Genomic DNA, 51,206 nt, shown 5'->3' on the forward strand with positions numbered 1-51,206 from the left:
TTGGAGTTCTCTTTATAAATCGTGATATGAATGATAACTCCTTCATTTTTTGGAATTATCTGCAAGGCCGATTCCAGGGTAGGAAAACCTTCCCGGATGCTGCGGTATTCCCGCCAGAAACGCTCCCCTTTTGGAAGAATATGGTATTCTGCATAATAAACGTCAGGCTCATCTGTTTGATAAAATGCACCGATCAGCTCTTCCTGCTGTACGATATACGCTCGCAGGAAAGTATGTGTGCTGTCTCTGTACTTTTCTTTTAGTCCCATTGTTCGGCTGCCGGTCGGACAGTCGGGAAGAGTTTCTATGATCTCCCGCCATGCAGTACATTTTTCCTCTAAACTGATTGTTTCACACTGCCAGGTAAGCCAGGCGGCTTCCAGAGCGGTTGGCTGATATCGGATTTGTTGTAAATGATTACGGACAGTATCGGAATTGACAAATTTTAAAAAATCTATCATGTATGTTTCCCCTTTCTACTTTAGAATTCCTTTTTACATGGATTACGATACTATCCACAGTGGGTCTTTTTTGGTCCATCATCCTTGCTATACTTGCCTCAACAAGAAAAAGCAAAGGTAAGTTACCGGGAATTAATAAAACATGAGAGAGGTCATTGCTTATGAATATTTATCGTTTTATCCAATCAAAATCCGTTCAGGAACATCTGGAAAAGATCAATTATATATTTTCTTCATTAGAGATGGCATATATCATCTGGCAGTGTCCGGATGCGACTTTGGCTGAAAGATTTGACGCCTGGCAGGAGATCATCGATACCATGCCAGACACTCCACTTCCTGACAGCATGGAACTGAAAGAAATGGAAGGTGTTCATGAATTTTTGAGACAATATGTGAAACTGCAGCAAGAGTTCCTTGATGAATTCAATGGGGAAGAGGACGGGGTATATTTTTATAGATATATCGTCAGAGAACTACCAAATAAGTCGTGGCCTTGGGAGTATATCACAATAGAAAATTTTGATCATGCTTTTCTGATCGATCCATCAAAATATGAAAGCTCTATGGTCTCCTTGATTATGGAGATGGTCAATCAAATTTTAATAGAAGTCTTTTCAGCTGTGGCACAATGGGAAACAGAAAAGCGGGCGAAGAGACAGAGAGAGGGCATCGAAGCCATGAAGAAGCGGGGAGAATGGGAACGGTATGGAAGGCCCCGTAAATTGGAAAAAGAAGCCTTTTTGCAACTCTACGAAAAATATAAGGATACACCCGGCTGGTAAGCATCTGTCTGTGAGGAGGCTCATATATCGCTGGCTACATTAAAAAGATATATGAGGGAATACGTGCCATAATTAATATTGATACTACTGTGTCGTTGGTGTGTAATAATGTAAAAATAAAAATTAGAATTTTATGGATTATATGTAAAATTGTTGAAAAATATAATGGAAAGATATATGATTATAGTAACAATAATCCATGTAAAAGGCGGTGCCGATTATGAGAAAACTGTCTAAAAAAGAAGCAAAAAACGTAACGGGCGGAAAGAAGTATCAGTGTAGATATTGCAGCTTTTCCACAGACAGTCGTGATGTAATGACTATGCATTATAAGGGGCTGCATAACGTTACCTGGCCGTAACTTGAGAACTGAAGAACCATGGCCCTTAGCCATGGTTCTTTTGCGTAGGGGGAAATATGAATATCATTTATAAACTGACATGGCAGTATATGAAAAAAAACCGGAAACGCACAAAGGCGACGATTTTGGGAATTATCTGTACCTTGGCCGTCCTGAGCGCCATCTATCTTTTCTCCCAGACCCTGTTAGATGTGATTAGAAGCAATATTATAGAAGAGCAGGGCGGCTATCATGCTATTTTCCATGAACTGGATCAAGAGCAATATCTAAAGTTAAGCCAGGACAAAAAGATCAAGCATGTTCAATTGGAGAACTGCAGTAGCCATGATGGGAAAAGTGCTTTGTGCGCCAGAGTGGAACTGAAGAAGGTGAACTGGCTTATTTTTTCGACTACACAGAAGATAGCAGAACAGCTTGGAATGCGACAGCTTCCGGAAAATGAAAGGACAGAATTGCCATACCGGGTGTCCGGGAAATACGATGTTACATATCATATGGAGCTTTTGCAATATTATGGCATTAACCAGGTGGGGAAATTTGGCGTGGGGGTATTAATCAATTTAATTCTCTTTCTCGTAATGCTTATGGGAAGCGTTTTAATTTATAATGCCTATGCCATCTCGACATTTGAAAAACTAAAGTATTTGGGAACGCTTGGCAGTATTGGGGCCACCGACTTCCAAAAGGCAAGCGTGGTCTATTGTGAAGGCATCCTGGAGGGGATAGCAGGCATACCTGTAGGGATTAGTGCAGGGGTGCTGCTGGTAAAAGGCATCATCCTTGCTCTTCGGAAGCTTTTCTTTTATGAAGATACGCTCCTAGTGACCGTGACGGTAAAGGAGATACTCCTGCTTGTTCTTCTCGGATTTATCATGATCTTTTTCGCCTGTCTGTTTCCGGCGTGGAAAGCTGTCCAGGCGTCAGGATTAGACCTGGCTGTGCGCCCTTATACCATAGGGATAAAAATCCGCCAGAGGACGAATTTACTCGGAAAACACCGTATATTGGGGACGGTAGGGATGCTGGCGGCAAAAAACATCTGGATACGCCGGAAAAATTATATATCCAATGGAATACTGATTACCCTTAGCTTTTGTGTGATCCTGGATGGGGCGGCTGCCATGCGGGGGATCAACGGGGACTACTACCCAAGGGATGACCGGAGGCGTGAGAAATTACAGCTATGGGCAGAATTATATACAATGGATCAGGATAAGATTGAAAAATTCTATCAGGATGTAAAAGATCTCCCGGAAGTCACTTCCGTTTCACTGGAACGAAATCTGGATTGGGGCGGGATATTATTACAGCCCGGACAGATCCAAAAAGACTTGCAGGAATTTGAGATATCGGGTGTAACTGGCTTTGGTGGGCTTTCACGGGAAGAAGAACTGTCACAGATTAAGGGTGTGAAGGATATGCACTCAGGAAAATGGATAGAGGGATATTATCTGCGTACGGTGATTGTTGGGTTAGATGACAATACGTTCCAGAATTATGTGGAAGCGGCGGGCTGTCAGATCCCGCGTCAGACGGGAGGGGCTTACTCCGTGCTGGTAGAAGATTATGAAGAGGTCCTGACTCCCCAGGGCGTGGATCAGCGGAGCATCCTGGATTTGCGTCCGGGAGATAGCTTATCCTTTTATTACAGCAGATATGGGGATATGGAAGCCTATACGATAGGAAAATGGTATAGCGAACTTGATGAAATAAGACAGGGAAATTTTACGGTAATAGGGACCACGCAGGCCCCCCCGCCGTATCCTTATTTCTCTGGTATGCAAGATAATATAGATGGCTATCAGGAAAGAACGCTGGGTATTTGTCACATTTATATGTCTATGAGTGATTTTAAAAAGCTGCTGAAGGACCCTGCTTATCATGAGACTTATGGAGAACATCCAACGGATACGTATGCTTCTAATTATGAAAGCAAAAGCATTGCAACTTATGTAAAATTCGAAATAAAAGGGTCGAGAAAAAACGATGAGAGCGGCTTATTAAGCCAACTACTGTACGGAGCAGAGTCATCTTCTCAAATGGAAAAGGAGAAGCGGATAGGAGAAAAAATCAAAAAAATTGCCGAGGATGTAGGGCTTACGCAGGGAGAAGCGGCGGATTATAATTACATGCTTGCGGACGGAAGGGTATTGCCGGAAAATGACACCTTTGTTTTTAACAGCCGGCTGCTTTGGCAGAGGAACCAGTACTTCCATTCGGAAAAATTCTTCCAGCTGATCCTGGGATATGGGCTGGTATTGTTGATCACAATACTGTCTTTAACCAATATTTTCCAGAATATTTCTACATCTATGAGGATGCGAAGGAAGGAGTTTTCGGCTTATCAGTCCATAGGAATGTCTCCGGCTTCTTTAAGAAATATGCTGCTTTTCGAGGCCGCCATATATGGGGTGAGCGGTTGCCTAGCAGGCATACCACTAAGCTTTCTTCTCCTGTATCAGGTATACCTTAGTTTTAAAGTAAATTATGCGCTCCGCTGGGAAATGCCGTGGGATATGGTTCCTGTACAGATCGTGTTTGCAATCCTAATCATTGTCGTACCTGTTGTTTGTGCCATGTCCCAGCTGAAAAATTTAAATATTATAGACTCCATCCGGGATGAAAATATGTAAGGGGGCAGATAAGATGGAAGTGTTAAGGACAGAAGAGCTGACAAAAGAATATGGCTTTGGAGAAAATAAAGTCATCGCATTAGACCATGTATCCTTTTCCGTGGAAAAGGGAGAATTTGTTACGATCCTGGGCCCATCCGGATCCGGGAAGTCCACGCTGCTCCATCTGGTCGGCGGCGTGGACAGACCGACACACGGGCAGGTCTTTATAGGCGGGCAATCCATTTACAAAATGAAAAACCGGGATCTGACCGTATTCCGCAGACGGGAGATTGGACAGATTTATCAATTTTATAATCTCATTCCCGTGCTGGATGTAAAAGAAAACATCAGCCTTCCCGTGCTTTTGGATCATAAGAAGGTGGATCAGGAGGAGCTCCAGAAGCTGTTGGAGATACTTGGACTGGAAAAGAGGGCCGACCATCTGCCAAACGAACTGTCGGGAGGCCAGCAGCAGAGGGTGGCGATCGGGCGGGCGCTGATCAGCCAGCCCCAGTTGATTCTGGCTGACGAACCTACTGGAAATCTGGACCAGAAAAACAGTTTGGAAATTATCAATCTTTTTAAAGAATTAAACGAGGTCTACAAACAAACTATTTTGCTGATCACCCATGACGAGAAGATTGCCGGAAACAGCAGCCGGACTATTCGAATTGAAGACGGGAAGATCATAGAAGATATAAGGCGGTGAGAAAATGCGGTTTCGTGGAGTCTATCAACATGATACAAGGGATTGTGGAGTCGCATGCCTAGCGACAATTTGCAATTTTTATGGACTAAACGTTCCATTATCTTATATTCGAGAGTTAGAAAAGGTGAATATGAACGGATCTAGTATCTACGGAATTTGTAAAGCTGCCGAGATACTTGGAATGGCTGCGGACGCTTATCAAGGAGAAATCGAAGAGTTACTTTCTAACGTAAACGAGACAAAGGAAATAGCAGTTCCATTTATAGTGCACACCATAAAAGATGATCTTTATCATTTTATGGTCGTAAAAAAGATAAGCACAAAATCAGTATGGCTTTTTGATCCAGATGAAGGAAACATAAAAATAAAATTAGACACATTTGCAAAAATCTGGACAGGATATTTTATTGCTTTTCAATTGACGCCCCTTTTTAAAAAAGAAAACTTAAAAAAGGGAGCTTATCAAAATTATTTCTTATTTTTTATAAAAATACAGAAAAGAATTTTTTACTATTTTGGGAACTTCTTTGTTAATTGCGGGAATTACAATAGTAAGTACCCTCATTTTCCAACATATTATTGACCATTTTATGATGCACCCGAATTATGAATTCATGAGGGAAGTGAATACTATTTTCGCTATCATAATAGGTCTTTATATCTTAAGGTTCTTCTCTGAGTGTGAACAATTCCGCGATGCAGTGACGGATTTCATCTTCCATAGCCAGCGAACGTTCCCCGCCCGTATTGAAGTACCGTGCGATCTGATTCAGGTTCACGCCGATCTTTCCATATGCCCCCAACAAGCTTCGCAGTTCTTCCATATCGGCAACCACTTCTACCCGATGCACGATCTCCTTGTCCACCAGAAGTTTCCGCAGGCATTCGGATCTGGACACTCCCAGGATCTCTGCTTTCCTGTCCAGAAGTTCCAGTTCAATATCCGACAGCCGGACTCCGACAAAATGCGGATGGTTCAGTTCCCGTTCCATTCTCTTTTTTCTCATGGCTTCTCCTCCTTTCTTTCTGTTACTTCAGCAACACCACAAATAGGAGAACCGGCAGCCCTGCCGGAATCTTCCTTTTGTGCTGCGTCCCACTTTCCAGTGGACGCCAATATCTGCCAGATCGGCAGATCATCGAGGGTATGGGGAGGCGAAATCCCAAGCAAGAGCCCTACACAGGAAAACACAATAGTGTATTACGGGGTGGATCTTGCCCTAGGAAAAAACACTTCCCTCTACTTCTCAAAAAGGCGTAAGGTACTTTTACAAGGGAAAATCAAAAATTAATTTTTCTGAAAAGTTAAAGCACCAACCTTCTGGTGAGCGTGAAAATCTTCTAAAATAAAAACCCTCTCACTTAACCCAACGGACAGAGAGGGAAATACAATGGTCTATTTCTTAAATTATGTTTTTCAGTATAGTTTTTTCAAATAACCCTCTTATAATATAAAAAAAAGGGAAGAATTCAATGTGTGATTGTAATTTTTAAAAGTTCCCATATAAAAAGTTCCTTTATGACTTTTAGCGTCATAAAGGAACTTACTATTTTCATATTCTGTGAAGAGTTTTTCCATAAAGATTGTTTAAGCTTTTGTTCAAAACTCTCTGCTCTGAAACCATAGGTAATAGATTTGTATTATATCGGGAATTATATTCAAAATCACTGCTGTGTCTGTAACCCTTCTGCAAAAGAACTATTGAACCTAAGCATATTTTTTCGGGCCACTTTCATCGCCTTTACCGATTCTTCCGCTTTTTTGATTGTCTCAACAATTTCTTTCTTTTCTTTGCCCTTTGCAACATCCATTTTCAATCGAAGTTCAACAAACCCTTTTTCAATTTCTGTGATATTTTGAAGATACTGCTCGTACACGCTGTTGGAAAATTCAATGTCATGCTCGTCATTAAGAAATATTTCTCTGACTGAAGTAAGCAGCTTAGCAGAATGCATTATTGTGTTTTTCTTGCCTACAAGTCCTGCGGAACCAACGGCACCGCCAACTCCAGCACCAACACCTATTCCAAATGCAGCTCCACCACCTACGATAGCAATCGTTCCCCCAAGCATTCCGGCTCCACCTGCCGCAATTGCACCGCCGCCAAGATATGCAAGACAGGCACTCGTCAAAGCCGCTCCGCTCAGTCCTGCAAAATTGGAGCCCACCAATGCCACCGCTATTGGCCCGGCAAATGCGCCTGCTGACGCAACAGTAATAATAGCAATAACCGCTGTAATAGTCAGAGATGTAAGCACCGTTTTGAGGACTTCACTGAGTTCTCTCATACGTTTATCATAGGATCTGCGTAACCTCTTCACATACCCCTGCTTACAATACTTACCTGTGAATTGTTCGTCTAAGAAATGATCTCCTTCCCCTTTCCTAAAACTACATAATGGATTGTTCAGATGCTTATATTTCTTACTCGGTATGTCATTGCCTTTCTTATCCTTCTCCGTACCAAGAGGATAATACGGTTCAAACAGCATGGCTTCAAGAAGTATCAGCCTATACCACGGTTTCTGGGGATCATTAGCTGCAATACGTTCCTGCAGTTCATCCATGCTATACCAGTGCATTTCTGCACCTGAGATTTGTGTGAAACTTTCAAAGCCGTTCGAAATAAACTTTGACCATTCTTTTAACCATTCACTTTTAAGTTCCTTAATAACTTCTCCAGTTACAGGAACTTTTGTCATTTCTATATCATTAAACGTCTTATAGTATTCGAGATTATAAAGTATTTCTGTCTGCTCCAATGAGAGTCCCAGTTTATCCATCTGTAAATCCATATCGTCACCTATTCTCTTGTAAATATTTGCATCTGTTTTTCCGAAGTGTTTAAGATGGCAGGAGATTTTGAACGGGATTAGCGGGGCAGTTAAAGTAGTCCAGATGAATTGTTCCAAAATGATACCGAAATACGACCAAACAGCGTTTTCTGCCGTTAGATAGGATAAACCCCAGGCAAATATATTTGAGGCCAAAAAAGCCTGTCGTAAAGGGCAAAAAATGCAAAAAATGATACTGAAACGTGACTATATTTCGCTGTCCTGTGCCGGACACTAGCAGGATGGCAGAGAGGAGGAATGTCTGTGCCGAGAATGAGCAAGAAAAGGAAACAGGAACTTGCCTTTTTTCTCAACGAAAGAGGGCGGAGCGCTCATAACGACACCTGTCGGAAATGTGTCGGAGACTGCAAGCAGAGTTTTCGGACTGTTGTTGTCTGTTGCCCCTGTTATGAATCCAAGCGAAGCCGCCGGCGGAAGATCAGACAGAAACAAAAGGATGGATGTGAAGAATAGAGACCAGATGGAATATTTGACAGAGCGGACCCTGATCAGAGATTTCATTCCTTACCCACGGTTTCTGTTGAATATGAACCTGACTCAGACAGCCAGGATTCTGTATGCCCTGTTGCTGGATCGATCCAAGATTTCAAGGAATAACGGATGGAAGAATGAAAAAGGGTATATTTACGTGATTTACCCAATCATGGATTTGGCACAAGTGTTGGAAAAGAGTCATATGACCATTAAGAAAGCTTTGAATGAACTGGAAAATGCCGGACTTTTAGAAAGACAAAAGCAGGGTTTTTCAAAGCCGAATCTGCTGTATGTCAGAATTCCGGCAGAGGGAAAGAAAAGTGTCCCTGTGAAGGAAAGAAAAGTATCCTCCATAGGGAAAGAAAAAGATACTTATGAGGGAAAGAAACCTGTCCCTGCGAGGGATAGAAAAGTATCCCCTAATAAAATGAGTAATAGTCAAATGATATATAGTCAAATGAATAAAGAGAGAGGAGCGCGCTCTGCCTATGGAAAATATCACAATGTGCTTCTCTCTGAAACAGAATATGGAGAATTGAAACAGGAGATCCGGGAATTAGACAGGCTGATTGAGGAACTGTCCAGTTATATGCGTTCCAGTGGAAAGCAATATGCTGATCATGCTGTTACCTTGAGAAGATGGGCAGAACGGTCAGCCCCGGTAAAAAACATTCTGGATTATACCTGCAGTGAGGAGGATAGCTTATAAAAAGGGGATGAAATTAATTCTAATTGGAGGTTGTTAATCATAGCCTGTAAAAAACGGACAAGGAGGTGGGACCGCCGTGAAGAAACAAAAACTGAATTATCGCTTTCATGACCCAAATGATCCGGCGGTTGCTGCTGAATACATATTGAAAGTGTTTGTTGAGGCAAATCAGAAGAAGGTAGAGAAGGTAATCAGAGAGGCCAGTGCACAAGGGCGAGAGAAGGCTGAGAAGATGAAGGATGATAAGGAAGAGGACGATAAAAATAAGATGGAATTATTTGAAGGGAATGTTATACTGAGAAAAGAGGGGACGTGATAACGATGCCAAATGATATACAGGAAATCATCCAACATTTTGCAGAAGATGTAAGAAAAATTCTGGGAGGATTACTTGATGATGTTATCCTCTACGGTTCCTATGCAAGAGGCGATTATTTGGAACTGTCAGATATAGATATTATAATCCTGACGTCTCTGACGGTAGAACAGATAAAAGAGGAAGAAGACAAAATAAGTGATCTGGCATTTGACTATATGGTGCAGTACACAGTTGATATTTCTCCAGTGGTAGTTAACACAGGGCATTTTAATGAGTGGATGGAGAATTTGCCTTATTATAGAAACATAAAAGAGGAGGGAATACGGATCCCGGTTTGAAGAAACTCTAGGATGGAGAAAAGATCATCTGATGCAAAATGGCGTCAGATGATTTTTTAATACAATACGAAAACGAAATTACAAGAATGAATATGAGATATTATCTCAAATATTGTTTACAAAAATGATAAAATGAATATAATAGAAGATAAGATAGTAAAAATTTGTGGTGTTGAAACAAAATGGAGGTAGAGACAAATGTTATGCCAGTTTACAGTAAAGAATTTTAAGAGCATCCGTGACGAGATGACATTTGACATGCAGGCAGCCGCCATTTCTGAGCATGAGGACAGGATAATCAAAGATAGAGATGGAGAAGTATTTCTTCCGGTATCAGCTGTGTACGGACCGAACGGTGGTGGAAAATCCAATGTGCTGGAGGCGCTGCACAGTCTGGTGTTCAAGGTGCTGAGACCATTATATGCGACCAGCGATAATGAAAATGCGACAATAAGGATAAAGAGAATACTGATCGAGCCCTTTGCTTTTTCTACTGAAACCGCAAATGCTCCGACCGAGTTTGAATTATTTTTCAGGACTGCACTGGCAGAATACCGCTATGAACTCACTGTCAGAAAAGACGTGATCAAGTATGAAAGACTGGACCGGATAAAGCTGGAAACGGGGCGCAGATCGGCGCTATTTGAGCGAGATGAAAATGAAATCATACTGAAAGGTGTTTTTTCTAAATTAAAAACCAGTGAAGATTTATCCGAAACTCTGCCATTGCTTTCTTATCTAGGTATTACCTATGCCAAGAATGAAGTGGTGCAGGATGTATTGGGATGGTTTGATGACGGGATTGATTTCCTTAATTACGGAAATCCACGTCAGGAACTGCGTATGGCAGTTTCAAATTCGGATGATGTAAAGAAACTGATGCTGGATATGATACAGGAAATGGATCTAGATATTGTGGACTTCCGAGTGGAAGAGAGAGAACATGATCGAATTGAAGTGTTTACAAAACATATTGTTGATGATTACGAGGTAGAGTTGAATCTGTTTGATGAGTCCAGCGGAACAAAGAAACTGTTCGGCCTGCTTCCCTTTATTGCGAAGAGCCTTTCCGTGGGAACAACGCTGGTTATCGATGAATTAGATGCCAAGATTCATCCTGTACTGCTCAGATACATTATTATGATGTTTAATGATATGAAGATCAATAAGCATGGCGCACAGCTGATCTTTACATCTCACGATTTGTCAACAATGAACAGCGAGGTGTTCAGGAGAGATGAAATCTGGTTTGTGGCAAAAGGAAACAAAGAGAATTCGAAATTGTATTCTTTGGTGGAATTTAAAAATGATAAGGGCGAGTCAGTGCGTAAAGATGCAAAATTTGACAAGCAGTATCTGGAAGGGAAGTATGGGGCAGATCCATATCTCAGGAAGATTATAGATTGGGGGCGGGTCAATGCCTAAAAAAGCCGGGATGGAGGCGTGGAAGAAAAAGCGCCGTAAGGAATATCTGGAAAAGAAAGAATTCCGTTACTATATTTTCTGCGAGGGCCAGCAGACAGAACCGTCATACTTTGAAGGATTTAAAAGATACATCGAAGAAAATCCGATTTACCGTGATATGGTACTGATCGAAATAGAACCATGTCAGGCGGAAACCATGCGGGTGATCGGTATGGCGGAACGGTATGTAAAGAAGAACAAAATCCAGAAAGGGCAGATCTGGTGTGTATATGACAAAGATAGTTTCCCAGCGAAAGATTTTAATGGAGTCGAACACCGGGCAAGACAGTTGAGTCAGGAAAATCCAGATTTGCAGTATCACGCAGCGTGGAGCAATGAGTGCATCGAATTCTGGTTTCTGCTACATTTTGCATACTATACATCTAATAATCATCGGACAGAATATATTTCATTTCTGAACGATAAGTTCCGGGAACTGGGGATCGGGAAGTATCAGAAGAACATGAAAAATATATTTGAGATATTGATGGAAAAGGGAAATCCAAAGCTGGCGATTCGGTATGCAAAAAGGATTATAAAAGATGGACAAGGGAAAACACCGGCAGAGATAGCACCGGGAACGAAGGTGTATGAGCTGGTCGAAGAACTGGTGAAATATTTGCCGGAGGATATACGAAGGGACTTTATATTGTAGTGGAAAGGAGAATAGAATATGTCAAAAGAAAAATTTAAATCTGTTGCGGCAACATCTAAAAATGTTAAATGGGAACAATTAATATCACGCCAAACAGAGTTATATTCACGAAAAGATGAAGTTCGAAGTCCATTTGCAAGAGATTATACTCGAATATTACATTCATTAGCATATAGGAGATTAAAACATAAAACACAGGTTTTTTTTAATATTGATAATGATCATATATGTACACGTATGGAGCATGTTGCTCATGTTGAATCGGTAAGCCAGACAATAGCAAAAAATCTAGGACTTAATGATGAATTAACAAAGGCTATTGCTATAGGGCATGATTTAGGGCATGCACCATTTGGGCATCAAGGAGAGACAGTAATAAGTGAATTGAGCATGAAATATTTTGATGAAAAATTTTGGCATGAAAAGAACGGACTTAGATTTGTTGATGACTTAGAACTTTTGGAAGATAACTATAAAAAGAGTAGAAATTTGGATTTAACATATGCAGTTCGTGATGGAATTATTGCGCATTGTGGAGAAGTAGATGAGAATGGATTAATGGCGAGGGATGAATTGATAGATTTGTCTGAATTTAAAAAACCTGGTCAATATCAGCCAGTAACATGGGAAGGATGTGTAGTAAAAATTTCCGATAAAATTGCATATATCGGAAGAGATATAGAAGATGCTATTAACCTGGGTTTCTTAGATGAAAGAACAAAAAATGATTTGTTGAGGATGGCTCGTACACATGATGAGGATGTTTTAAATACAACAGTCATAATGCATAATCTTATTATCGATATATGTGAAAATAGTACACCTGAAAAAGGAATTTGTTTAAGTCCCCGTTTTCTAGAGCAAATTAATAGTCTTAAAGATTTTAATTATAAACATATATATGGCCATGAAAGATTAAAACCTTTTAAAGAGTATTCAAAATTAGTGATTAATCAAATATTTGATGTCTTAATGAAAACGTTTGATGATAAACATTCGTGGATTCAAATTGAGGAAAAAAAGAGATATTACCCAGTATTGATGAATTCATTTGATAAATGGTTAGCGAGATATTGCAGTCCGGAAATTGTTCCGGAAGGAAAATTATTAACTATTTCTTTGAATTGTGAGAATAAAAAGGTTTATGGAAACCTTGATACTGAGAAAATTTATGCACGGGCAATATTGGATTTTATTTCTGGTATGACAGATAGGTTTGCAGTAAAAGTATTTAACGAATTACTAACATATTAAATTATATCAAAGTATTTAACAGTTAAAGGATAGCAATTTTTATTCCTTAAAATTGCTATCCTTTTGTGTACAAATAATGTATTCATGGTATAATAAAATGAAATAGTAACAGGAATAAATAGAAGTAACAGAAAGGTAAACGTTTATGAACATTGCAGCATACTGCCGTGTTTCCACGGATAAATCCGACCAGCTGAACAGCCTGGAAACCCAGAAACAGTTTTTTACTGAATACGTTCAGCGCACCGGAGATCACCTTGTTAAAGTATATGCTGATGAGGGGATTTCCGGAACAAAAATTAAAAACAGAAAAGAATTTTTACAGATGATGGCCGATGCAGAGCACGGCCTTTTTGATATGGTTGTCGTAAAAGATATTTCCCGTTTTGCAAGGAATACCGTGGATCTTCTTCAGAACATCCGCCGTCTGAAAGCGCTTGGAATCGAGACACAGTTTCTCACGGCCAACATGACCAGCATGGGGAACAGCGAATTTGTCCTCACCATCTTTGGTGCTCTGGCGCAGGAAGAGAGTGCCAATACATCCAAGCGTATCAAGTTCGGGAAAAAGGTGAATGCGGAGAAGGGCCGGGTTCCCAATATTGTTTTCGGATATGACAAGACGATCGGTGATTATTTCAATCTCACGATCAACGAGAAAGAAGCAAAGGTGATACGTCAGATTTATCAGTTGTATACAGAAGAGGGCTACGGATGCGCCGCTATTTCCAATAAACTGAATGAGCAGGGAAGCCGGACAAAGCGGAACTGTAAGTGGAGCCAGAATGCTGTCAGCCGGATTCTCACAAATGAACTTTATACTGGAAAGATTATTAATGGGAAACAGGAAGTAGCAGATTTTCTTACCGGACAGCGGAAGGAAAAGGATGAGACGGAATGGTTGGTGACAGAGCGGCCGGAACTGCGAATCATTGATAATGAAGTGTTTGAACAGGCGCAGAAGATTCTTCATTCCCGGAATCAGGCGTTTAACCTGAATCACGAACGGCAGAGTAACAAATACCTGTTTTCTACGTTGATCAAATGTAAGGAGTGCGGATGGTCTTTCCGCCGGACAGTGCGAAAGTATAAGAATACTTACGTACGCTGGGTATGTTCGGGACATAACGGGAAAGGTGCTGATTCCTGTCCCAATGCAGTGACCCTGGATGAGGAAGAACTGATCGAAGTGCTGCAGGAATACTTTTCGAATGTGCTGAAGAATAAGAAGAAAGTCATTCAGTATGTGGTGAAGGAATTTCAGCGTGTCTACAAGGCGAAAGATGAAAATGTGGAGTATGAAAAGGAGCTGAAGGATAAGCTGACAAAGCTGAAAGCCATGCGGGAGAAATACATGGACATGTATACCGATGATCTGATCACAAGGCAGGAGCTGAATGACCGGATCGGCGGGGCAAGGCAGGAAATCGAGCGGCTGGAAAATGAATTAAAAATGGTGACCTATCAAATCACAAAGGGAGATCAGCTGGAAGAATTGCTGAATACAACGTTTCAGTCGATCGAGGACATTACAGATGTGCACCAGATGACCAATACCCAGCTGAAAAAAATCATTGAGAAGATTGAAGTGGACAAAGATGGAAATGTGGACATTTACCTGAAACTGCTAGGAGATCTGGGACTGGACGAAGCCATACTGGTTGAAGACCGGACAGAAATACCGGACGCAGAAAACGCTCAAAATAATCACGACCGCACATAAAGATGTGACCGACCGCCTTCTCCAGATCAATCCGTCCCTGGCGGCGGAGGCCAGGAAGATCCTGGATGTAAACAAGTCTGAGCGGCACATACGGGGAGGACTTGCTACCCGGGAAAAGTACAAAGGCACGCACCACATGGCTTTGTAGATTTGGCTGAAAATAAAAGAAAATTTCGAAAAAATTCTTTAATTTTCAACAAAATTGCTATTTTTGAAACGATTTTTCTTGATTTCAGACCCTTCATCTGCTAGACTTAGCCACAAGACAAAGACGCCTGACGGTGAGACGGAAAAACGCCTCCACCGGTCAGGCGTTTTTTCGTTTTAATCTAAAGGAAACACGGGAGGTATTTTTATGGACACAGGAAACACGGGATTTATGATGATCTGTGCGGCGCTTGTATTTATCATGACGCCGGGGCTGGCTTTTTTCTACGGAGGTCTGGTCAGGAGGAAAAATGTGGTAAACACCATGATGGCCTGCGTGGCGATCATGGGACTGTCCGTATTTATGTGGGTGCTCTTTGGCTATTCCCTTGCATTCGGCAGTGACCATGGCGGGGTGATCGGGGATTTCGGCTGGCTGGCGTTTAGCGGCGTGGGATGGGACGCAGGACCTTATTCGGACACCATTCCCCATCTTGTGTATGCGGGATTCCAGATGATGTTTGCCATGATCACGCCGGCTCTCATTACCGGGGCTGTGGTGGGCAGGATGAAATTCAAGGCGCTGTTTGCCTTTATCGCTCTCTGGTCTGTCATCGTCTACTATCCCATGGCTCATATGGTATGGGGGCAGGGGGGATTTCTCGCAGCCCTCGGCTCTGTGGATTTTGCGGGAGGAAATGTAGTCCACATCAGCTCAGGAGTGAGCGCGCTGGTGCTCGCTATTTACCTTGGGAGGCGCAAAGGTTATGAGAAGACATCCTACCGCATCCACAATATTCCTTTTGTTGTTCTGGGAGCATCCCTTCTGTGGTTTGGGTGGTATGGCTTTAATGCGGGGAGTGCCCTGGCAGCCGACGGCCTTGCGGCCCACGCTTTTATGACTACATCCGTGTCCGCGGCGACAGCTCTTCTTTCCTGGATGCTCATTGACACGGCAAAAGAGGGAAAGCCCACACTGGTGGGCGCCTGCACCGGTCTTGTGGTGGGCCTTGTGGCGATCACGCCGGGAGCCGGATTTGTACCTGTCTGGTCTGCGTTTATCATCGGTGCCCTCGTGAGCCCCATCTGCTACTGTATGATCAATCTGATCAAACACAGACTGAAGATAGACGACTCCCTGGACGCTTTCGGATGCCATGGGATCGGCGGTATCTGGGGCGGCATAGCCACCGGGCTTTTCGGACAGAGCTCCATCAACTCTGTGGCACAGTGGGACGGACTGGTGTTCGGAGAGACAGGGCTGTTTGTCGCTCAGGTCATCAGTATTCTTGTTACCATAGCGGTCGCAGTGGTCGGCTCGCTGATCTGCATAGGCGTGATCCGCATCTTTACCAGACTCCGGGTAGATGAGAAGGACGTGATGATCGGACTTGATGTGACCCAGCACGGGGAGAACGCTTACCCGTCCTTCAATGGTTTTGACTAAACGGAAATATTTTGATAAGAGCATGAGGAGGAAGAAATATATGCTGATCAAGGTGGAAGCAATCGTCAGAGAAGAAAAGTTTGAGGAAGTGAAAGACGCCCTCAATCAGATAGAAGTCAACGGCATTACCGTGTCCCAGGTCATGGGATGCGGCGCTCAGAGAGGATACAAGGAAGTGGTCCGTGGATCGGAGATCGATATTTTCCTTCAGCCCAAGATTAAATTTGAAATCGTGGTATCCTCGGAGGAGTGGGAGAAAAAGGTCATCGACACTATCCAGAAAGCGGCCTTTACCGGGGATGTGGGAGATGGGAAGATCTTCAGCTATGAAATCAGGAGTGTCATGAAGATCCGGACAAAAGAGACCGGATATGATGCGGTCCAGTCGGAGTTTGAGTAGACGGATCAGGTGTTGCATGAACAGATGACAGGATATATAATAGGAAAGCGGCCCGCCGGGGAGACGGCGGGCTTTTGTGTGCCCTGTGAAATTCTTCAGGGCAGGGAGAAAGAAAAATGGCGAAAAAGATCTTAAAAAATATCCTGAAAAATGAAACGGTATTCTGTGTGTCCCTCCTTCTGGCGGTTCTGTCCGCCTTTTTTGTGAGACCGGACGAGACCTATCTGAGTTATCCGGACTGGCGGACCATTGCTCTGCTTTTCTGTCTCATGATCCTTGTGGCGGGGCTCAGGTCCAAAGGTGTGTTCACCCTGTTGGGGCATGTGCTCCTAAGGAAGGCGGGGAGCCTGCGGGCACTGTCTGCTGTCATGGTGCTGCTCTGCTTCTTCTCCAGCATGATCATTACCAATGATGTGACGCTGCTCACCTTTGTCCCTTTTACGATGCTGGTATTCCGCATGACCGGTAATGAGGAGCGGATCGTGAAGCTGGTGGTGCTGGAGACGATAGGGGCCAACCTGGGGAGCATGGCGACCCCTATCGGAAACCCTCAAAATCTGTATCTGTATTCGGTCTCAAAGCTTACGGCAGGCCAGTTTGCGGGAGCTGTCCTTCCCTATGCGGGACTTTCACTCCTGCTTCTTCTGGCGGCAGCGTTTGCAGGCCGGGATGAGCCGCTGATGGAAGTAGAGTTGGGAAAGAGGACAGAGAAGGAGGCGGAGAAGGAGAGCGGGAGGGCCGGAAAAAGACTGGCCGGGGATATCCTTCCCTTTCTGCTCCTCCTTGTACTCTGCCTGCTGGTGGTGTTTCGGATGCTGCCCTATCTTCCAGTGCTCTTCTGCGTGGCAGTGGCCGTGATGCTTCTGGACCTGAGGCTGTACCTGGAGGTAGACTATTTCCTCCTCTTCACTTTTCTCTTTTTCTTTATTTTTGTGGGAAATATGAAGAGGATTCCGCTGGTCAGTGAGGCGCTTGTCTCCGCGGTGGAAGGGCGGGAGCTGCTGACAGGCGTCCTGGCCAGCCAGGTCATGAGCAACGTGCCGGCAGCAATCCTTCTGTCCGGATTTACTGACCGGATACAGCCTCTTCTGACAGGAGTGAATCTGGGGGGCCTGGGGACGCTGATCGCTTCCCTGGCCAGCCTCATCTCTTACAAGATTGTGACAAGAGAGTATCCCCAGAGCAGGGGGAGCTTTATGAAGGTGTTTACATTCTGGAATGTGCTGTTTCTTGCACTGCTGCTTTTAGAGGCGCTGCTTCTGGGCGGGGTGTAGGGAACACTTAGCCGGGTTCCCGCTTGTAATATACTCCTCCCTGCGCTATCATATTCTACAGAGAAATCGAAAGGCAGACTTACAAAGGAGGGACAACATGCGCTATCAGATCAATCACAACTGGTACTTTACACAGCACTACACCGGAAGCCTGAACAGCATGCCGTCTGAGAAGCTGGAGGAGCTGGAGCGGGTCCAGCTTCCCCACACAGTGAAAATGCTTCCTCTGCACTACTGCAGTGAGAAGGATTATCAGATGGTGAGCGCTTACATAAAAGAACTGGATATACCCAGAGAATGGGAGAGAAAATATGTCACGCTGACGCTGGAGGGGGCGGCCCACCAGGCGGAGGTGTACTGTAACGGGAAATCTGCCGGCATCCACGGGTGCGGCTACACAGCCTTTGCGGCGGACCTGTCGCAGCTTCTGCGGTACGGCCAGACAAACCGGATCGTGGTCAAGGTGGACAGCCGGGAAACTCTGGATATCCCGCCCTTTGGCTATGTGGTGGACTATCTGACCTACGGCGGCATTTACCGCCCGGTCTACCTGGATGTGCAGGAGAAGACCCGGTTCAGGGATGTCTTCGTCATGCCTGATGACAGGAAGCACCTGGAGGTGAAGATAGAGGCAGAGAGGACCGAGGGCTGTCAGATGCGGGCCTGGGTGCTGGGGGAGGACGGCGAAGTCTTCGCCCGGCTGGAGGAGCAGGATTTTCAGGACCATTTCCATATGCTCGTACCCCGTGCCGGACTTTGGGACACGGAGCATCCCCGGCTTTATACACTGCACCTGGAGCTTGTAAAATTTGGAAACGTCATGGATGCGGAGGATGTCCGCTTCGGCTTCCGGACGGTCGAGATGAAGCCGGACGGATGCTGGCTGAACGGGAAAAAGGTGAAAATACGCGGGCTGAACCGGCACCAGAGCTGGCCCTACATGGGCTATGCGGCTCCGGCCAGAGCCCAGAGGCTGGACGCGGAAATCCTGAAGCATGAGCTGGGCTGCAATGCAGTGCGGACCAGCCACTATCCCCAGAGTCATGCTTTCCTGGACCGCTGTGATGAGCTGGGGCTTCTGGTCTTCACGGAAATCCCCGGATGGCAGCACATCGGCGGGGAAGCGTGGAAGGACCAGGCGGTGAAAAATACAGAGGATATGGTGCGGCAGTACCGCAACCACCCCAGCATCTTTATGTGGGGCGTCCGGATCAATGAGAGCCAGGATGATGATGAGCTTTACAGCAGGACTGTGGAGACAGCTCACAGACTGGACCCGGCCCGGCCGACGGGTGGCGTGCGCTATCTGAAAAAGAGCCATTTGCTGGAGGACGTGTACACCTACAATGATTTCAGCCACACGGGGGACAATCCGGGCTGTGACGCCAAGGAAGCTGTGACGCCGGACATGGAGAAGGCCTACTTTATCACAGAGTACAACGGGCACATGTTCCCCACAAAGGCCTGCGACGACGAGGAGCATCGGAAGGAGCACGCCATGCGCCACGTCCGGGTGCTGGACAGTGCGGCCGGACACGAGGATATCGGCGGAACCTTCGGGTGGTGCATGTTCGACTACAACACCCACAAGGATTTTGGAAGCGGGGACAGGATCTGCTACCACGGTGTCCTGGACATGTTCCGCAACCCCAAGCTGGCGGCCAGTGTCTACGCCTCCTGTCAGGACGACTGGCCGGTGCTGGCGGTCAGCAGCACCATGAGCATCGGAGACCACCCGGCCGGACAGATCGGGGAGGTGGCCGTCTTTACCAACGGGGAGAAGGTGCGCCTTTACAAAGATGGCGCCCTGGCAGGGGAGTATTTCCCGACAGGGAAATATCCCCATCTCGCCCATCCGCCGGTGCTGATCGGGAACGGCCCGGCCGGGACGGACGGCGGGCAGTCGGATGGGGGACTGGCAGGGGAAGAGAAGAGGAGCGGCCTGACAGGCTGGCTTTGCCGGTTATATGAGGCTGTGTTCGGGAAGAAAGGGAGGCCTGATATGGCTGCGAGCGGAGAGGCTGTGTCCCAGGGAGCGACAGACGAAGGTATGGGCGGCTGGGGCGTGGAGACCGCTGTGTGGAGGTTTGAGGCCCTGCGGGGCGAGCAGGTCATCCGCACGGTCACCGTCTCGCCGGTGGAGGAGATACACCTGGAGGGAGCCTGCGACACAGCTGTGCTTGTGGACGGAGATACATGGGACATGGCAACCATCCGGCTGCGGGCTGTGGATCAGAACGGGAACCTGGCCCCCTATGCCCACGATGTGCTGCGGTTTGAGGCGGAAGGCTGTGTGGAGCTGGAGGGCCCTGCCCTGGTGGCTCTCGAGGGCGGCATGTCCGGCTGCTATGTCCGCACCACGGGGGAGGAAGGAACCGGAAGACTGACGGTGTACCGGGGCGGAGAAAAAGAGCTGACCTTTACCTTTGACGTAAAGGCCCACGGAGATATGCTTTAGAAAGCTGGGGAAATCTTGAAGATCAGAACAGAACAAACAGAGAAGAAACCGTATCTATTTGACAATCGGGCGCTGATGGCCCTCATCATCCCGCTTATCATCGAACAGATGCTGGCTGTCCTTGTGGGAATGGCGGACAGCATCATGGTGGCCAGCGTGGGGGAGGCGGCCGTGTCCGGGGTGTCCCTGGTGGACAATATCATGGTGCTGCTCATCAATGTGTTTGCCGCATTGGGGACCGGCGGCGCCGTGGTGGCGGGCCAGTATCTGGGACAGCAGAGGAAGGAGAAGGCCTGCCAGGCGGCAGAGCAGCTTGTGTGGTTTATCACCATCTGTGCGGTGGTGATCACCCTCGTCATCTACGCCTGCAAATACTGGATCCTCCACGGCGTTTTCGGCCAGATCGAGGCGGACGTCATGGGGCATGCGGACACCTACCTGATGATCGTGACCGCCTCCATCCCCTTTATCGCTCTCTACAACGGAGGAGCCGCCATTTTCCGGACTATGGGAAACTCGGAGATCTCCATGCGGGTATCTATTGTCATGAATATCATCAATGTGGCGGGAAATGCCATCTTGATCTACGGATTTCACAGAGGGACAGAGGGTGTGGCCATCCCCACACTGGTGTCCAGGATGACGGCGGCCATCCTCATCATGGTCCTGCTGGCGGACCGCCGGCGCGCTATCTATGTGAGGCCCTCCCGCAGATACCGGCCCGATTGGGCTATGATACGCAAGATACTGGGCATCGGAGTGCCAAATGGCCTGGAGAACAGCATGTTCCAGCTTGGGAAGATCATCGTGCTGAGCCTCGTCTCCACCTTCGGCACCTACGCCATCGCAGCCAACGCGGTGTCCAATGTCATCGCCTCCTTCCAGGTATTGCCCGGCATGGCCATCGCCCTGGCGGTGACCACGGTGATCGCAAGGTGTGTGGGAGCCGGCGACTACGGACAGGTGAAATATTACACAAAAAAGCTTTTGTGCATCACCTACGCCTGCATGGTGGTCACCAACGTGATCATCGTGCTGGTGCTGCCCCTGATCCTGAAGGCCTATGATCTGTCCAGCCGTACGGCGGAGGTGACAACGGACATTGTCATTTTCTACGCCGTGTGCTGCGTGCTGATCTGGCCGCTGGCATTTACCATACCGGCCACCTTCCGGGCCTCCGGGGATGCTAAGATGTGCATGGTCATCTCCGTTGTGTCCATGTGGATCTTCCGCATTATTTTCAGTTACATACTGGGAAAATATATGGGTATGGGCGTGTTCGGCGTGTGGGTGGCCATGATCATCGACTGGGTGGTGCGGAGCATCTGCTTTATCGCCCGGTATTTCAGCGGGAAATGGAAGCACCAGGCGCTGACCTAGACCGATGGCGGCCCGATCAGGGGCGGCCTGACAAAATGTCGGTTTTTGTTGCCAACCGGGCCCTGCTACTTTATAATAGAACTATTCCATTGAGGAAAAAAATACGAGGAGGAACAAGCGGTGAAAAGAGAATTAGTCATTGTACTGGATTTCGGCGGTCAGTACAACCAGCTCGTGGCGCGCCGCGTCCGCGAGAGCAACGTGTACTGCGAAATCTATTCTTACAGGACCGATATCGAGACCATCAAAAGTAAAAATCCCAAAGGGATCATTTTGACCGGCGGTCCCAACAGCTGCTATCTGGAGGACTCACCTACCTATTCCAGAGAGCTTTTTGAGCTGGGCATCCCGGTGCTCGGACTTTGCTACGGCGCACAGCTTATGATGCATGTGCTGGGCGGAAAGGTAGAGCGCGCTGCTGTGCGTGAATATGGAAAGACGGAAGTGATGGTGGACCGCAGCTCCAAGTTGTTTGAAAATGTATCCGAGAAAACTGTGTGCTGGATGAGCCATTTTGATTACATTTCCCAGGTGGCTCCGGGCTTCCGCATCACAGCTCACACAGCTGACTGCCCCGTGGCGGCAGCGGAAAATGAAGAGCAGAAGCTGTATGCCATCCAGTTCCACCCGGAGGTGCTCCACACCCAGGAGGGAACAAAGATGCTCTACAATTTCGTTCGCGGCGTCTGTGGGTGCTGCGGCGATTGGAGGATGGACTCCTTTGTGGAGAGCTCCATCGAGGCGATCCGCGAAAAAGTCGGGGACGGCAAGGTGCTCCTGGCTCTGTCAGGCGGCGTTGACTCCTCCGTGGCAGCAGGCCTTCTGTCAAGAGCCATCGGAAAACAGCTCACCTGCGTATTTGTAGACCACGGCCTTCTCCGCAAGAACGAGGGAGACGAGGTGGAGGCTGTCTTCGGACCGGAAGGCGACTTTGACCTGAACTTTATCCGGGTCAATGCCCAGGAGCGCTACTACAACAAGCTGGCAGGCGTGACCGAGCCGGAGCAGAAGCGCAAGATCATCGGCGAGGAGTTTATCCGCGTATTCGAGGAGGAAGCGAAGAAGATCGGAGCAGTGGATTTCCTGGCCCAGGGAACCATCTACCCGGACGTGGTGGAGAGCGGCCTTGGCGGCGAGTCCGCCGTGATCAAATCACACCACAACGTGGGCGGACTCCCGGACTATGTGGATTTCAAGGAGATCATCGAGCCGCTCCGCGACCTGTTCAAGGACGAGGTCCGCAAAGCCGGACTGGAACTTGGCATCCCGGAGGAGCTGGTGTTCCGTCAGCCATTCCCGGGCCCGGGCCTTGGCATCCGCATCATCGGCGAGGTGACAGCTGAGAAGGTGCGCATCGTCCAGGATGCAGACGCCATCTACCGCGAGGAGATCGCAAAGGCTGGATTGGCCGGGGAGATCAACCAGTATTTCGCGGCCCTGACCAATATGCGCTCTGTCGGTGTCATGGGAGATGAGAGGACCTATGATTACGCCGTGGCCCTGAGAGCGGTGAAGACCATCGACTTCATGACAGCCGAGGCGGCGGAGATCCCCTTTGAGGTGCTGCAGAAGGTGATGAGCAGGATCATCAATGAGGTCAAGGGGGTCAACAGAGTATTCTACGATCTGACGAGCAAGCCGCCGGGGACGATAGAGTTCGAATAGACACCATATCTCTGGGAAGCCTTATTTTACAGGCTTTCCAGAGATTTTTCTCTTTTGTTGGCTACAAATTGGCTACACCTGCCATTTGGCTACCATTCGGAACTGTTGTTCCGTTTATCACATTTTCAAGCTGGGCAGCTACTTCTGCCTGCTTATTCGGATACAGATGACTGTAAGTATTTAAGGTCGTCTGTATTTTTTCATGTCCGAGCCGGTCTGCAATCAGAAGAGGCTGGCATCCCATTTCGATCAGAAGACTTGCATGGGAGTGGCGGAGATCGTGTACCCGGATCTTTTTAACTCCTGACTTCTTACATCCACGGAGCATTTCATGGTTCAGAAAACTTTTGGTGTAAGGAAACAGTCTGTCATCCGGCTGGATCTCATAGCACTTATCCATATACTCTTTCAGACAGTTGGCAAGAGTTTGTGGAATGGTAACAACCCGATTGCTTTTTGGCGTCTTTGGCGGCCAGATCACATCCCTGCCGTTGATACGCTGAAAGGTCTTATTAATCGTGATTGTATGGCCTTCCAGATCCACATCTGCAGGCGTCAATGCACATAACTCTCCTACACGCATTCCGGTATAATACAGAGTCATAAATGCGGTATAGGAGGCGGGTTTGTCCTGTACTGCCACTATAAACTGCTCAAACTCTGCTTTTGTCCAGAAGTTCATTTCTTGCGCATGACTTTTTCCCATACTTCCGGCTTTGGTGCATGGATTCTCATGCAGGTCATAATATTTTACTGCATAATTGAACATAGCCGTCAGCTGGTTGTTGATCGCTTTTAAATAAGTCTGGGAATAAGGTTTTCCATTTTCATCCCGATAGGCAGTTAAGCTGTTCTGCCATTTGCGGATATCTTTCGGCGTAATCTCATTGATAGGGATTTTTCCGAATACCGGAAGAATCTTTTTGTCCACCATATAATGTTTACTGATGATGGTAGACTCTTTCAGCCGGTGGCTCATATCTTCAAAATATAGCTCTACGAAATCCTGAAACAGCATTCCCATATCGGCTGTTGCTTTGTTCAGAAAATCCCGTTCCCATTCTAAAGCTTCTTTTTTGGTTGCAAATCCACGTTTCTTTTTATGGATGACTTTTCCGGTGTAATCCTTGACACGGATCTGGGACATCCATTTTCCTGAAGTATCCTTTGTTACTGACAAATCTGATCATTCCTTTCTTAGAGTTATAAAAACCCTATGTTGGGAGATTATTCGCCAGAAAGCAGAGCAGCTCTTCTTTTTATACGCTCGTCCTCATCAAGATCTTCTAATTCAGACATTTCTACACCCTGTGAAGCATAATAAGCCAGTGTCTTATCTTTCCACGCCTCATAGGCAGATTTTGACATGCCGTATTCTTTGAAAGATTCTCGATTGTTTTCCCATTCTTCCAGGAAAAGGCACATATCTGCATTCAGATCAGCTGCTTTATCTTTTCCGTCAAAGGTAATGGAACACTGCCAGCCGTCATGGTGAGGCGGTCTTTTTGTCTCAATAGAAAAATGAAGTCCCGTTATTTTCTCAATCTGAAACAGGCATTCCATTACATCTGAAAGGCTGTCAAATTTAAAATCGCCGGTCTGATGCCCCAGAAGATAGGTGGAAGTAGTATCCAGCACTTTGGCAAGTTCATTGACCATAGCAATAGATACTTCAATTTCTCCGCTTTCGTATTTCTGAATGGTGCGGAGTGACTTTCCTAAAAGATCTGCTAACTCTTTCTGGTTATAACCTCGTTTTTTTCGGAGAGTTTTAATACGTTCTCCAATCGTTGAAATATCCATATCATTCATTATTTATTCACCTCACGCACAGTATAACACAGAAAAATATGTATTGCAAGTGCGTAAAATTTAAAAATGCTATTTACAAATATGAAAAACAGACGTATAATAAAAACACGAATTAAAAATGCGTATAATATGACGTGTAATAATTCAAACAAATAAAAAGCGTATGTAAAATGCACTATTTGTAGTTTGTCAGAGAAAGGAGGGAAGAAAATGCAGGTTAAGGTTTCTTATATAACAGCCAATGACATTATGGAGGTACTGGGTGTCGGCAGGAGCAAAGCATATGGCATTGTGCGGGAACTGAACCAGGAACTGGAAGAATCCGGTTATAACGTGATCAGAGGTAAAGTCCCGATCCGGTATTTCCAGAAAAAGTTCTATGGCTGCGAATCGGAGTAAGGGATGAATATTTTTCAAAGTGTTAAGAAATCGGTTACCGCAAGGCAGGCTGCCGAACGGTACGGATTGAAGGTAAACACAAATGGGATGGCGTGCTGTCCTTTTCATCAGGACCGTCATCCCAGCATGAAAGTGGATCAGGGATTTTACTGCTTTGCCTGCGGGGCAAAGGGAGATGTAATCACATTTACGGGCAAATTATTTGGAATGTCTCCTTATGAGGCAGCAAAAAAGCTGATCACTGATTTTAATCTTCCAATCCCATTGAAGGAGCAAAAGTCTGTTCAGAACAAATCCCGGGACAGAGAAGGTAAAAAAGTACAAAGTCGGTATCATTTTTCGGTAAAAAGTAAGGTTAGAACCTGGAAAAATCATGCCGTAGAGGTTTTGACGGACTATCTGTCGTGGATTCGGTTCTGGAAACAGTTTTACGGATCCGGGCCGGAGCCTTTTGAGCAGGAATGCTTTGTGGAGGCACTGGATAATGAGAGGAAGATCAATGATTATCTGGATATCCTTTTGACCGGTGACGGAGAGGAAATAGCGGAATTTTTCATTTATAAACGGAAGGAGGTGGAGAAGATTGAGCAGCGAATGGAAGAATATCAGCGGGGAGTCCTGGAAGAAATTAGAGAATATTGTAGAGCAGGAAATGCTGACACCGGAAGAAATCCGGGACAATCTGGAAGTAACGGAGAAAGGCCGGATCCGGCAGTCTATCCAGAATTGCAAATACGTGTTGGAATATGATCCATGCCTGCGGGGAGCTGTCTGCAGGAATGAGATGACCTGCCAAATTGATATTAAGAAAAAAGTGCCATGGAAGAGACGGGGCGTACAGATGACAGATACGGATATGAACAACCTGTCTCTCTATCTGGAAAAAAATTACGGACTGACCAGTGACCGGGTGATCGGAAAAGCGATAGATATTGTAGCCAACGATAACAGTTTCCATCCGATCATTGATCTGCTGGAAAGTCTGAAGTGGGACGGCAGACCCCGTATTGCGGGGATGCTGACTCATTTCTTCGGGGCAGAAAATCCGGAATATGCAGGAGAGGTTATGAAGATGCACATGCTGGCATCCATAAGCCGCCTGTATGAACCTGGAAAGAAGTACGATATCATGCTCTGTCTGGTTGGCGGTCAGGGGACAGGAAAATCTACTTTTTTCAAATATCTGGCAATTCAGGATGAATGGTTCACGGATGATGTGAAACGGCTGGATGACAAGAAAGTTTACGAATATCTGCAGGGGCACTGGATTGTGGAAATGTCGGAAATGAATGCAGTAGCGAATGCCAAAAGCATTGAGGAGACCAAATCTTTCCTGAGCAGACAGAAGGACACTTATCGGATTCCCTACGAAAGAAGAGCGGAAGACAGATATCGTCAATGCGTGTTCTGCGGCACTTCCAATGACCTTGCTTTCCTGCCTTTTGACCGGACGGGTAATCGGCGGTTCGGACCGGTAAAGGTATGTCCGGAAAAAGCAGAGACTATGATATATCGGGATGAAAAAGGCTCCAGAGAATATATCATGCAGGCGTGGGCAGAGGCAATGGAAATCTACCGAAGCAGGGAATTTCTCCTGACCTTCTCTCCGGATATGGAAGACTATGTGAAATCTCTGCAGAAGGACTTTATGCCGGAAGATACACAGACCGGGATGATCCAGGCTTTCCTGGACAACTACGAAGAGGATTATGTCTGCTCCACCATCATCTATCAGGAAGTGTTTCATCAGGAAGGCATTGTCCCTAAATGGCAGTCCAAAGAGATCGGAGACTTGATGGACAATGAGATTACCGGATGGGAAAAACATGGGAATCACAGGTTCTCCGGGGGACTGGGAACGCAGCGTTCATGGAAGCGGATCCGTCCGAAAAAGGATTCGGATGGATTCATGAAAGTGGATGAAAATAAGGAGTTACCTTTTGAGTAAAAGTTAACTTTAAAAATGTTTTGAGCCTTGTTCACAAAAGTTTGTTCACAAGTTTGTGAACAGGGAAGTGTGAACAGGGAGAAAAAAACTTTGAAAGTTAAAAACACAGGAGTGAAATAAGGCCCGGATACGGGCAGAAAGAAAAAGGCGGATACGCCAGAAACTAAGCCCTCGGCGATTGAGAGCGAAATACACCCATCGCACAAATCTGACGATTTATACTCTGTGTATTTCGCGACTGCATCGAGCTCTTCCCTTAAGAAACAGCCACCGGCACTTCCTTAAGGGAATCCTCCGGAAGGCCCTGCGGGGCAGACCGGCGTGTAAACAAAGGGATGATCTGACGTACAACCGCCGGAAAGGAGATACATGACAAATGGAAAAAACAGTTTTCTTCAGGTGGTCAAACTGCCCAATGTCAGAGGCAGGGTGCGTTATATCTCGGATCCGAAACGACAGGAAAATTTATATGCCACCTTTACCAATGTGGAGTCGAAATATTGGTCTTACCTTTCAAAAGAAAATCAGAAGGATTTCAGAAAAAGCGGTACAGAGGGCAAATGCATTGAGGCGAGAGAGCTGATCATCATGCTGCCGCCAAGTCTGATCCAATATGATCCGGATATGCTGCTGAAATATTTTTCCGCAAAGTTTGTGGAGAGATATGATATGGCGGTGGCAAGCGCTCTGCACCATAATAAGGCAAAAACCAATCTTCATATTCATCTGATCTTTTCAGAAAGACAGGAATTAGATGTTCCGGAAAGAAAGATTGCTGCAAGGAATATGTTCTATGACGAAAACGGAAAACACGTCCGGACAAAGAAAGAGATCCTGAATGAACGTGGAGAGATCCGGCCGGGATGCAGGATCATTAAAAAGGGAGAAGTTTATGAAACCAATCTCTTCAAACCGAAAAACCAGGAATTCAAGTCCAAGAAATTTACGGAAAAAATGAAATATTACTATACGGATCTTATCAATGAACTGGTGAAAGATCCGACAGAGAAACTAAAGGTGTTTGATAAGAACAGTCCTTATCTGCCTACCAGAAAGATTGGAAAGAACAATCCAAAGGCAGAGGAGATCCGAATTGATAATTATCTCCGGCAGGAATGGAATCATATGGTGGACCGGGCAGTGACGGAAGGCGTGACAGAGGAAGAATTGTGCCAGGTGAAGAAAAAAGAGATCACTGTGTCGGCTCAAGAGTCGATCATGAAGGTGGGCTGGAAACCGGATCAGTTCCGAAAGATCCTGCAGAAAGCAATTGGGAAACTGAGGGGATTCATTCAGTTTATGAAAGAAATCCGGAACGGAGAATTTGACGCAAGAGGAAACCCGCTGATCCGTCATGATCTGAAATTTGATGTGACACCGGCACTACTGCCGGAGTCGGCAAAAGGAGAAAGACCATCTTCCGCTCTGCAGGAAGCGGAAGTGATGGGGCTGGATCGTATTTTGCAGAAGATGAAGAAAGCGGAACAGAAGATTTATGCCATTGAGAAAGCAAAGCTCAGGCTGGAGAAAGATTTGAAAGAAGTGCAGAAAAGGTGGTTTCATGGGAAAGAGAAGAAAGAACTGGAACAGAAGATCGCCGGAAAACGGCAGGAGCTGAAGAAATCCCAGGAGACTTTAAGCGAGATTCCTAAAATGCAGGGATATGAAAATGCACTGGAAGTAAAGAAAGCCTATAAAGCTGCAGTTACTGAACTGGAAGGCGTGCGGAAACTTCAGAGTGAATGGGATCAGAAGGGAATCCCGGAAAAGAAGTACTGGATAATCAAAGCCAACGTTCCAGAGCAGACAAGGCAGAAAAGCATTCATGATCGCTTACAAGAGAAGAAACAAGAGGTGGAGCAGAAACAGAAAAAAGAACGGAAAAGGAGTCATGGAAGAGATTGCCTGTAGAATTAGGTTTTGATGTGGATAGAGGAGGAATTAGGAGTGTACATCGAAAAGATATTTGAAAGAGCAACCATACGGGGAATAGCGGATTATCTTTTATTTGGAAGTGGACTAGACGAAGATAACAGGAGTTATGAGGAACGGTTGGAGGAGCCGTATCTTAGATTTGAAAAGGCAGTAGCAAAATATGATAAGAATCCCACATCGGAGCTGCTGGATCTTTCCAATGAAGTGACCAGTGAAACTGCAAGTGTTTATATGGAGATTGGGATTCAGGTGGGAATATTGTTGATGGTGGATATGGCAAAAAACGTTAGCGGAGAAAAGCATAAGGCTGTAGATAAGTGAGGTGAAGAGTTTTCAATTTATCGAACATTGGAATAATATGTATTGATTATATGAAAAGTAACCGCAAGCATATAAAGTTTGCGGTTACTTTTTGCAACTAATTTGATTTTGGATTAATAAATTATCGATATAGCTTTTAATATAGTGGAAGAAAGGACATTAGAAATCCGTTAAAATATTTGTTTATTCTTTTTTAAAAGTGTGAGTAATTCTTTGAAATCTATGCTTGTATGATCTGGTATGCCAGAATATTTTCCAAAGATATATTGATCACGGATATTTGTATTAGGATGTATTTTACGATCATAATGGGTTATACATTGGACTTCCTTATTTCCATTTTCTATTTCGTTAATAACGTAGATATATTCTTTTGAAAGACCAGACTCCATAAGCAATGTATTATGCGTTGTTATGATTAATTGCCCGGTGATATTTTTTTCTAATGAAAGTATTAGATCTTTGACTAATAAATCATGTATGCCTGTATCAAATTCATCCATAATAGATACAGACCCTTTTACGGCAACTAACATAAATGGAAGCTGTTGTATAAGAGACTGGGTTCCTGTAGATTCAAGCGAGAAATCCAGTTCTCTTGTTCGGCCTGCAATAAATTTAGAAATCATTAAGCGATAGTGTATTTGATTATTTTTTTTCTCCTTTTTATAATAGGCTTTTTGAATATCACGGTATGTTAGGTGAAAAAATTGAGTAAGCATTTCTGCAATTCGATCTAATTGATTTTCTTCATTATCTGAAACTTTGCCTTTTTCAAGACTTCCCAATAATTCTTGAGGTAAGCCGATAATTCCTCGTTCTTGTCTACTACCAAATTTAATTTTACATGAAATACGTGAAAGGAACTTTAGGATTGAATTAAAATTGTCACTAATTTGTTCTTTAATATATTTATCAGCTTTATCTGTAGACTCATGCATTAGTATTGATAATACAGTGTGTTTTCCCCAAAATTTTTCACATGCTGATTTTATTTCATGTAGAGCATTTTTGCTTTTAAAAGCTTTTGGACTAATAAATATTTTTTCTGGGGATAAATCAAAAAAAGTACCTTTGTTTTTAATTAAGGTATACTCTAACCGCTCATGAATTACCTGTTTGTCATCGGTTTCAATTATATACTTCCCAGATTTCTCATTGATTCTAAATCCTAATTCTAAATACATTGAATCTGTAGATCCGACCATCTTGCATTCATGAATAATGGTTTCCATATCTTTATATCGTGCTTTAATCAACTGAGTAAATTCTTCGTCATCTATTTGGTCATCGTTTTGTGAAAGTAATTTTTGCAATATATCTCTCATGTCCATTGTTTGCATAGTTTCAGATAGCATAAAAAAAGAAGAAGCTAGATTTGATTTGCCGATACCATTTTCACCATATATAAGAATTAGTTTTTTGGGGAATCCTTTTTTATCAAGAAGGTTAAATTCTACATCACCAAATGATTTAAAATTCTTAAGCCGTATATATTCAATCATAATTTTACCTCCTGTTTTATTTTACATGAAAAATATATGCTTGTAAATGACATATTTGTTGAATGTAATAGAAAAAATTACGAATACAAATGGAAAACATGTTGATATAAGAACGATATTATGATACGCTTATATTAATAATAGAAATAAGTATTTGGTTTCAAACAAAGATCGGAGGAGTTAAATGAGTATTCAAAGTGAGTTCTTAAATTTTTATGAGCGGATAAAGTTAGATTATGAGGTTAATGCCGAATTGGCCGATAAGAGGGATATCCTTTTAGGTATTTTACGGAATAGTGATAGATTGCCGGGATTTGATGAATATAATCAGGGAAGCTACAGTATGCATTTAGGCATTGAGCCTACTGATGGTCGAGAGTATGATATTGATGTTGGACTACGATTTAACGCAGATAAAGATGACTATGAACCAATGGAAATTAAAAATATCATAGCGAATATCTTAGACGGTCATACAGATTATGGCGCTACCATTAAGAAACCATGTGTTACGGTTACATATAAAAAAGATGGAGAGCCAACTTATCATGTGGATCTTGTGACTTATCTTTATGAGGATCATACAGATAAAGAAAGTCAATTGTATCTTGCACGTGGTAAGGATAGTAAACCAGAAGAGATTAAATGGGAAAAATCAGACCCAGTCGGTCTAGTAGACTACATTAATCATAAGATTGATAAAGGGGATGAAAGAGATCAGTTTAGGCGAGTCATTAGATATATCAAACGTTGGAAAAATCGGCGATTCAATAGTCAGGGACATGCAGAACCGGCTAGTATTGGAATTACTTTAATTGTTGTTGATAATTTTGTGGCTTGTCTAGATGATGATTTAGGTGCACTTTTGGCTGCGGTAAAGAGCATACAGGGTCTTTTTAAAATCGAAAAGTTTGAAGATGATCGATGGTTGTATCGATTAAAATGTCCTATGCCATCTATTCTAAAGTTTGAGAATAATACGGACGCCTTTGAAAAAATGACAGATATACAGATGACGGATTTTAAAGAAAAATTAGAAAAACTAATCCGTGATTTAGAGGCAGTCCAAGGTGAAGCAGATGAAATTGAACAGTGTAAAAAGCTTCAAAGGATATTTGGTGAAGATTTCCATGTGCCAGAAGCTAAAAATATTTCTAAGATACAGCATGACTATATTCCTCCGATAAGTGCATCAGGAGTAATGAATTAATGATTGATATTGTTCGTGATATATTATTAGATTTACCAAGTGTTTCTAATATAACTATTCATAAGGATAAGTATATCAGAAGGCGTACATATCAGTGCGCCTTCAATTGCAATCTTTTAATTCAGGAGAAAGAGGTTGCCGTTATTATTTGTGTTCCAGAAAATTGGGAACAGGAATTAATTCATATTTTTATTAAAGATATATATAGCCTTCCTTTTATGCCACATATTGAAAAGGATGGTAAACTATGTTTGTTTGATTTGGAAGGCTTATTAATTGAGCCTGATTTATATGGAATCGTTGCGCAGTGTGTAGAAAGAGCGATAAAGATTCTTTATTCAGGATTTTATGAAGATATATATGAAGAGTTTGTCCGTGAATTTTCTTCATATTGGAGTTATCTTCCTGATTTAGTTAATATGAAAATATCTATTCCTGATAAAAGAGAATCACAAATTTTAAAATATATATGGGAAATGCCAAACAGAAGAAAACAAGAGAAATATATCCATTATATACAACGTTGTAAAAATGCATGTATTTATGCTGGACCATCAGAATATTTTCAGTTACAAAGATTAAAAGGACAACAAAAGAATGGCTTATTTTGTTATATTCAAGCAAAAGATTATGTAATTCCTCCTGATTTTCGTGAGCCACTATCCATCAATTATTGTAACAAATTGTTGTCAATAATGTATCCATTAAAAAAAACAGCAGATATTAAAAAGGGATGTAAGTCGCAATTATTAATATTTGATATTATTCAGCCTAATGGTGTAGAGACATGCATTGCAATTTTTCTAAAAAATGGGAAATTAGCCTTCATGAAAGACGGACGATTTAAGATTCTTTCGGGTAAAAGTAATAAGGTACTCCCAGTATATGCTGTGCGTGAAGACAAAGCTTTTATAATAAAGAGAACAGATGAAAATCGTTATAATAATAAAAAGATATTGTTAATTGGTTGTGGATCTATTGGAAGTTATATGTGTAATGAGCTTGTCAAGGCAGGGATTGAAAATATTATAGTTGTAGACATAGATCTACTAAAGGCGGAAAACATATACAGACATTTTCTGGGAATGGAATATGTTGGACAATATAAGGCGGATGCTCTTTGCAGATATTTTAGTAAAAATATACCTAATTTAAACATCAAGGCAATTGATGGCGATATTAGAGAACTTATAGAGGAAGAAGAAATTGATTTATCTGAATTTGACTTAATTATATCTGCTACTGGTAATCACAATATTAATAGATGGATAGATAATGAAGTGCTAAATAGAAAAATAGATACTGTAGTAATATATGAATGGAATGAGCCACTTGATATTGGATGTCATGTAGCAGTGATCTCAGGGAAAAATACTGGGTGTTATGACAGCTTCTTTAAAAGAAATGAAATAACTGGAGATTTGTACGATGCAGTGGCTTATACTGCTCCCGGTCAAAGGGTATCCAGAAATCTTTCTGGGTGTGGAGGTTCATATATTCCATACGGATCAAGTGTATCATTAAAAACGGTTGTCGTTGGAATGGACTGCGTTAGACGTGTATTGGATGATAGATATGACGATAATTATTTGATTTCTGTGAAGGGAGAAGGATATTATTTTGCTCGGGCGGGTTTAAAAGTATCAAATTTCTATTTGCAACAAAAAAATGAGATTGCCATACAACGTTTAAGTGTTTTAGCTGAAGGAAAGAATTAAAATGAATATCTTGCATGAAATAGTATTTCACGATGAAAAAAGAGTAATAAAAATAACAAATACCATAGTGGATTTGTTATGGAATAAACGCCAGTTAATATATAGTTATCCAGAATCGGGTGGCATATTAATTGGCCGAGAAAATATTACTAATAACAATCTTATTATTGAATTTGCCACTTCCCCTATGCCTGAAGATATTCAAAAGCGATCGCGTTTTATTAGAAAAGATAGTGGTCATTTAGAATTTTATCAAAATCTTTATAATGAAAATAATGGGATATATAGATATGTTGGAGAATGGCATACACATTCAGAACGCATTCCAGAGTATTCGATGATAGATAAAAAAAATTGGAAAAAAATTTTAAAGAATGATAAATGTAATACGATACAGTATCATTTAATTGCAGGATTGGAAGCGGTAAGAATATGGAAAATAAAATCTGGTAGCATAATAAAACCACAGTTAATTTGTACACAATTTTGGAGAAACATAATTAAGTAGAATGGAAATTAGGAGAAACAATGAAAATGATTAGTAAAATACATAGAATGCCAAAAACAATTACAATAATAGGTGTTATTGTATTTGGATGTTTAACGCTGATTGCTTATGGTTTTTCTTCATATATTGATAAAATAGAGGTCGGTGATATTTCAAATTGGTATTCGACAGCTAAAAATTTTTATCCAGATATAGCGAATCTATCAAAGTTTAAAGGAAAATGGATTTTTCCAGTAGTTTTCATATTATTAATAGTCCTTTTATTGCTACAAACTTTTTATAAACAAAAAATATTTCTTATACGACACCAGTCCTTAGCATATGATTTGGCAGATATAGATCCTAAATTTAAACATAATTATTATTTAAATGAACACGAATTGCAACAAGTAGGGAGTGTACAAACCGATAAAATCGATAATAAAGCAATAGAAGATATTGATCAAATGGCGTTAGCAGCACAGAAATCTCAAAAACGAATCGCTTATTATGGAATAGCATACACTCCGTTTGTTTTTCGGCTGGGATATAAAATTGGAGATCAGAATAATGTTATTCTATTGCATAAGAAACGAGATAATTCAAAAATATTTGAAGAATGGAATGAAGAGAATACGGGAATCCATATAAATTATGTAGAAGAGCATAATTTGGTCGATTCAAGAGAAATTATTGTGGCTATTTCTACTTCTTTAAATATACAAGATCACCATTTCAATATATTACATCCTGAAAATAAGCATATATTAAAATTTGTAACGAATTATATGGGGTTTGATAGTATTGTATCTTATAAAGATGCGGAACAATTGCGAACTATTATTTTGTCAACAATACGGAATATAGTAATAAAGTATAATATTAAACGGATTCATATGGTGATTAGCTCATCAGTTGCATTTACCTTCTTTTTGGCTCAAGGATTTAGCCAACAACATGATCCGGAAATAGTGGTGTATCATTATGAGCAGGGGACATATACGTGGGGGATAAATATGAATCAAATTTCAGAAAGAGCATATATAAAAACCAAAGGTGCATAAGTTGAAAGAGAGTTAATCTCGTCATTTGAGAAAAAATGACGAGATTAAAATATTTGATGACGGTGTTGGCTCATCTATACATATTTTATTATTATTGGAAACTTCTAATTTTACTAAATGTAATTGATATGAATTCCCTATAAGAAATAATGAAACAGTAGCAGATAATCTTAAGGAGTATCTGCTATTTTATTGCATAAAATTTGACTTGTAACATAAAATAAGTTACAATTAAAATATTAAAATTATCAGGTGATGTTATGAAAGAGTTTATTGAAAAAACTTTGCATCAAAAGATAGAAATTACCCCATATAAAAAGATCAAAAAGTTTCCGCTGGTGCTTCGGACAAATTATGAGTTTTATCAGATGGAAATCATGGATCAGGTATGTATTTTAGCCAATCCCAAAGAAAAATTCGGTCTGGCAGCATTACGCAGACAACAAAAGCAGATAGAACGTCTGGCGGGTACGTATTGTGTGCTTTATTTAAACTACCTGAATTATTATTCCAGGGATAAAATGCTGGAAGAAGGGATCCCTTTTGTCTGGGAAAATCATCAGGTTTATATTCCATTCCTGGGTCTGTTGCTTAAGCAGAATGAGGCGAGGCAGATAAAGCCCTGTTTAAAAATTTCGTTTCTTGCGCAGAAATTTCTGCTGACAGCTCTTTATGAAGAATGGAATGATCTTACGGTGACCGCGGCTGCAGAACGGATAAAGGTTTCTAAAATGTCTGTCACAAGAGTTTTTGACGAGATAGAGAGTCTTGAAATTCCTGTTTTAACAAAAAGAGGACGAAGTCGAAGATATATAAAAGCAGGCAGTAAAAAAGAAATATGGGATACGATTAAGCCATTTTTGCGGACTCCGTTGGTGAGAGAATTTTATCTGGAACGAGATCTTTCTAATATATCTATGAAGAGCGGAATATCGGGTCTGGCGGAATTGTCAATGCTGGAGGATAATTCATATCCCACATATGCGGTTACAAAATATGAAATTAGAGAAAAAGGAATTGATCAGGAAAGGCAGATCCCTCGTGATGAAATACCGGGATGCGTGGTTCAGGAAATAGGATATTGCATTCCTTTTCATCAGGGAAATATCATTGATCCGCTGTCTATTTACTTGTTGTTAAAGGATGTGGATGATCCCAGAGTGGAAACTGCCTTAGAGAAAATGCTGGAGGAGTACGTATGGTAAAAGGATTGGGTATATTTTATGATTACTTTTCAGACTTTACAGATCAGTATGTTTTGATTGGTGGTGCGGCCTGCGATCTTTCTTTTCATAATAATGATCTGGACTTCAGAGTCACAAAAGATTTGGATATGGTACTTGTAATCGAGGCGCAGACCAAAGAATTTGCACAGAGATTTTGGGAATTTGTGCAAAAAGGAAAGTATCGAAATCGTGCCAGAAGCAATGGAAGTCCGCAGTTTTACAGATTTGATAAGCCTGAAGAAACTGGATATCCTGCAATGATAGAACTGTTTTCCAGAGCAAACTGGGAATTAGAGCCGGAAACAGTGTTGACACCAATTCATATAGATGATTCTGTTTCCAGTCTTTCAGCCATCTTATTGGATGATTCTTATTATGAGCTGCTCTTAAAGGAGAGGAATATTATAGATGGAATAACGGTATTAAAACCAACCGGGTTAATCGCCTTTAAAGCAAAAGCGTGGCTTGACCTGAATCAAAAACTGGAGCAGGGAGAACATGTGGATTCCAGAGATATAAAAAAGCACAGAAATGATATTTTAAGAATTGTATCGGAAATGCCATTAGAGTTTTGTGAACTGCCGGAAAAAGCCAGAAAAGATATGGAAAGTTTTACCCGAACATTAAAAGTTACAAAAGAGGAATTAAAAAATTTAAAGATCACCGGAGTACAGGAAGCAGATATCATCAATACTCTGCGAGATATCTTTGGTTTATCGGAATAATCTTTGCTATGAGATAATAGAAATTTTTTGATAAAATTCAAATAAAATCTTCGCTTTTTACTTCTTCTTTGATATAATACATACATGGCAACGCGACGGCAACTGAGGATAAGTAAGTCAGCGCACAATATGAAAATGAGATAAAAGAAATCGGAAAGTTCATAAAACTTAAACAAATTTGTTTGAGTTTTGAAGAAAAGAACCGAGTTCGAATAGGAGAGTAAAGCCCACAATCCCAGCATTTGTTCGGGGTGAGGGCTTTTTCTATAGGTTGATTGTCAAGAAAATGTCCACATACTCTTTTCTGCAAAAAACATATTATGATTTATATATAAATTCGAAAGTGAACTTTACGGAATCTGTATTTTATCAATTTATTTATTGAAAGTCCGAGAAATATTTTTTTAGAAATGATATATTTGAAAGGGATGAATGAATTTTAGAAAGTGGAGAAGAAATCATAATAAAGAATCTCAGAAAATAGAAATCACGGAAATGTGGCAGGTTTGAAATACCAGCTTCTCTGTTATTTACCATAATCCACAATAAAAAAACAGAATGGAAACTGTTGGTTGACACATTTCAAGGGGGAAATGGTTGTTTGCAACCGTTAGATTTGATATCTTTGAGGTGCTTAAGTAAGAGAACAAGTATCTTAAGGAGGAGTGAGTATGATTTTAGCAGATAAAATTACAGATTTGCGAAAAAAGAATGGATGGTCACAGGAAGAACTGGCAAATCAGCTGGGTGTATCTCGTCAAGCAGTTTCGAAATGGGAAAGTGCGTCATCTATACCAGATTTGGATAAGATAGTTAAAATGAGTATCATTTTTGGAGTTAGTACAGATTATCTGTTAAAGGACTCTCTTGAAGCAGGGAGAGATACCGAAGAAATCTTGGGATACAATACAGCAGAGTTGGGAATGGATGAAAAAGCTATACAGATGATTTCTATGGAAACTGCGAACGTTTATTTGGAGCTTTTGCGAAATATATCTTCCAAGATTGCATTAGGTGTATCCCTTTGCATTTTATCACCAATAATGTTGATTGGTCTTACAGGGGTGTCGGATAAGAAAGAGGGGATGATTCTTTCTGTGGAAGTTGCAGTGGGTATTGGGATGACAATACTTTTACTTATGGTTGCGGTGGCAGTAGCGATCTTTATTATATACGGAAGAAAAATGGAAGTATATGATTTCCTTGAAAAAGAACCGATAGAACTGGCCTATGGAGTAAAGGGATTGGTTGAAAAAGAAAAATTGGGGTATGAAGCTGCACATAGCAGAAACCTTGTGTTAGGGATAGTGCTTTGTATTCTTAGTGCAGTACCAATTATGGTGTTGGCTGTATCGGATAAAAATGGAATGTTGACAATAGTCGGTGTGAATCTTTGTCTTATCTTAGTGTCAATTGGTGTATATTTACTTGTATCTACCGGGATTGTATATGGCGGATTCCAGAGATTATTAGAAGAAGGAGACTATACAAGAAGTCAGAAAATTGAAAATAAAAGAAATGATGTAATAGATAAAATATATTGGTGTTCAGTAACTGCAAGTTATCTTGGGTGGAGTTTTATAACTATGGAATGGGAAAAGACATGGATTGTTTGGCCAATTGCCGGAGTATTTTATGGCGCTGTTGTTGGAATCAGTTCTGTTATAAGAAAACATTGAAATTATAAAGGGTGTATCTATTCCTAACGTATCATTCGGAAAGAATTTTACTGTTTTAATTGTTTTATGTTGACATTTTTAAGTCCCGCACCAATTACTACGAATTTTATATCGAAAAACAGTGGGGCAATAAACTGAAAACTTGCAAGCCACTGGATAAAACTCTATTGGAGTTGAAAAATCCGGTGGTCGTGAATAAATTGTTTCGAGGTGAATAAAAAATGGTGGCTACATTTTGGCTACATAAATATTATAGACGAAATGGATAGTGCATATAAAATAATAAAAATCAGACAAAAAGCGAACTGATAATTCGCATTATTTGTAAGCGTATAAATATAAAAGTGGAGTTCGAATAGTAAACAGGGAGCCGGGAGACCGCATAAACACTGGGTTTCCCGGCTTATCATATGCTCCGTGGTACTATTTTGGAACTAAAATTGCAATGAGTAAAAATGAATAAAGAGATAGAAATGTGCAGAAAGCCGTTTGTTCTTTTAACTGAGAGCAGGCGGCTTTTTGGCGTTCTATAAATATATGGCTGCCTGCCAAAAGAGAAAGAGAGGAATTATTTATGAAAAAAATGAGAAAATCCGCTAGTAATGTGAACAATGCTGTTAATCTGATCTCCGGAGCCTATACCTTGCCCCTGATTGACAAACTGTTTTCCAACAGCCAGAGGATTGAGAATATGGATGATGTTTATTTCGCCATAACTGCATTGGTGGATACAGACAGAATCAGCGAGGCGTTCCATATGATAAGAGGATTGTTTGGAATTTCCGGTATGGAATATCCGCAGGAGATTGCACAGTTGGAAAAATCGGAAGAACTGCAGGAATCTTTTGTGTCGGAATTTATTTTTGATTTTTATGATGTGATAGAGGATAAGAGGATAGAAACAGAAGAACAGGAAATTCCCGTTTAAAATGCGGGAATATTACATAGCCGGAAGGTTTTCAATTTGCGAAAATCATCCGGTTTTTTCATGCCTATTTTTATACATAGTCATTTCCCTACACGGGAAGATGGCTATTAAATTTTCAGGAAAGGAGGGAACCGTTATGGCGAATTGCAAAGTAATTGCGATTGCCAACCAGAAAGGCGGAACGGGGAAAACCACCACGACTGTCAACTTAGGGATCGGACTTGCCAGAGAAGGGAAAAAGGTCCTTCTGGTAGACGCTGATCCACAGGGCGATCTGACCACTTCATTAGGGTGGCCGGAGCAGGATAATCTTTCTGTGACGCTTGCCACACAGTTAGAGGGCATTGTGGCTGACCGGGAAATGGATAGCCACGCCGGGATTTTACACCATGAGGAAGGCGTTGATCTGATCCCGTCTAACATTGAACTTGCAGGACTGGAAGTTATGCTTGTCAATGCCATGAGCCGGGAACTGACGCTGAAAAACTATCTGAATGAAGTGAAAAACGGATATGATTATGTGTTGATTGACTGTATGCCGAGTTTGGGTATGCTGACAATCAATGCACTGGCGGCGTCAGATAGTGTAATTGTTCCGGTACAGGCTCAGTATCTTCCGGCAAAGGGAATGACACAGCTTATGAAAACAATCGGGAAGGTACAAAGGCAGATCAATCCGGCGCTGAAGGTAGACGGAGTGCTTTTAACACTTGCGGATATGAGGACAAATCTGGCCCGTGTGACCGCAGAAAGTATCCGGCAGAATTATGGGAGGATGGTCAAGGTTTACCAGACGGTCATTCCGGTTGGCGTGAAAGCAGCGGAAACGAGTGCCGCAGGACAAAGCATTTACAGCTATGACAAAAACAGTACAGTCGCTAAAGCCTATGCGTCATTTACAAGGGAGGTGGTACGGGATGGCGAAAGGCAGAGAAATAAAATTGCCCCTTCCCGCAGCCGATGATCTGTTCAGCACGCAGGAGGAACGTGATGAGGCTAAGCGGGAGTATGTGGCAGATATTCCTCTGATAGAAATCAGCGACTTTCCCAATCATCCGTATAAAGTAAAGCAGGATGAAAGTATGCTGGAACTGGCGGCGAGTATCCGGGAGAAAGGCGTGGTCAATCCTGCTCTGGTGCGCCCGAAACCGGAAGGCGGTTATGAAATGGTAGCAGGACACCGGAGAAAATTCGCCAGTGAACTTGCCGGGAAAGCAGTCATGCCCTGTATCGTGCGAAATCTGACAGATGATGAGGCTACGATTATCATGGTTGACTCTAACCTGCAAAGGGAGAAAGTCTTACCCTCAGAGAAAGCCTTTGCTTATAAGATGAAACTGGACGCAATGAAACGGCAGGGGAAGCGCAGTGATTTAACTTCTGTGCCACTGGCACAGAAGTTACAAGGAAAGACATCAAGACAGCTTTTAGGAGAGCAAGTGGGAGAAAGCCAAGACCAAATCCGCCGCTATATCCGTCTTACCGAACTTATCACACCTATTCTGGATATGGTGGATGAGGGAAAGATTGCCATGCGCCCGGCAGTAGAACTGTCTTACCTGCCGAAAGAGCAACAGCAGGTGCTTTTGGACACAATGGAGCAGGAAGACTGTACTCCAAGCCATGCACAGGCGATTAAAATGCGGAAATTTGCGGAGGCGGGAAAGCTGAATGAGGACGTGATCCTGTCGATCATGACCGAAGAGAAACCGAACCAGGTGGAGCAGTTTAAAATCCCGAAAAAGAGGATTGACAAATATTTTTCTCCGGGAACCACGCCAAAGCAGATGGAGGACACGATCATTAAGGCATTGGAGCTGTACCGCAGACGGGAACGAGGACGGGAAAGGTAAGAGGACGCCTGGGGGAAAGTGGGTTCCTTTGGTGCTTCCCTTTTTCCGGGGTTTCCGGAGTCTCCGCTCCGGTCAGTGCTAAACGTGTGTCACCGGCACACAGCACCCCCTCCCCACACCCTACCCCTTCCGGATTACCAGCAGTTTACCAGCCGAAAAGAAGAATAAGGAGCCGGTGGCTATCCACATTCCACCGGATCAGTACCCAGCCCTGCCAGCAAGCAGGGATTTTTTTATGTGGGCCGAAAGGCTCGGAAATGGAGGAGAATGAAGTGAAGAAAATCAAACAGTTATTCAGGAAAGGAGTCGCATTGGCACTGGCGGCGGTCACGACACTGTCCGTCCTGCCGGCGGCCACGGTATCGGCTGCGTCCCAGCAGGCAACGATCACATTCGCTTACTGCTATGACGGGAACGGGAATACCATCCGTTATCAGCAGACGGCGTCTCATAACGGAATTACGTTCAGCCATGCGGGGGAGGCCAGAACCCGGATCTATGCAGACGGGGATAATGCCTACTGTATCGAGCCGGGAATCTCCCTGCATACCGGGAACACGCTGGAGAAGGACGCTTCTGTTGTGTGGAACAACTTAGGAAAGGCAAAACAGGACGCTGTGAATTTGGCGCTTCTGTATGGCGCACAGGGAAGTATGGGCAGCATGTCCGGTACAGAGGATGAAAAAGTCCTTGCCACACAGATGGTCATCTGGGAGATTGTGACCGGGTGCAGGAATGCGTCTGCGCCTTATGCCCAGACAGACGCCAAATTTTATAACAGCCTTTGCGTAGGCGGGGTGAACAGCGGGATAGCGGCGGCCTATCAGCAGATTATTTCCGGCATGGTCAGCCACGGGACTATCCCCAGCTTTGCGTCCGGAAGTACAGACAGCACTCCCCAGGAACTGAAATGGGACGGCAAACAGTATGTATTGAAACTGACAGACAGCAACGGCGTTCTGTCAAAATTCAATTTCACATCATCCAACAGTGATGTGAAAGTCAGCAAATCCGGAAATACACTGACCATCACGTCCAGCAAAGCGATTGCCGGGAACGTGCAGTTATCCGCAACCAAGAAGATCCCTACCGTGAGCAGCAGCGCCAAGCTGATTGCTTACGGAGATCCGTCTTTGCAGGATATTGTCACAGGTGTGGAGAATACCGCAGCCGTGAAAGCATATCTGAATGTGAAAATCCCTTATGGGCACATCCAGATCGTGAAAACTTCCGAGGACGGCGTGGTGGCCGGATTGAAATTCCAGATCACTGGCAACGGGATTGACCAGACTGTTACCACCGGGGAGGATGGAACGATCAAGGTGGAGAACCTTCAGCCGGGAACCTACACGGTAACGGAGCTGACGGAGAACCGGTATGAACCGCAGAAAGCGCAGACGGTGGAGGTCAAAGGCGGGGAAATCGCTGCGGTGGATTTTTCCAAATCCTCAAGCGTGGAGATTTGAAAGTGACCAAAACTTCCGAGGACGGTCTGGTGGAAGGCATGAAGTTCCATCTCTACGGAACTTCTCTTTCCGGTATTCCGGTGGATGAATATGCGGTTACGGACAGTACAGGTGTTGCCACGTTTTCTGATATTCTGATCTCCGGCGATACGCCTTATACGTTGGAAGAAGTGGAGACCGCAGACCGCTATGTGGTCCCGGCGGCCCAGAGCGTGACCATCAACTGGAACGAAGTGACCAATCGGTGACAAATGCGCAGGACGGTTCAGGACTGACGGCGATGGTTGCGCTCCGTTCGGAGGATGCGGACGAAAAACTGGCGGAGGCAATGTTTACAAACCGATACGGCACATCGCCCGTTCCACGCGATTCCAACCCGCCCAAGACTGGTGATGAATCCAATATATTGCTGTATGGGTATTTGGCGCTTGTAAGTATCGCCGGCCTTGTGGTGAGCGTCGTCATACAGAAAAGGGGAAAACGGCGCTCAAGCTGATATTGGGTGCGTTGGCGCAGGAAGGTATACGGCGTGATACTTGCGCTGTTTGCCCGAAAACTGGATTATGCTATGGAACAGCGCCTTGTGATGCTTATTACAGGGCGCTGTTTTGTATGGGCGGCGATGCGTATGCATACCTCAATACAAGGAAAAGAGAAGACGTGAGACATAGGGTTATGGGAGAGTTACTATGGAGTTCAAAGACGTTCTAAACCGATATATGGAGCGGACCGGATGCTCCGCCAGGGATCTGGCGGAACGCTCCGGCCTGTCCACAGCTACAATTAGCCGATATCGCTCTGGAGACCGTGTGCCGGAAGCAGATTCCAGGCAATTGGAGAATTTAGCCAAGGGGATTGCGGCGATAGCAGCCGAAAAGAAAATTCGGGAGATGGAAGAGGAAGCGGTTCGGCAGGCGCTCTCCGAGCAGGCACAGGGGCCTGGTATCGAGATAGAAAAACTCAGATTGAATTTTGATACCCTGCTGAAGACATTGTCCGTCAGCGTATCCGATCTTGCGCGTTTTTTGAGCTACGATCCTTCGTACCTGTCCCGTATCCGAAAGGGGCAGCGCAAGCTGTCCGATCCTCAAAAATTTACGGCGGATGCCTTTTTAAAGCTTGATGCAAAAACAGAAGGTACAAGGCGGTCAATCCTGTCATCCCTGTCGCTCTACACGGCCGACGATGAGCTTGTCTTTCAGGTTTTGAGGGACAATCGTGTTTCGGAGAAAAACCAGATCAGGATCATGGAACATATTGCTTTTCAAAGGGAATTGACGGAAGAAATTCTATCCCACGACTCCATCTTTGAAGCGTATCCCAACTTTTCAAAAGATGAGTTTGCCCAATACCCCATGACGCTATCCTTGGCTGGCGCTTTTTATGAAGAGGATATCGTCTACACCTATGAGCAATATCGGGAACATCTGGAGATGATGAAGCGCTTTTCTCAGATGCATAAAAACTACCATATTGAGGAAAACAAATCTCCTGCGTTCCGCCATATCCAAATTCTTATCCATGAGGGAAGCTGGGCGATCGTGTCCAAGGAAAAAACGCCGGCGATTCATTTTGTTATCCGGCACCCCAAAATGCGAGAAGCCATGGAAAACATCACAATGCCCATTGTGGAAGGGGAAGAGTATAAATGAGGCTAAATCCGAGTCCCTTGCGTTTGAAAAATGGGTATAAATAAACCAGGCATTCCCTGCTTGCACAGCCTTAGCTGGATACAAGTAAGGAATGCCTGGTTTTGCGATGTGCCTTTTTTACTCCATCGCTTCCCTGTACTCTGGATATGTTTCTTGGATTTTCCGCGCCAGATCCCAAATCTCCTCGTCGCCGGAAAGCACATAGGATGTTCCGCCGGCGCCATGGAACCGGTTTTCATCAAACCAGAAGAGGCAGGTATCCCCATCCGCTGTCTCAAACTCCAGGATCCGGCTGTCTGTAGAGCCGCTGAAAGCTTTGGATACAATGGTCGTTTCCCGTAATGCCTGCAGGATTTCGGAGATGATTTCTTCATCCGTCGTTTCGTAGCGTCCCAGGATGTTATCGTTGTGATGATAGGTAAGCGCGACCGGCAGCTCTTCCAGCGACTGATCCAGAAATTCCTGCTGGCTTTCGGTGCAATAGGGCCGAAGCGATGTGTCTTTTGGGGAACACCCCGCCAGTACGCACAATAAAATCAGCAAAATGGTAATTTTAATCCTCTTCATCCGAATCCCTTTCTGACTGTCATGGCCTGCGCTGTTTTTCTATGTAGAGCTGGTACAATCCCATGCGTGATTTTACACCTGCTTTCTCATAGATCGCCGCGATATGCCGCTGACAGGTTCGCCGGGATAGATACAGTCCATCTGCGATCTCCTGAATACTTTCCTCTGAATTGACCAGCTTGTCAAATACTTCGGTTTCCTTGGGCGTAAGGATAAACAGCTCCGACAAAAGACGGAACGCTTCCTGAGGGTCCAGGTCTGTCGGGATATCCTTGGGGGTGCCGGATGAAACCGGCATCCAGGCTGTATAAAGATAGATGACTACGCTGACGGCCACAAACAGGACCAGTGCCAGAATGATGGATGCCATGCCATTGCTGTCAGAAACAAGCAACGCTACAGAGGCGTTGGTAAGCAAAGCGGCGCTCACGTTATTCATGGCGCGCCCCATACCGGCCCACAGCGCTGGCGTGGGCATATGGCGGGCAAAATCCAGAAAGCTGGTGGTGAAGAATACCACAAAAAATCCAGCCGAAAGATAAAATACGATCAGGCCGATCAAAAACGGGCCGCCCAGCTTGAGTACTACCAAACAGATGACGGACATCAGCATGACGCAGTACATCATCATGGCCATAAATTTCCGCTTTCGGATATCAAAAAGAAAGCCGGCAGAAAGGCCGCTTACCGCCAGCAAAAGCCGCGGCCATTGCCCGATGTCAGTGCCTGCTGCATGATGCATGGTGACCGCGTTGTCCAGCGTACTGAAGATACATGCCATCAGGATGACAAGCAGTGCAAGGAGTCCGCCGGCGGCGATCTTCTTTCGGGTTCCCTTCCCATCATCCTCTATGGCGGGGGACTGGAGTTCTTCCGCTTCTGCGTTTTCCTGGCGGCAAAGCCTTTCTGCCTTCAGCAACAGCGCTAACGCTACAAGGGCAAAGAGTGAAAGTATCAAGGCTTCCGCAGTTTCCAGATCCACAAGATTGTTATTTAGAAACTGCAGGAAGATCCCAAGGGCATAGGAGACACCAACCATACGCGCCAGATGGGTGCGATCCCTCGCCAGTTTGAAAAACAGGTAGTGGGCCGCGCTTCCCAATATCCCCAGAAACAGGAACAATGTCATTCCGGAGAGCAGAGTGGACGAATAAGAAACATGTTTTTGAACCAAAAAATTGCATACTGCCGCTGCTAGTGCAAGGATAAAAAGTCCAACGATTTGTACCCGCCTTTTCAAAAAGCGATGAAACAGCGGATAGAGCAAAAAACCGACAGCGCTTATTCCTAACGCGTAGTTTTGCGCAATCACCGGTTTTTCATCCCCTGCCGTAAGCGAGATCATATTCACATATAGGTACTCGGCGCCAAGAAATAGAAAAGTAAAAATACCAAGCAGCAGAATCGCATAAATGGATTTTGGATTTGTGAAGCTTTTCTTTATTATTACCATACGTCCCATTCCACTCCCTTTCTCCGCAATGGTACAGCTATAGATTATTATACTATAAACGGCATGGATTTTCAACGATTTCGGTCGGTTAGAGACTTTTTTCGCTGACGTTTTTGCGGAATATACAATCCTTCCTGTTTGACCTAAACCAGGGATTCTCCTGGATAAAACCGTATATTTTTGGAGCTGCGTTCCGCATCCGGGAACTACCGTTTTTTTGCGCCCGCACATGCCGTTTTACCGCAGCCACACGGTGTAGCCGCGGTAAACAAGGAAATATCCTGAATGAGAGAAGCTGTCTAGTAGGTGATATTGTGGACGTAAAAATAAATCAGCAGGCCACCCAGCCCAGCGCCGCTTATCAGGCTTGCCCACGTCCAGAATAAAGACAGCAGAAGCCCCAGGAAAATAAACACGCAGAACACCACGACAAAAGCGTCTCTCTGGAAGAGCATGATGAATTTGATACAGGCGATCACAACCCCTGCCATCATAACGAGAGCCCCAAGAAGAGCCAGAACAAAAACATACACACCCGCCATCTGGAGAATTGAGATCAAGATATTAAAGCCAAGACCTATCCCCGCGATCAGGCTGCCTACTTTGATGAGGCTGTCACGGGTAGCGCTGAACGCGCCAAAGAAAGTAGTACGATGTGGAAACTGCCAAGCTAATAATGGCGGTGAGGGCAGTGAGGAACCCACCGATGGCGCCAATGAGATGGTACGGCCTGAACCTTGCATACATACGATATATCCTCTTTCTGATCCTGCGTTCCGAAAAGGCCAGCTGAAGCTTTTTGGACATTCTGTGTCCTGGCCGGCCTTCCATCATGTGAACTTTTAGTTTTTTGTCATAGCAGGAAGCTGGTGTTTTTAACAGGCCGCTTTAGCACCAAACTAAAAAAACACTGTGGCGCACCTGCGCCATTTTGAGAAACGAAGCTTTGAGCGGAAAATTGAGGCCATCCACCCTGTACAGAGTGTAATACCTCTTAAGTTTACAGGACGTAGCAGGCCGCCTGTCATGATCGGCAATCCCTTTTGCACAATCAAGGTGTTTTGGAATTTTCACACAAAAAATAGATTGGCGCAGGTGCGCCATGCGTTTTAAATTGGCGCGAAAGCGGCCTGCACAGATCCTTAAAAAAACGATACAGTAAAACCATAAAAGGACAAAAAAAGAGTTTGGATCGCCTTTGGCGTTACAGGCCGAGCAGCAAAGCGATTCATGAGACCAGGACAGAAGAAAGGAGGCACGAATGAAAAAAAGAGGGGCAGCGGCACTTCTGGCAGCCATCTGTTTGCTGGCGGGGTGTGCAGCATCAGATCCTGCGCTTCCGGCAGAGACTCCGACCCCGACAGAGACTTCGTCCCCGGCATACCAAGGGGACTCCCTTTTTGCTTACTGTACCGAAAGGCAGCGGGAGCTTTTGGAGCTGCCCCATGAGGAACTGCCGGTGGAACTGATCTTTCACCATTGGACAGAGACGGCGGCGGACTACGAGACAAGGGACGAAACGGTGATCGCCGGGGTCTTGCAGGCACTGCGGGATGTGTCGGTGGAATCCGAGTCACCCATCGTCTCTACAGATACCCGGGGGCTTACATTTGTGACGGCGCAAGGGGATACCTACAGTTTCTGGTTTGATAAACGCCGGTTCGAAGGGGTGGATGGCAGGTGCTATGTCCTTTCCGAAGATGAAAAGCTTTGGGAACTGGCGTGGGGGATTCGGACAACAGACCCAGACTATCAGGATCTAATGAGATAAGCGGTATTTCCCCATGATTTCCGCGAAAAATGTGGATTGGCGCAGGTGCGCCACATAATTTTTGGGAAATTGGCGCTAAAGCGACCTGCACAAATCCCGAAAAAGGCGCTACAGTAAGTTTTGTTTGACAAGGAGGAGAAACCAAATGCAAGCAAAAAGGAAACTGACGGTGCTGCTGCTTTCCCTGTGTATGCTGCTGGGGATGCTGCCAATGACCGCTTTTGCGGCGGGTGTACCGGCTGCGCCAACAAATCTGAAGCTGGAAGTGACAGCGGACGGCTTAAAGGTCAGCTGGGATAAGCCGGCATCCACCGGCGGGCTGGATATCTTTGAGTATGAAGTGACCCTTTACGGACACTTTGACGGCATTGCCGGAGGAAAGACAAAGGTAGAGACAAAGACGGTTCAGCGGGAGACCACCTGCACCTTTACAAACACAGGAAATGCAGAAGGCGTTATCAATCCTAACTACGAGGTAGAGGTAAAAGCGAGAGAGGGCGTCTCCGGCACCGGCGATCCGGACAATCTGGGGAACTACCAGGTGACGGACTGGACCGATTGGAGCAACGCGAGTACAGTGTCGTTAGATTGGAATGAAGTTACCTTCAATACGACCATCAATAATTATTATACGGGAGTGGTCGATGTGGGGCTGCCTGACAGCGAGAATAAGCTGTACAAGGAAGGCATAACGGCCACAGGGAATCCGGATGTCACATATCCTGATGGTACCACGAGTGATTCTGAGGAACGGGCAGTAACGGAACTGCTCTATCAGTATTTCGAGGAGAATAAGCAAACAGTTCCTGATCTGGAGAATGTCACCGTGGATGATCTGACGGTCGAAGCGGTGCTTGACAGATTTGGGTCATCGCAAGAAGGTGATGGTAATAGCTGGACGCCAACGATCAATGCGACGGTAAATAGGTATTACACGCTCAGACTGGTATACAATCCGGAAGCGGATAGCAATAATCCGGATGAAAAGCAGATCGTGAATGCCGTCAATCTGGTGAACGTCAGCTGGAATGTGGGAATGGGACTGACGCCTGCATTCACAGCGACGGTGGACGAGGCGGATCAGGACAAATACGAGGTTTATCTGGAGCAGTGGATCGGCAGCGACGGCAAGAGTATCACCAGCGAGGAGTCTTTCAACAGCGAGATATCGGAAGATGAGAAAATCACGACTTTTGAAGAGGGCGTGACTTACTACTACTCCGTATGGGTGAAGGCGAAGGAGGGATACGCCATCTCTGAGGAGGCATCCGTCTATCTGGACGGTCGTCCCGCCGATAATGGTTATACCCTGGCGAATCACGATGAGCCAAAGAGACCGGACGGCAGCTTTTTAAGCGGCACCTTCAATAGCCTTTTTGTGATGGAGTGTGTCTTTGACCCGCTTAAGGTCAATGGCATAGAAGTGACTTCGGCAAACAAGGACGATATTCTGGGTGACGCCGACGGTTCGGGCGCTACGGTGTCCTATGACCCGGATACCAACACCCTGACGTTGGATAACGCAACGCTGACGGTGAGCGAAGACTTTGCCGCCATACATGCGCTTATTCCGGACCTTACCATTGTGCTGAAAGGCGAAAACCAGATTAACGGCAGTGGCAGCACCGAAAACGGGATTTATTCCAACGGGGACCTGACCATTACGGGGAGCGGAAGACTGCAGATAAGAGGCACCGGTTTCGGGCTTTACGGCAACAGTGCCATTACGCTTACCGGCGGCGCAGACGTGGATATTATCGTTGACTTTTCCAGCGCCGAGGCGCCTCAGCCGTATTCGGCGGTACGTGCCCTCGGCGGACTGACGGTGGACGGCGCGACGCTGAATGCGAAGAACAATGCAACTCAGGATGCCGGTTTCGGCACTCCGGGCATTAATACTGACCTTACGGCGATTAACGGAGCGAAGGTGAATATTTCTTCCGTAAACGATCACGGCATCTGCGGTGATGTCATCGTCAGCGGAGCCGGAACC

At 44.2% G+C, this 51,206-nt stretch carries 47 protein-coding genes and 1 pseudogene (1 of these 48 only partly in view); 39 read left to right on the forward strand and 9 right to left on the reverse strand.

What is annotated here, in order from left to right:
- A protein-coding gene (locus B5E62_RS10555) for a hypothetical protein (RefSeq protein ID WP_087174534.1) crosses the window boundary here: on the reverse strand, positions 1-461 show its start. It extends 616 nt beyond the left edge of the window; only the first 461 of its 1,077 coding nucleotides appear in the window; the start codon lies at positions 459-461; the stop codon falls past the left edge of the window.
- A 161-nt stretch (positions 462-622) separates the two neighbouring features.
- Here B5E62_RS10555 and B5E62_RS10560 point away from each other — a divergent pair, with 161 nt between their 5' ends.
- From B5E62_RS10560 to B5E62_RS10575, 4 genes are all read left to right on the forward strand, one after another.
- Positions 623-1,246: a hypothetical protein gene (locus B5E62_RS10560; RefSeq protein ID WP_087174535.1), complete on the forward strand. Its 624-nt coding sequence runs from the start codon at positions 623-625 to the stop codon at positions 1,244-1,246.
- 417 nt (positions 1,247-1,663) lie between these two features.
- Positions 1,664-4,240 carry an ABC transporter permease gene (locus tag B5E62_RS10565; RefSeq protein ID WP_087174536.1) on the forward strand — a complete coding sequence of 859 codons (2,577 nt, stop codon included), beginning with the start codon at positions 1,664-1,666 and terminating at the stop codon, positions 4,238-4,240.
- A gap of 13 nt (positions 4,241-4,253) precedes the next feature.
- Positions 4,254-4,931 carry an ABC transporter ATP-binding protein gene (locus B5E62_RS10570; protein WP_033125275.1) on the forward strand — a complete coding sequence of 226 codons (678 nt, stop codon included), beginning with the start codon at positions 4,254-4,256 and terminating at the stop codon, positions 4,929-4,931.
- A 4-nt stretch (positions 4,932-4,935) separates the two neighbouring features.
- Positions 4,936-5,514: a cysteine peptidase family C39 domain-containing protein gene (locus B5E62_RS10575; protein ID WP_087174537.1), complete on the forward strand. Its 579-nt coding sequence runs from the start codon at positions 4,936-4,938 to the stop codon at positions 5,512-5,514.
- A 79-nt stretch (positions 5,515-5,593) separates the two neighbouring features.
- On the opposite strand, the gene B5E62_RS10580 is transcribed toward B5E62_RS10575, so the two are convergent.
- The gene (locus B5E62_RS10580; RefSeq protein ID WP_087174538.1) at positions 5,594-5,938 is read right to left on the reverse strand and encodes a plasmid mobilization protein; all 345 of its coding nucleotides are present in this window, start codon (positions 5,936-5,938) and stop codon (positions 5,594-5,596) included.
- A gap of 658 nt (positions 5,939-6,596) precedes the next feature.
- Entirely contained in the window at positions 6,597-7,844 is a 1,248-nt protein-coding gene (locus tag B5E62_RS10585) for a hypothetical protein (RefSeq protein ID WP_143468851.1), read from the reverse strand.
- 379 nt (positions 7,845-8,223) lie between these two features.
- On the opposite strand from B5E62_RS10585, the gene B5E62_RS10590 reads away from it, so the two are divergent.
- From B5E62_RS10590 to guaA, 14 genes and pseudogenes are all read left to right on the forward strand, one after another.
- Entirely contained in the window at positions 8,224-8,970 is a 747-nt protein-coding gene (locus B5E62_RS10590) for a replication initiator protein A (protein ID WP_242957848.1), read from the forward strand.
- Between the two features lie 76 nt (positions 8,971-9,046).
- Entirely contained in the window at positions 9,047-9,286 is a 240-nt protein-coding gene (locus tag B5E62_RS10595) for a hypothetical protein (RefSeq protein WP_087174541.1), read from the forward strand.
- Positions 9,287-9,291: 5 nt separating this feature from the next.
- Positions 9,292-9,627 (forward strand): nucleotidyltransferase domain-containing protein, encoded by a 336-nt coding sequence (locus B5E62_RS10600; RefSeq protein WP_087174542.1) that lies wholly within the window; start codon positions 9,292-9,294, stop codon positions 9,625-9,627.
- Between the two features lie 198 nt (positions 9,628-9,825).
- Positions 9,826-11,052 (forward strand): AAA family ATPase, encoded by a 1,227-nt coding sequence (locus B5E62_RS10605; protein ID WP_087174543.1) that lies wholly within the window; start codon positions 9,826-9,828, stop codon positions 11,050-11,052.
- Positions 11,045-11,746, forward strand: a complete 702-nt coding sequence (locus B5E62_RS10610; protein ID WP_087174544.1) for an RloB family protein — start codon at positions 11,045-11,047, stop codon at positions 11,744-11,746. Before B5E62_RS10605 ends, B5E62_RS10610 begins: the two co-directional genes overlap by 8 nt.
- An 18-nt stretch (positions 11,747-11,764) precedes the next feature.
- Positions 11,765-13,000, forward strand: coding sequence for a deoxyguanosinetriphosphate triphosphohydrolase family protein (locus tag B5E62_RS10615; protein WP_087174545.1), 1,236 nt, complete (start codon positions 11,765-11,767; stop codon positions 12,998-13,000).
- Positions 13,001-13,145: 145 nt separating this feature from the next.
- A complete protein-coding gene (locus B5E62_RS10620; RefSeq protein ID WP_087174546.1) occupies positions 13,146-14,723 on the forward strand; it encodes a recombinase family protein in 1,578 nt (525 codons plus the stop codon).
- A pseudogene (locus B5E62_RS10625) lies at positions 14,713-14,871 on the forward strand (sporulation transcriptional regulator SpoIIID); the annotation flags it as partial. The gene B5E62_RS10620 and the pseudogene B5E62_RS10625, both read left to right, overlap by 11 nt.
- A gap of 207 nt (positions 14,872-15,078) precedes the next feature.
- Positions 15,079-16,317 (forward strand): ammonium transporter, encoded by a 1,239-nt coding sequence (locus B5E62_RS10630; protein ID WP_087174548.1) that lies wholly within the window; start codon positions 15,079-15,081, stop codon positions 16,315-16,317.
- 40 nt (positions 16,318-16,357) lie between these two features.
- Positions 16,358-16,717 carry a P-II family nitrogen regulator gene (locus tag B5E62_RS10635; RefSeq protein ID WP_076779407.1) on the forward strand — a complete coding sequence of 120 codons (360 nt, stop codon included), beginning with the start codon at positions 16,358-16,360 and terminating at the stop codon, positions 16,715-16,717.
- 116 nt (positions 16,718-16,833) lie between these two features.
- A complete protein-coding gene (locus B5E62_RS10640; RefSeq protein WP_087174549.1) occupies positions 16,834-17,991 on the forward strand; it encodes an SLC13 family permease in 1,158 nt (385 codons plus the stop codon).
- A gap of 97 nt (positions 17,992-18,088) precedes the next feature.
- A complete protein-coding gene (locus B5E62_RS10645; protein WP_087174550.1) occupies positions 18,089-20,449 on the forward strand; it encodes a glycoside hydrolase family 2 protein in 2,361 nt (786 codons plus the stop codon).
- Between the two features lie 75 nt (positions 20,450-20,524).
- Entirely contained in the window at positions 20,525-21,829 is a 1,305-nt protein-coding gene (locus tag B5E62_RS10650; RefSeq protein WP_087174551.1) for an MATE family efflux transporter, read from the forward strand.
- A 120-nt stretch (positions 21,830-21,949) separates the two neighbouring features.
- Positions 21,950-23,494, forward strand: a complete 1,545-nt coding sequence (gene guaA / locus B5E62_RS10655; RefSeq protein WP_087174552.1) for a glutamine-hydrolyzing GMP synthase — start codon at positions 21,950-21,952, stop codon at positions 23,492-23,494.
- A 61-nt stretch (positions 23,495-23,555) separates the two neighbouring features.
- Here guaA and B5E62_RS10660 read toward each other — a convergent pair whose 3' ends face one another.
- A complete protein-coding gene (locus B5E62_RS10660; RefSeq protein ID WP_087174553.1) occupies positions 23,556-24,674 on the reverse strand; it encodes a site-specific integrase in 1,119 nt (372 codons plus the stop codon).
- A gap of 47 nt (positions 24,675-24,721) precedes the next feature.
- The gene (locus B5E62_RS10665; RefSeq protein ID WP_087174554.1) at positions 24,722-25,306 is read right to left on the reverse strand and encodes a helix-turn-helix domain-containing protein; all 585 of its coding nucleotides are present in this window, start codon (positions 25,304-25,306) and stop codon (positions 24,722-24,724) included.
- 210 nt (positions 25,307-25,516) lie between these two features.
- On the opposite strand from B5E62_RS10665, the gene B5E62_RS10670 reads away from it, so the two are divergent.
- The 5 genes from B5E62_RS10670 (at position 25,517) to B5E62_RS10690 (ending at position 29,909) form a co-directional block, all read left to right on the forward strand.
- Complete coding sequence (locus tag B5E62_RS10670; protein WP_087166868.1) at positions 25,517-25,705, forward strand: ICEBs1 excisionase; 189 nt, start codon at positions 25,517-25,519, stop codon at positions 25,703-25,705.
- Positions 25,706-25,708: 3 nt separating this feature from the next.
- Positions 25,709-26,455 carry a CHC2 zinc finger domain-containing protein gene (locus B5E62_RS10675; protein WP_087174555.1) on the forward strand — a complete coding sequence of 249 codons (747 nt, stop codon included), beginning with the start codon at positions 25,709-25,711 and terminating at the stop codon, positions 26,453-26,455.
- Complete coding sequence (locus B5E62_RS10680; RefSeq protein ID WP_087174556.1) at positions 26,358-27,653, forward strand: virulence-associated E family protein; 1,296 nt, start codon at positions 26,358-26,360, stop codon at positions 27,651-27,653. The genes B5E62_RS10675 and B5E62_RS10680 overlap by 98 nt, the downstream gene beginning before the upstream one ends.
- 369 nt (positions 27,654-28,022) lie before the next feature.
- Entirely contained in the window at positions 28,023-29,564 is a 1,542-nt protein-coding gene (locus B5E62_RS10685) for a MobA/MobL family protein (protein WP_087174557.1), read from the forward strand.
- Between the two features lie 36 nt (positions 29,565-29,600).
- Complete coding sequence (locus B5E62_RS10690; protein ID WP_143468852.1) at positions 29,601-29,909, forward strand: hypothetical protein; 309 nt, start codon at positions 29,601-29,603, stop codon at positions 29,907-29,909.
- A gap of 170 nt (positions 29,910-30,079) precedes the next feature.
- Here the strand turns inward: B5E62_RS10690 and B5E62_RS10695 are convergent, their stop codons facing one another.
- A complete protein-coding gene (locus B5E62_RS10695) occupies positions 30,080-31,414 on the reverse strand; it encodes an AAA family ATPase (RefSeq protein ID WP_087174559.1) in 1,335 nt (444 codons plus the stop codon).
- 184 nt (positions 31,415-31,598) lie between these two features.
- Here B5E62_RS10695 and B5E62_RS10700 point away from each other — a divergent pair, with 184 nt between their 5' ends.
- The 14 genes from B5E62_RS10700 (at position 31,599) to B5E62_RS10765 (ending at position 45,422) form a co-directional block, all read left to right on the forward strand.
- The gene (locus B5E62_RS10700; protein WP_087174560.1) at positions 31,599-32,624 is read left to right on the forward strand and encodes a nucleotidyltransferase domain-containing protein; all 1,026 of its coding nucleotides are present in this window, start codon (positions 31,599-31,601) and stop codon (positions 32,622-32,624) included.
- Positions 32,624-34,342 carry a ThiF family adenylyltransferase gene (locus tag B5E62_RS10705; RefSeq protein WP_087174561.1) on the forward strand — a complete coding sequence of 573 codons (1,719 nt, stop codon included), beginning with the start codon at positions 32,624-32,626 and terminating at the stop codon, positions 34,340-34,342. Before B5E62_RS10700 ends, B5E62_RS10705 begins: the two co-directional genes overlap by 1 nt.
- 1 nt (position 34,343) lies before the next feature.
- Positions 34,344-34,850: a Mov34/MPN/PAD-1 family protein gene (locus B5E62_RS10710; protein WP_087174562.1), complete on the forward strand. Its 507-nt coding sequence runs from the start codon at positions 34,344-34,346 to the stop codon at positions 34,848-34,850.
- Between the two features lie 20 nt (positions 34,851-34,870).
- A complete protein-coding gene (locus B5E62_RS10715) occupies positions 34,871-35,893 on the forward strand; it encodes an SAVED domain-containing protein (protein ID WP_143468853.1) in 1,023 nt (340 codons plus the stop codon).
- Between the two features lie 260 nt (positions 35,894-36,153).
- The gene (locus tag B5E62_RS10720) at positions 36,154-37,098 is read left to right on the forward strand and encodes a hypothetical protein (RefSeq protein ID WP_087174564.1); all 945 of its coding nucleotides are present in this window, start codon (positions 36,154-36,156) and stop codon (positions 37,096-37,098) included.
- A complete protein-coding gene (locus tag B5E62_RS10725; RefSeq protein WP_087174565.1) occupies positions 37,092-37,844 on the forward strand; it encodes a hypothetical protein in 753 nt (250 codons plus the stop codon). Before B5E62_RS10720 ends, B5E62_RS10725 begins: the two co-directional genes overlap by 7 nt.
- A 671-nt stretch (positions 37,845-38,515) precedes the next feature.
- Entirely contained in the window at positions 38,516-39,523 is a 1,008-nt protein-coding gene (locus tag B5E62_RS10730; protein WP_087174566.1) for a helix-turn-helix domain-containing protein, read from the forward strand.
- A 574-nt stretch (positions 39,524-40,097) separates the two neighbouring features.
- A complete protein-coding gene (locus tag B5E62_RS10735) occupies positions 40,098-40,451 on the forward strand; it encodes a hypothetical protein (RefSeq protein WP_076779364.1) in 354 nt (117 codons plus the stop codon).
- Positions 40,452-40,587: 136 nt separating this feature from the next.
- Complete coding sequence (locus B5E62_RS10740; RefSeq protein WP_076779361.1) at positions 40,588-41,415, forward strand: ParA family protein; 828 nt, start codon at positions 40,588-40,590, stop codon at positions 41,413-41,415.
- Positions 41,369-42,304, forward strand: coding sequence for a ParB/RepB/Spo0J family partition protein (locus B5E62_RS10745; RefSeq protein WP_076779359.1), 936 nt, complete (start codon positions 41,369-41,371; stop codon positions 42,302-42,304). The genes B5E62_RS10740 and B5E62_RS10745 overlap by 47 nt, the downstream gene beginning before the upstream one ends.
- 272 nt (positions 42,305-42,576) lie before the next feature.
- The gene (locus tag B5E62_RS10750) at positions 42,577-43,770 is read left to right on the forward strand and encodes a Cys-Gln thioester bond-forming surface protein (RefSeq protein ID WP_143468854.1); all 1,194 of its coding nucleotides are present in this window, start codon (positions 42,577-42,579) and stop codon (positions 43,768-43,770) included.
- Positions 43,771-43,772: 2 nt separating this feature from the next.
- Positions 43,773-44,018, forward strand: a complete 246-nt coding sequence (locus B5E62_RS10755; protein WP_087174568.1) for a SpaA isopeptide-forming pilin-related protein — start codon at positions 43,773-43,775, stop codon at positions 44,016-44,018.
- 80 nt (positions 44,019-44,098) lie between these two features.
- The gene (locus B5E62_RS17755; protein ID WP_442911356.1) at positions 44,099-44,266 is read left to right on the forward strand and encodes a sortase B protein-sorting domain-containing protein; all 168 of its coding nucleotides are present in this window, start codon (positions 44,099-44,101) and stop codon (positions 44,264-44,266) included.
- Between the two features lie 193 nt (positions 44,267-44,459).
- The gene (locus tag B5E62_RS10765; protein ID WP_087174570.1) at positions 44,460-45,422 is read left to right on the forward strand and encodes a helix-turn-helix domain-containing protein; all 963 of its coding nucleotides are present in this window, start codon (positions 44,460-44,462) and stop codon (positions 45,420-45,422) included.
- Between the two features lie 117 nt (positions 45,423-45,539).
- On the opposite strand, the gene B5E62_RS10770 is transcribed toward B5E62_RS10765, so the two are convergent.
- The 3 genes from B5E62_RS10770 to B5E62_RS10780 form a co-directional block, all read right to left on the reverse strand.
- Positions 45,540-45,989 carry a hypothetical protein gene (locus tag B5E62_RS10770; RefSeq protein WP_162610300.1) on the reverse strand — a complete coding sequence of 150 codons (450 nt, stop codon included), beginning with the start codon at positions 45,987-45,989 and terminating at the stop codon, positions 45,540-45,542.
- A gap of 19 nt (positions 45,990-46,008) precedes the next feature.
- Entirely contained in the window at positions 46,009-47,451 is a 1,443-nt protein-coding gene (locus B5E62_RS10775) for a response regulator transcription factor (protein WP_242957852.1), read from the reverse strand.
- A 290-nt stretch (positions 47,452-47,741) separates the two neighbouring features.
- Positions 47,742-48,185 (reverse strand): hypothetical protein, encoded by a 444-nt coding sequence (locus tag B5E62_RS10780; RefSeq protein ID WP_087174572.1) that lies wholly within the window; start codon positions 48,183-48,185, stop codon positions 47,742-47,744.
- Positions 48,186-48,703: 518 nt separating this feature from the next.
- Between B5E62_RS10780 and B5E62_RS10785 the strand changes: the two genes are divergently transcribed.
- Positions 48,704-49,213, forward strand: a complete 510-nt coding sequence (locus tag B5E62_RS10785) for a hypothetical protein (RefSeq protein WP_087174573.1) — start codon at positions 48,704-48,706, stop codon at positions 49,211-49,213.
- Between the two features lie 145 nt (positions 49,214-49,358).
- Positions 49,359-51,206, forward strand: a 1,848-nt coding sequence (locus B5E62_RS10790; RefSeq protein WP_206414316.1) for a hypothetical protein, incomplete at its 3' end; no start/stop codon positions are given.

Source organism: Lachnoclostridium sp. An118 (assembly GCF_002160985.1).
Classification (GTDB): domain Bacteria; phylum Bacillota; class Clostridia; order Lachnospirales; family Lachnospiraceae; genus Claveliimonas; species Claveliimonas stercoravium.

Bases quoted from the DNA above. Each gene is read 5' to 3' on its own strand.
- B5E62_RS10560 (WP_087174535.1), top strand. From the start codon at position 623: ATGAATATTTATCGTTTTATCCAATCAAAATCCGTTCAGGAACATCTG.
- B5E62_RS10565 (WP_087174536.1), top strand. From the start codon at position 1,664: ATGAATATCATTTATAAACTGACATGGCAGTATATGAAAAAAAACCGG.
- B5E62_RS10570 (WP_033125275.1), top strand. From the start codon at position 4,254: ATGGAAGTGTTAAGGACAGAAGAGCTGACAAAAGAATATGGCTTTGGA.
- B5E62_RS10575 (WP_087174537.1), top strand. From the start codon at position 4,936: ATGCGGTTTCGTGGAGTCTATCAACATGATACAAGGGATTGTGGAGTC.
- B5E62_RS10580 (WP_087174538.1), bottom strand. From the start codon at position 5,938: ATGAGAAAAAAGAGAATGGAACGGGAACTGAACCATCCGCATTTTGTC.
- B5E62_RS10590 (WP_242957848.1), top strand. From the start codon at position 8,224: ATGGATGTGAAGAATAGAGACCAGATGGAATATTTGACAGAGCGGACC.
- B5E62_RS10600 (WP_087174542.1), top strand. From the start codon at position 9,292: ATGCCAAATGATATACAGGAAATCATCCAACATTTTGCAGAAGATGTA.
- B5E62_RS10605 (WP_087174543.1), top strand. From the start codon at position 9,826: ATGTTATGCCAGTTTACAGTAAAGAATTTTAAGAGCATCCGTGACGAG.
- B5E62_RS10610 (WP_087174544.1), top strand. From the start codon at position 11,045: ATGCCTAAAAAAGCCGGGATGGAGGCGTGGAAGAAAAAGCGCCGTAAG.
- B5E62_RS10615 (WP_087174545.1), top strand. From the start codon at position 11,765: ATGTCAAAAGAAAAATTTAAATCTGTTGCGGCAACATCTAAAAATGTT.
- B5E62_RS10620 (WP_087174546.1), top strand. From the start codon at position 13,146: ATGAACATTGCAGCATACTGCCGTGTTTCCACGGATAAATCCGACCAG.
- B5E62_RS10630 (WP_087174548.1), top strand. From the start codon at position 15,079: ATGGACACAGGAAACACGGGATTTATGATGATCTGTGCGGCGCTTGTA.
- B5E62_RS10635 (WP_076779407.1), top strand. From the start codon at position 16,358: ATGCTGATCAAGGTGGAAGCAATCGTCAGAGAAGAAAAGTTTGAGGAA.
- B5E62_RS10640 (WP_087174549.1), top strand. From the start codon at position 16,834: ATGGCGAAAAAGATCTTAAAAAATATCCTGAAAAATGAAACGGTATTC.
- B5E62_RS10645 (WP_087174550.1), top strand. From the start codon at position 18,089: ATGCGCTATCAGATCAATCACAACTGGTACTTTACACAGCACTACACC.
- B5E62_RS10650 (WP_087174551.1), top strand. From the start codon at position 20,525: ATGGCCCTCATCATCCCGCTTATCATCGAACAGATGCTGGCTGTCCTT.
- B5E62_RS10665 (WP_087174554.1), bottom strand. From the start codon at position 25,306: ATGAATGATATGGATATTTCAACGATTGGAGAACGTATTAAAACTCTC.
- B5E62_RS10670 (WP_087166868.1), top strand. From the start codon at position 25,517: ATGCAGGTTAAGGTTTCTTATATAACAGCCAATGACATTATGGAGGTA.
- B5E62_RS10675 (WP_087174555.1), top strand. From the start codon at position 25,709: ATGAATATTTTTCAAAGTGTTAAGAAATCGGTTACCGCAAGGCAGGCT.
- B5E62_RS10680 (WP_087174556.1), top strand. From the start codon at position 26,358: ATGCTGACACCGGAAGAAATCCGGGACAATCTGGAAGTAACGGAGAAA.
- B5E62_RS10685 (WP_087174557.1), top strand. From the start codon at position 28,023: ATGACAAATGGAAAAAACAGTTTTCTTCAGGTGGTCAAACTGCCCAAT.
- B5E62_RS10695 (WP_087174559.1), bottom strand. From the start codon at position 31,414: ATGATTGAATATATACGGCTTAAGAATTTTAAATCATTTGGTGATGTA.
- B5E62_RS10700 (WP_087174560.1), top strand. From the start codon at position 31,599: ATGAGTATTCAAAGTGAGTTCTTAAATTTTTATGAGCGGATAAAGTTA.
- B5E62_RS10705 (WP_087174561.1), top strand. From the start codon at position 32,624: ATGATTGATATTGTTCGTGATATATTATTAGATTTACCAAGTGTTTCT.
- B5E62_RS10710 (WP_087174562.1), top strand. From the start codon at position 34,344: ATGAATATCTTGCATGAAATAGTATTTCACGATGAAAAAAGAGTAATA.
- B5E62_RS10715 (WP_143468853.1), top strand. From the start codon at position 34,871: ATGAAAATGATTAGTAAAATACATAGAATGCCAAAAACAATTACAATA.
- B5E62_RS10720 (WP_087174564.1), top strand. From the start codon at position 36,154: ATGAAAGAGTTTATTGAAAAAACTTTGCATCAAAAGATAGAAATTACC.
- B5E62_RS10725 (WP_087174565.1), top strand. From the start codon at position 37,092: ATGGTAAAAGGATTGGGTATATTTTATGATTACTTTTCAGACTTTACA.
- B5E62_RS10730 (WP_087174566.1), top strand. From the start codon at position 38,516: ATGATTTTAGCAGATAAAATTACAGATTTGCGAAAAAAGAATGGATGG.
- B5E62_RS10735 (WP_076779364.1), top strand. From the start codon at position 40,098: ATGAAAAAAATGAGAAAATCCGCTAGTAATGTGAACAATGCTGTTAAT.
- B5E62_RS10740 (WP_076779361.1), top strand. From the start codon at position 40,588: ATGGCGAATTGCAAAGTAATTGCGATTGCCAACCAGAAAGGCGGAACG.
- B5E62_RS10745 (WP_076779359.1), top strand. From the start codon at position 41,369: ATGGCGAAAGGCAGAGAAATAAAATTGCCCCTTCCCGCAGCCGATGAT.
- B5E62_RS17755 (WP_442911356.1), top strand. From the start codon at position 44,099: ATGTTTACAAACCGATACGGCACATCGCCCGTTCCACGCGATTCCAAC.
- B5E62_RS10765 (WP_087174570.1), top strand. From the start codon at position 44,460: ATGGAGTTCAAAGACGTTCTAAACCGATATATGGAGCGGACCGGATGC.
- B5E62_RS10770 (WP_162610300.1), bottom strand. From the start codon at position 45,989: ATGAAGAGGATTAAAATTACCATTTTGCTGATTTTATTGTGCGTACTG.
- B5E62_RS10775 (WP_242957852.1), bottom strand. From the start codon at position 47,451: ATGGGACGTATGGTAATAATAAAGAAAAGCTTCACAAATCCAAAATCC.
- B5E62_RS10780 (WP_087174572.1), bottom strand. From the start codon at position 48,185: ATGCAAGGTTCAGGCCGTACCATCTCATTGGCGCCATCGGTGGGTTCC.
- B5E62_RS10785 (WP_087174573.1), top strand. From the start codon at position 48,704: ATGAAAAAAAGAGGGGCAGCGGCACTTCTGGCAGCCATCTGTTTGCTG.